The 46,593-nt window shown below is 63.1% G+C and carries 37 protein-coding genes; 15 read left to right on the plus strand and 22 right to left on the minus strand.

From position 1 onward, the window contains the following. Positions 1 to 294 precede the first annotated feature (294 nt). Both msrQ and msrP read right to left on the minus strand, forming a co-directional pair. Entirely contained in the window at positions 295 to 906 is a 612-nt protein-coding gene (gene msrQ / locus ACXYMN_RS18870; protein WP_459015537.1) for a protein-methionine-sulfoxide reductase heme-binding subunit MsrQ, read from the minus strand. Between the two features lie 46 nt (positions 907 to 952). After that, positions 953 to 1,858: a protein-methionine-sulfoxide reductase catalytic subunit MsrP gene (msrP, locus tag ACXYMN_RS18875; protein WP_459015538.1), complete on the minus strand. Its 906-nt coding sequence runs from the start codon at positions 1,856 to 1,858 to the stop codon at positions 953 to 955. 197 nt (positions 1,859 to 2,055) lie between these two features. Here msrP and ACXYMN_RS18880 point away from each other — a divergent pair, with 197 nt between their 5' ends. Continuing rightward, positions 2,056 to 2,493 carry a DUF302 domain-containing protein gene (locus ACXYMN_RS18880; RefSeq protein WP_459015540.1) on the plus strand — a complete coding sequence of 146 codons (438 nt, stop codon included), beginning with the start codon at positions 2,056 to 2,058 and terminating at the stop codon, positions 2,491 to 2,493. A 196-nt stretch (positions 2,494 to 2,689) separates the two neighbouring features. Further along, positions 2,690 to 3,193, plus strand: a complete 504-nt coding sequence (locus ACXYMN_RS18885) for a fasciclin domain-containing protein (RefSeq protein WP_459015542.1) — start codon at positions 2,690 to 2,692, stop codon at positions 3,191 to 3,193. A gap of 130 nt (positions 3,194 to 3,323) precedes the next feature. Here the strand turns inward: ACXYMN_RS18885 and ACXYMN_RS18890 are convergent, their stop codons facing one another. From ACXYMN_RS18890 to ACXYMN_RS18900, 3 genes are all read right to left on the minus strand, one after another. Further along, positions 3,324 to 3,497: a hypothetical protein gene (locus tag ACXYMN_RS18890; RefSeq protein ID WP_459015544.1), complete on the minus strand. Its 174-nt coding sequence runs from the start codon at positions 3,495 to 3,497 to the stop codon at positions 3,324 to 3,326. Between the two features lie 211 nt (positions 3,498 to 3,708). Then, positions 3,709 to 6,327, minus strand: coding sequence for an ATP-dependent chaperone ClpB (gene clpB, locus ACXYMN_RS18895; protein ID WP_459015545.1), 2,619 nt, complete (start codon positions 6,325 to 6,327; stop codon positions 3,709 to 3,711). Positions 6,328 to 6,494: 167 nt separating this feature from the next. Then, on the minus strand, positions 6,495 to 8,111 hold the full coding sequence (locus tag ACXYMN_RS18900; RefSeq protein ID WP_459015546.1) for a hypothetical protein: 1,617 nt from the start codon (positions 8,109 to 8,111) through the stop codon (positions 6,495 to 6,497). A 118-nt stretch (positions 8,112 to 8,229) separates the two neighbouring features. Here ACXYMN_RS18900 and pyrF point away from each other — a divergent pair, with 118 nt between their 5' ends. Together pyrF and ACXYMN_RS18910 are read left to right on the plus strand one after the other, a co-directional pair. Then, positions 8,230 to 8,919 (plus strand): orotidine-5'-phosphate decarboxylase, encoded by a 690-nt coding sequence (gene pyrF, locus ACXYMN_RS18905; RefSeq protein WP_459015548.1) that lies wholly within the window; start codon positions 8,230 to 8,232, stop codon positions 8,917 to 8,919. A gap of 81 nt (positions 8,920 to 9,000) precedes the next feature. After that, positions 9,001 to 9,321 carry a hypothetical protein gene (locus ACXYMN_RS18910; protein WP_459015550.1) on the plus strand — a complete coding sequence of 107 codons (321 nt, stop codon included), beginning with the start codon at positions 9,001 to 9,003 and terminating at the stop codon, positions 9,319 to 9,321. A 150-nt stretch (positions 9,322 to 9,471) separates the two neighbouring features. Here ACXYMN_RS18910 and ACXYMN_RS18915 read toward each other — a convergent pair whose 3' ends face one another. Next, entirely contained in the window at positions 9,472 to 9,954 is a 483-nt protein-coding gene (locus ACXYMN_RS18915) for an NUDIX domain-containing protein (protein WP_459015552.1), read from the minus strand. Here ACXYMN_RS18915 and ACXYMN_RS18920 point away from each other — a divergent pair. Then, positions 9,953 to 11,206, plus strand: a complete 1,254-nt coding sequence (locus ACXYMN_RS18920; protein ID WP_459015553.1) for a DNA polymerase IV — start codon at positions 9,953 to 9,955, stop codon at positions 11,204 to 11,206. The two genes, ACXYMN_RS18915 and ACXYMN_RS18920, sit on opposite strands and share 2 nt — an antisense overlap. A gap of 75 nt (positions 11,207 to 11,281) precedes the next feature. Here the strand turns inward: ACXYMN_RS18920 and ACXYMN_RS18925 are convergent, their stop codons facing one another. From ACXYMN_RS18925 to ACXYMN_RS18945, 5 genes are read right to left on the minus strand one after another with little or no spacing between them, the layout of a single operon-like run. Continuing rightward, entirely contained in the window at positions 11,282 to 12,013 is a 732-nt protein-coding gene (locus ACXYMN_RS18925; RefSeq protein WP_459015555.1) for an SDR family NAD(P)-dependent oxidoreductase, read from the minus strand. After that, positions 12,010 to 12,570: a DUF3833 family protein gene (locus tag ACXYMN_RS18930; RefSeq protein WP_459015557.1), complete on the minus strand. Its 561-nt coding sequence runs from the start codon at positions 12,568 to 12,570 to the stop codon at positions 12,010 to 12,012. Before ACXYMN_RS18930 ends, ACXYMN_RS18925 begins: the two co-directional genes overlap by 4 nt. A gap of 4 nt (positions 12,571 to 12,574) precedes the next feature. Next, positions 12,575 to 13,804: an MFS transporter gene (locus ACXYMN_RS18935; RefSeq protein ID WP_459015559.1), complete on the minus strand. Its 1,230-nt coding sequence runs from the start codon at positions 13,802 to 13,804 to the stop codon at positions 12,575 to 12,577. Further along, on the minus strand, positions 13,801 to 14,556 hold the full coding sequence (locus ACXYMN_RS18940; protein ID WP_459015599.1) for a DUF1365 domain-containing protein: 756 nt from the start codon (positions 14,554 to 14,556) through the stop codon (positions 13,801 to 13,803). Before ACXYMN_RS18940 ends, ACXYMN_RS18935 begins: the two co-directional genes overlap by 4 nt. Continuing rightward, positions 14,556 to 15,851, minus strand: coding sequence for an NAD(P)/FAD-dependent oxidoreductase (locus tag ACXYMN_RS18945; protein WP_459015561.1), 1,296 nt, complete (start codon positions 15,849 to 15,851; stop codon positions 14,556 to 14,558). The genes ACXYMN_RS18940 and ACXYMN_RS18945 overlap by 1 nt, the downstream gene beginning before the upstream one ends. Positions 15,852 to 16,097: 246 nt before the next feature. Between ACXYMN_RS18945 and ACXYMN_RS18950 the strand changes: the two genes are divergently transcribed. The 3 genes from ACXYMN_RS18950 to ACXYMN_RS18960 are packed head-to-tail and all read left to right on the plus strand — an operon-like array spanning position 16,098 to position 17,857. Next, positions 16,098 to 16,604, plus strand: a complete 507-nt coding sequence (locus tag ACXYMN_RS18950; protein WP_459015562.1) for a sigma-70 family RNA polymerase sigma factor — start codon at positions 16,098 to 16,100, stop codon at positions 16,602 to 16,604. Positions 16,605 to 16,616: 12 nt separating this feature from the next. After that, positions 16,617 to 17,258: a ChrR family anti-sigma-E factor gene (locus ACXYMN_RS18955; RefSeq protein WP_459015564.1), complete on the plus strand. Its 642-nt coding sequence runs from the start codon at positions 16,617 to 16,619 to the stop codon at positions 17,256 to 17,258. Between the two features lie 41 nt (positions 17,259 to 17,299). Then, positions 17,300 to 17,857 carry a GNAT family N-acetyltransferase gene (locus ACXYMN_RS18960; protein WP_459015566.1) on the plus strand — a complete coding sequence of 186 codons (558 nt, stop codon included), beginning with the start codon at positions 17,300 to 17,302 and terminating at the stop codon, positions 17,855 to 17,857. Positions 17,858 to 18,030: 173 nt separating this feature from the next. On the opposite strand, the gene lpdA is transcribed toward ACXYMN_RS18960, so the two are convergent. The 5 genes from lpdA to mutL form a co-directional block, all read right to left on the minus strand. Further along, entirely contained in the window at positions 18,031 to 19,779 is a 1,749-nt protein-coding gene (gene lpdA, locus ACXYMN_RS18965) for a dihydrolipoyl dehydrogenase (protein WP_459015567.1), read from the minus strand. A gap of 18 nt (positions 19,780 to 19,797) precedes the next feature. After that, the gene (aceF, locus tag ACXYMN_RS18970; protein WP_459015569.1) at positions 19,798 to 21,087 is read right to left on the minus strand and encodes a dihydrolipoyllysine-residue acetyltransferase; all 1,290 of its coding nucleotides are present in this window, start codon (positions 21,085 to 21,087) and stop codon (positions 19,798 to 19,800) included. Positions 21,088 to 21,113: 26 nt separating this feature from the next. Beyond that, on the minus strand, positions 21,114 to 23,768 hold the full coding sequence (gene aceE, locus ACXYMN_RS18975; protein WP_459015571.1) for a pyruvate dehydrogenase (acetyl-transferring), homodimeric type: 2,655 nt from the start codon (positions 23,766 to 23,768) through the stop codon (positions 21,114 to 21,116). A 449-nt stretch (positions 23,769 to 24,217) separates the two neighbouring features. Continuing rightward, positions 24,218 to 25,387 (minus strand): DNA recombination protein RmuC, encoded by a 1,170-nt coding sequence (locus tag ACXYMN_RS18980; protein ID WP_459015572.1) that lies wholly within the window; start codon positions 25,385 to 25,387, stop codon positions 24,218 to 24,220. Beyond that, entirely contained in the window at positions 25,384 to 27,225 is a 1,842-nt protein-coding gene (mutL, locus tag ACXYMN_RS18985; protein WP_459015574.1) for a DNA mismatch repair endonuclease MutL, read from the minus strand. The genes ACXYMN_RS18980 and mutL overlap by 4 nt, the downstream gene beginning before the upstream one ends. A 145-nt stretch (positions 27,226 to 27,370) precedes the next feature. Between mutL and ACXYMN_RS18990 the strand changes: the two genes are divergently transcribed. Then, positions 27,371 to 28,267 (plus strand): MBL fold metallo-hydrolase, encoded by an 897-nt coding sequence (locus tag ACXYMN_RS18990; RefSeq protein WP_459015576.1) that lies wholly within the window; start codon positions 27,371 to 27,373, stop codon positions 28,265 to 28,267. 12 nt (positions 28,268 to 28,279) lie between these two features. Next, complete coding sequence (locus tag ACXYMN_RS18995) at positions 28,280 to 28,657, plus strand: rhodanese-like domain-containing protein (protein WP_459015577.1); 378 nt, start codon at positions 28,280 to 28,282, stop codon at positions 28,655 to 28,657. A gap of 6 nt (positions 28,658 to 28,663) precedes the next feature. Here the strand turns inward: ACXYMN_RS18995 and ACXYMN_RS19000 are convergent, their stop codons facing one another. Next, positions 28,664 to 29,632 (minus strand): 2-hydroxyacid dehydrogenase, encoded by a 969-nt coding sequence (locus tag ACXYMN_RS19000; RefSeq protein ID WP_459015579.1) that lies wholly within the window; start codon positions 29,630 to 29,632, stop codon positions 28,664 to 28,666. Between the two features lie 194 nt (positions 29,633 to 29,826). Here ACXYMN_RS19000 and ACXYMN_RS19005 point away from each other — a divergent pair, with 194 nt between their 5' ends. From ACXYMN_RS19005 to folD, 3 genes are all read left to right on the plus strand, one after another. Next, on the plus strand, positions 29,827 to 31,503 hold the full coding sequence (locus ACXYMN_RS19005) for a formate--tetrahydrofolate ligase (protein WP_459015581.1): 1,677 nt from the start codon (positions 29,827 to 29,829) through the stop codon (positions 31,501 to 31,503). Between the two features lie 61 nt (positions 31,504 to 31,564). Beyond that, positions 31,565 to 31,876 carry a chorismate mutase gene (locus ACXYMN_RS19010; RefSeq protein WP_459015583.1) on the plus strand — a complete coding sequence of 104 codons (312 nt, stop codon included), beginning with the start codon at positions 31,565 to 31,567 and terminating at the stop codon, positions 31,874 to 31,876. Continuing rightward, the gene (gene folD, locus ACXYMN_RS19015; protein WP_459015585.1) at positions 31,873 to 32,772 is read left to right on the plus strand and encodes a bifunctional methylenetetrahydrofolate dehydrogenase/methenyltetrahydrofolate cyclohydrolase FolD; all 900 of its coding nucleotides are present in this window, start codon (positions 31,873 to 31,875) and stop codon (positions 32,770 to 32,772) included. Before ACXYMN_RS19010 ends, folD begins: the two co-directional genes overlap by 4 nt. A gap of 494 nt (positions 32,773 to 33,266) precedes the next feature. On the opposite strand, the gene ACXYMN_RS19020 is transcribed toward folD, so the two are convergent. Genes ACXYMN_RS19020 through ACXYMN_RS19035 form a run of 4 tightly spaced genes read right to left on the minus strand, consistent with a single transcriptional unit; the run spans position 33,267 to position 38,678 of the window. Continuing rightward, entirely contained in the window at positions 33,267 to 35,048 is a 1,782-nt protein-coding gene (locus tag ACXYMN_RS19020; RefSeq protein WP_459015587.1) for a TniQ family protein, read from the minus strand. After that, positions 35,045 to 36,031: a TniB family NTP-binding protein gene (locus ACXYMN_RS19025; protein ID WP_459015589.1), complete on the minus strand. Its 987-nt coding sequence runs from the start codon at positions 36,029 to 36,031 to the stop codon at positions 35,045 to 35,047. The genes ACXYMN_RS19020 and ACXYMN_RS19025 overlap by 4 nt, the downstream gene beginning before the upstream one ends. Beyond that, on the minus strand, positions 36,028 to 37,971 hold the full coding sequence (locus ACXYMN_RS19030; RefSeq protein WP_459015590.1) for a Mu transposase C-terminal domain-containing protein: 1,944 nt from the start codon (positions 37,969 to 37,971) through the stop codon (positions 36,028 to 36,030). Before ACXYMN_RS19030 ends, ACXYMN_RS19025 begins: the two co-directional genes overlap by 4 nt. Next, entirely contained in the window at positions 37,968 to 38,678 is a 711-nt protein-coding gene (locus ACXYMN_RS19035) for a hypothetical protein (RefSeq protein ID WP_459015592.1), read from the minus strand. The genes ACXYMN_RS19030 and ACXYMN_RS19035 overlap by 4 nt, the downstream gene beginning before the upstream one ends. A gap of 456 nt (positions 38,679 to 39,134) precedes the next feature. Between ACXYMN_RS19035 and ACXYMN_RS19040 the strand changes: the two genes are divergently transcribed. Continuing rightward, a complete protein-coding gene (locus ACXYMN_RS19040; RefSeq protein ID WP_459015594.1) occupies positions 39,135 to 39,530 on the plus strand; it encodes a helix-turn-helix domain-containing protein in 396 nt (131 codons plus the stop codon). A 672-nt stretch (positions 39,531 to 40,202) separates the two neighbouring features. Beyond that, a complete protein-coding gene (locus ACXYMN_RS19045) occupies positions 40,203 to 45,365 on the plus strand; it encodes a hypothetical protein (RefSeq protein ID WP_459015596.1) in 5,163 nt (1,720 codons plus the stop codon). Positions 45,366 to 45,778: 413 nt separating this feature from the next. On the opposite strand, the gene ACXYMN_RS19050 is transcribed toward ACXYMN_RS19045, so the two are convergent. After that, entirely contained in the window at positions 45,779 to 46,180 is a 402-nt protein-coding gene (locus ACXYMN_RS19050) for a VOC family protein (protein WP_459015597.1), read from the minus strand. Between the last annotated feature and the right edge of the window lie 413 nt (positions 46,181 to 46,593).

A 46,593-nucleotide genomic window follows, 5' to 3' on the forward strand; every position in this document is an offset into this window, starting at 1 on the left:
CGCCCCGCAGGCAACCCCCGGCGTCTCCACCGCAGCGCCGCCCCGTCTGGCGTCCCAACCGCGCCTCAGCGCCGCCGGTGAAGGGGCTTCTACGGTCCCACACCAAAACCCGCAAGCAGAAAAACCGTGAAATCGCCATTTTTCTCGAATAACCTGAAAATCTTCTGTTTTCATGGGTTTGGCGCCAGTTCCTTTCGCGGACCCTGCGTCAATACGCAATGAAGTTACCCGCTTTCCGGGACCCGCCCCCTCGCTTTGCCGCAGTGCGGCGCCAAGGGGCGGCACCAATGGCCCTCAGGCGCGCCTGAGCCCGGGAACCGCCCGCCAATCGAGTCGCATCGCGAGCAGAACGACGATGATCGCGAGGTAGATCAGCGGTTCAAGCTGGAAGCCCTTGCGCAGCATGACGAAGTGAATGCCGCCCAGCAGGATCGCCGGATAGACCAGCCTATGCAGCTGGCGCCAACGCGGCCCAAGTCGACGCACCGACCAGTTGTTCGAGCTTAGCGCCAGCGGCACCAGCAGCAGAAATCCCGCCATGCCGATGGTAATATATGGACGCTTCAGGATGTCGGCCCAGATCTGGCCTGCGATCTGCACGTCCAGCAGCAGCCAGACCATCAGATGCAATGTCAGATAGAAAAACGCGAGCAGTCCGATCGCCCGGCGAAACCGCAGCAGGTTCACACCGAGATGTCGGCGCAACGGCGTGACGCAGAGCCCGGCAATCAGCAGCTTCAGGGCAAACTCACCGTATTCATGCTCAAGCGCCTTGATCGGCTCGACGCCAAGACCGCCGGTCAGGCCGAGATAGAAGAAGTAGGGCGCGGGCGCGGCTACGGTCAGATAGACCGCCCAGATCGGCAGCCACCTGGCCAGCCGGTTTGTCCGGTCGACCAATGTCATGCGCGGCAGCCGCCCCCGGCCCCGAAGATCCGGCTGACCGCGCGCATCAGAAGTTCTCCGTCAGGTCCATGCCGTCATACAGCGACGCGACCTCGTCCTGATAGCCGTTGAACATCAGCGTCGGCGTGCGCTTGGAAAACAGCCCGCCGCCGATCGCCCGTTCGGTCGCCTGCGACCAGCGCGGGTGGTCCACCTGCGGGTTCACGTTCGAGTAGAAACCGTATTCGCGCGGATTGGCCTGGTTCCAGCTTGTGGGTGGCTCTTCTTCGGTCAGGGTGATGCGAACGATGCTCTTGATCGACTTGAAGCCATATTTCCACGGCACCACGAGGCGCAGGGGTGCGCCGTTCTGATTGGGGATCGGGCGCCCGTAGATCCCGGTCGCCATCAGGGTCAGGGGATGGCGGGCCTCGTCGAGGCGCAGACCTTCGACATAGGGCCAGTCGAGGACAGGGCGCGCGACGCCCGGCATCTCGGAGGGGCGCAGCAAAGTCTCGAAGGCCACGTAGCGGGCACCCGACTGAACCCCCGCCATATCCAGAAGATCGCTGAGCTCGAAGCCGTTCCAGGGCACCACCATCGACCAGGCCTCGACGCAGCGGAAGCGGTAGATGCGTTCCTCGACGGTCATTTGCGACATGATATCCGCAAAGGTATACGCGCCGGGGCGGTCAACCAGCCCGTCGATGGTCACGGACCACGGATCGGTTGTCAGCTGGTCGGCGTGGCGTGCGGGGTCTTCCTTGCCGGTGCCGAACTCATAGTAGTTGTTGTAGCTGGTGATCTCTTCCCAGGTGTTCGGCGCGGCCATGTCCTGCGCCCGGGCGCTCGCAGGAAGGGCACCCGCTATGGTGCCCGCCGCAAGTCCGGCCATGATCTGTCGGCGGTTCAGGAACACCGGCTCGGGCGTGACATCTGCCCGGGTCAGATTGTTGTTCCAGCGGTAAGCCATATCGGGATGCTCCTTTAAGGTCTTCCGCAACCTAGTCGCCGGAGGGGCCAGAACCAAATGAAGGCGCGTCAAATCTGCGTGGTCCCGTTGTAACGAAGCCGGAGGCCTTCGCGGTGTCGCCTGAGCATTTGCGACAATGCCGTTCGGGGTGCATAAGGAATGCGCGGGACTTATCCTGCATCTCGGGGAGAGATCGAATGTGGCGTCTGGCCATGGTTCTGGCTGTCCTGGGCGGCGTTGCCCAGGCGCAGCAGGTCATATCGTACGAAACCGAAAAGACCTTTGACGATGTCGTCTTCGGGCTGGAGAACGCGATCCTGGGCCAGGGTCTCATGGTCGACAGCGTGCATTCGGTCGGCACAATGCTGGAGCGGACGGGCGGGGATCTGGGCGCGGACGCACCGATCTACCGGAATGCGCAGGTGTTTTCGTTCTGCTCGGCGCTGGTGTCGCGCAAGATGATGAAGGCCGATCCGCTGAACCTGGCCTTCTGCCCCTACGATATCTTCGTGATGGTCACCACCGACACGCCCGACAGGACCACCATCGGCTTCCGGGCGTTTCCCGAAGGGCCGATGCAGGAGGTCGAGGATTTGCTCGACCATATCGCGCGCACCGCGATCGGGCTGAACTGATCACTTCGCGCTGACATATCTTCACGCACTGTTCAGTCGACACATCGGATGTCCGGGGCTTGGGCCGCGGGCGATTTTGGTCAACCCCCGAACACGCTGATTTCAGGACCGGTTTCGGTGATCCATCCCCGCATCGGGGTCGTATCGGTTTTCAGATGCGCCAAGGGCGTATCGTTCAGAACCCAAGGAGTGAACGATGTTTCGCAGAACCTACCTCGCACTGGCAGTGACCGCGACCACCGCTGCCGCCATGGGCGGCGCCGCTTTCGCCGCAGCCCATGCCGAGAAGAAGACCATTCTGGAGGTTGCCGCCGAGAATGGCAGCTTCACCACGCTGGCCGCCGCCGTCGAAGCCGCCGGTCTGACCGAAACCCTGATGGGCGATGGCCCCTTCACAGTGTTCGCGCCGACGGACGACGCATTCGCCGCCCTTCCCGAGGGCACCGTCGAGACGCTGCTGCTGGAAGAAAACCGCGACCAGCTGACCGCGATCCTGACCTATCACGTCGTGTCCGGCGCGGTGATGTCCGGCGATCTGTACGATGGCATGGAAGCCGAGACCGTGCAGAGTGGCACTGTCGAGATCTCGATCAACGGCGACACCGTCATGGTCGACGGCGCGACCGTGGTTGCCGCTGACGTGGAAGCCTCGAACGGGGTCATCCATGTGATCGATCAGGTGATCATGCCCGACATGTAAGACGACAGGGGGCAGCCTTCACGCTGCCCCTTTGTCCATGACCGGCAAGTGCATGCACAGACCGCACCGCCGGAGTGACCATCATGATAAGGAAGGTTGCGCCGAAGGGACCCGTGCGGAACGCGGCGCGTCAGACCACCGTTCGCGCGACGCCGAAGATGATCGCCACGCATCCCGCGACCAGAATCAACAGCACCGGCAGGCGGTTGAGCATTGGCGTCGGCGCGCCGCAAACGCTGCATTCGGATGTGTTGAAACGCAGTCTGTGCGTACAGTTCGGACAACGGAAATAGCGGCGAGCCATAATGCTCCTCCAGAAAAATGCGGGTGCCAGTCACGAAATCAGCGGTGGTCGGCACGCACGCACAATGTACAGCATCCACGCGGCGGTCACCGCTCTTAATCGTGTGATGCGCAGGATTTCGCGCCCAATATGCCTGCCCGCACAGCGGTCGCACGCAAACGCCCCGCCAGATTGTTTCCGGCGGGGCGTCAGTCAGCTTCTGGCGGTCGGATTAGTGAACGACCGCGTCATCCGGGCGGGGGCGATTCGATGCCGCGATCTTGTCGCCGATGATAAGCCCGTCCGCACCGGCCGAGACTGGCACGATCGAACCGTCCGGGATATCGCCGGCCAGCAGGCTTTCGGCCAGCGGATCCTGCAACGTGCGCTGGATCACCCGCTTCAGGGGCCGGGCACCGAAGACCGGGTCGTAACCCTCGTCGGCCAACCAGGCCCGCGCCGCATCGTCCAGCTCCAGTTCGATCTTGCGCCCGGCAAGGCGTTTGACGAGACGCGCCAACTGGATGTCGACGATACCTGCCATGTCTTCGCGCTTGAGACGGTCAAAGATAATCGTCTCGTCCAGACGGTTGAGGAATTCGGGCCGGAAATGGGCCCGCACCGCATCCATCACGTCCTTCTTGGCAGTGGCACTGTCGCTGCCTTCCGGCAACTGGCTGAGCGCCTGCGAGCCGAGGTTAGAGGTCAGCACGATCAGCGTCTGCTTGAAATCGACGGTGCGGCCCTGACCATCGGTCAGCACGCCATCGTCCAGCACCTGCAACAGCACGTTGAAGACATCCGGATGCGCCTTTTCAACCTCGTCGAACAGCACCACCTGATAGGGCCGCCGCCGCACGGCTTCGGTCAGCACGCCGCCTTCGTCGTAGCCGACATAGCCCGGAGGCGCACCGATCAGACGCGACACCGCGTGCTTCTCCATGAACTCGGACATGTCGATGCGCACCATCGCGTTGTCGTCGTCGAACAGGAACTCCGCCAACGCCTTGGTCAGCTCGGTCTTGCCGACGCCGGTGGGCCCGAGAAAGAGGAACGATCCCAGGGGACGGCCCTCGTCGTTGAGACCCGCGCGCGCCCGGCGTACGGCATTCGACACCGCATGAACCGCGAGGTTCTGACCGATGACCCGCTTGTGCAGGCCCTCTTCCATGCGCAGCAGCTTTTCGCGTTCGCCTTCAAGCATCCGCGAGGTCGGGATACCGGTCCAGCGTTCGACAACCTGGGCGATCTGTTCGGGGCGCACGGCCTCTTCGACCATCACGTCCTCGTCCTCGGCACCTTCGGCGTCGGTCAGGTCCTTTTCGAGACCCGGGATCACGCCGTAAGACAGCTCACCGGCCTTGGCCAGATCACCGTTCCGCTTGGCAATCTCGAGATCGGCGCGGGCGCGGTCGAGCTGTTCCTTGATGTCGCGTGCCCGGCCCAGCTTGTCACGCTCGGACTGCCACTTGGCGGTCATCTGGGACGACTGCTCTTGCAGGTCGGCCAGATCCTTTTCCAGCTTGGCAAGACGGTCCTTGGACGCGGCGTCGTCCTCTTTCCTCAGCGCCTCCTGCTCGATCTGAAGCTGGAGGATCTGACGGTCGAGCGCGTCGAGCTCTTCGGGTTTGGAATCGACGGCCATGCGCAGGCGCGATGCCGCCTCGTCCATCAGGTCGATGGCCTTGTCGGGCAGGAACCGGTCGGTGATGTAGCGATGCGACAGCTGTGCCGCGGCCACCAGCGCCGAATCCGAGATGCGCACGCCGTGGTGCAACTCGTACTTTTCCTTGATGCCGCGCAGGATCGAGATGGTGTCCTCGACCGTCGGTTCCTGGACCACGATGGCCTGGAAGCGCCGGGCCAGTGCCGCGTCCTTTTCCACGTGCTTGCGGTATTCATCCAGCGTAGTCGCGCCGATGCAGTGCAATTCACCGCGTGCAAGGGCGGGCTTGAGCAGGTTCGACGCATCCATCGCGCCGTCACCCTTGCCCGCACCGACGAGCGTGTGCATCTCGTCGATGAACAGGATGATTTCGCCCGCCGCGGCCTCAACCTCCTTGAGGATGGCCTTCAGCCGTTCCTCGAATTCGCCGCGGTATTTCGCACCGGCGATCAACGCACCCATGTCGAGCGCCATCAGACGCTTGTTGCGCAGGCTTTCCGGCACGTCGCCATTGACGATGCGCAGCGCAAGACCCTCGGCGATGGCGGTCTTTCCGACGCCCGGCTCACCGATCAGGACAGGGTTGTTCTTGGTGCGGCGCGACAGGATCTGGATGGCGCGGCGAATCTCCTCGTCGCGACCGATGATCGGGTCGATCTTGCCCTGCTCTGCCCGTTCGGTCAGGTCGAGCGCGTATTTCTTCAGCGCGTCATAACCTTCCTCGGCGTTGGCGCTGTCGGCGGTGCGACCCTTGCGGATGTCGTTGATCGCGGCATTGAGGTTCTGCGCCGTGACAGCGCCCGCATCGAGCGCGTCTTTCGCGGGGCTTTTCACCATCGCCAGGGCGATCAGGATCCGTTCGACCGGCACAAAGCTGTCGCCCGCCTTGGTCGCGACCTTCTCGGCCTCGTCCAGCACGCGGCCCGTGGCGGAATCGAGAAACACCTGGCCAGCATCGCCCGTCACCTTCGGCATCTTGCCGATGGCAAGTTCAAGCGATTGACGGACGCGGTCGGGTGCGCCGCCCGCGCTGGTGATCAGATTGGTGGCCAGGCCCTGATCGTCGTCCAGAAGGGCCTTCAACAGGTGTTCGGGGGTGATCCGCTGATGGCTTTCGCGCATCGCGATCGTCTGCGCCGCCTGAATGAATCCGCGCGCGCGTTCCGTGAACTTCTCCAAGTTCATAGGGTCTCTCCTTTTACAAGCGCCCCATCTGTGGTGATGCCCGCCGAGCGGCACATCCGGTGTGGAGCCTCTGGTCTAAAATGGGCACAAATTTCCGTGATGCAAGAATGGCACATTAAAAAAGGGCACCCCAGCGGGATGCCCTTCCGATGATTTAGCAGTGACGTTCAGTCGGAGCCGGAATTTCCAGTTGATCCAATGGCTTCACTGGCCTCGCGCAGCCGGTCAAAGGCCTCTGCGGCAGCATCGGCGGCCTTCTCGGCAGCGTCTGCGGCAGCGTCGGCGGCGGCCTGTATTTCGGATGCCGAGGTGCGCGCGTTGTCGGCGGCGTCCTGTGCGGCGCGGGCTGCCCGGGCGGCCTCTGTCGCGATGGCCGTCAGCTCTTCGATCTGCGCGTTGCTGAGTTCCGCCGCCGCATCGTCGCTTGCCTCATCGTCGGCGGCTGCCTCTTCGTCGCTGCTGTCCGACGCCATCTCTGCCTCTGCAGCGTCGGTGTTCTCGGCCTCGTCGCCAGTCTCGGCTTCAGGTGCCTGCGCGGTCTCTTCTGTCTCGCCATCCTCGGCAGGAGCCTCCGCGCTGTCCGCTTCTGCACCCTCGGTGCTGTCGGCTTCGTCGCCGGTGGCGGCCTCAGGAGCCTGCGCGGTCTCTTCTGTCCCGGCATCCTCGGCAGGGGCCTCCGCGCTATCCGCATCGGCACTCTCGGTGCTGTCGGCTTCGTCGCCGGATGCAGCCTCAGGTGCCTGCGCGGTCTCTTCTGTCTCGGCATCTTCGGCAGGGGCCTCCGCGCTTTCATCTGCACTCTCGGTGCTGTCGGCCTCGTCGCCGGTGTCGGCCTCAGGTGCCTGCGCAGTCTCTTCTGTCTCGCCATCCTCGGCAGGAGCCTCCGCGCTATCCGCCTCTGCACTCTCGGTGCTGTCGGCTTCGTCGCCGGTGGCGGCCTCAGGTGCCTGCGCGGTCTCTTCTGTCCCGGCATCCTCGGCAGGGGCCTCCGCGCTTTCCGCTTCTGCACTCTCTGTGCTGTCGGCTTCGTCGCCAGTCTCGGCCTCAGGTGCCTGTGCGGTCTCTTCTGTCCCGGCATCCTCGGCAGGGGCCTCCGCGCTTTCCGCTTCTGCACTCTCTGTGCTGTCGGCCTCGTCGCCGGATGCAGCCTCAGGTGCCTGCGCGGTCTCTTCTGTCCCGGCATCCTCGGCAGAGGCGTCCGCGCTATCCGCTTCTGCACTCTCGGTGCTGTCGGCCTCGTCGCCAGTCTCGCCCTCAGGTGCCTGCGCGGTCTCTTCTGTCCCGGTATCCTCGGCAGGGGCGTCCGCGCTTTCATCTACGCCGGAGGTCGAGTCCGCTACTTCGGTCGTTTCTGCTGCGGCGTCGTCTGTCGCTTCCTCGGTAACTTCGGTTTCGGGCGCATCGCCGTCCGCCTCGGCCACTTCGATATCACCCTCAGCCTCAGCCTCAGTTTCTGCTGTGTCTTCTGCGGTGTCGCTGGCCTCGCTGTCGTCTGTCGCGTCGGCGGTGTCGTCCATCGGCGCGTCGGCCTCGGGTTCCGACGGGATCTCTGCCGCTGCCATCTGGGTTTCGTTCGCCGCGACTTCGACAGTGTCGTCGTCACCGCCCATCTGCGCCCATATCAGGGCGACGGCGATAACCCCGACGGTTACGGCGCCAAGCGTCATCGGTGCCGCATTCGACGGCTTCTGGACAGATTTGCCCTTGGACGTCTGCTCGGCGGTGGTCGGCTTCTTTTCCGCCGCTCCGCTTTCGGTTTTTCCTGTCGAATTCTCGTCGGACATCCTGTCACTCCCTGGCTTGCGCAAATGTTGACCCACAGACGGAACGACCCATGGGTAGATTCTGTTCCCGATCCCGATTATCGGAGGCACAGACAACCAGGAAAAGGCCACAGTTTTCATGACCGATAACCGACTGATCGTGGCCCTCGATGTCGCCGACGCGCTGACCGGGCTCAAGCTGGCCGAAAGCATCGGCGACGCGGTAAGCTTTTACAAGATCGGGCTCGGGATGTTGACCGGGGGCGGGCTGGCGCTGGCCAATGAGCTCAAGCAGGAGCACGGCAAGCAGATCTTCCTTGACATGAAGCTTTTCGATATCGGTCAGACGGTCGAGAATGCGGTGCGCGGCCTGGCGCAGTTCGATATAGATTTCCTGACAGTGCATGGCGACCCGCATGTGGTGCGCGCCGCCATGGAGGGAGCTTCGGGCACCAGGACGCGGATCCTCGCGGTGACGATCCTGACCTCGCTGGATCGTACCGACCTGGACGATTGCATGATCCGCGATGGCGCCATGGCCGATCTGGTCGTGGAACGCGCAGAGCGGGCGTTCGAGGCCGGGGCCGACGGAATCATCGCCTCGCCGCAGGAAGCGGCGCGGATCCGGGCGCTTGGCACAGCGGCGGGCAAGTTGATCGTGACGCCGGGGGTGCGGCCCGCAGGGGCCGCCCTTGGGGATCAGAAGCGGGTGGCAAGCCCGGCGCAGGCGATTTCGGACGGGGCGGACCATATCGTCGTCGGTCGACCGATCTGGCAGGCCGCATCGCCGCGTGAGGCCGCCGAGGCGATCCTCGAGGAATTGCGCTGATCACTGCGACAGATTGCCACGGATGAAACTATCCACAGGGTTACGGCGTTGATACCTCAACAAGAAACCAATGAGGCTATCATGCAGACCGAAACCCCCAAGCTCGGGCAAGTCAGCTACAACGCCGCGCAAGAGGCGTTCGAGGCACTTGCAACCATTTCCACCGTCAACGGCGACATGCGCTATCCGGTGCAGTATCCCGCCCCCCTGAACATCTCCGACGACCTCGTACACCATGGGCTGATGGCCCGCGCGGCACTTGCCCATCAGCAAGGGAACGACCTGCGATCGATGATTTGCGCGACGTCAAAGGACGCCACGCACCGGCTCGACGTGGTTTCGACCACGCCATTTGAAAAAGCCCGGGATTTTTTTGGATTGGTCTGGAACAAGGCGGCCTGACCGGCGTTCTTACCATATCCCCATGGAGGTCAGTCCCTGTCCCTGTCCCTTGACCTCCTGCCTGCCGGAACCGAGCCTTCCCCTCGGTTCCGGCAACTTTTCCCACAGTACCCTTTCCCACATTGCCTTTGACGCCCGGGCGCATGTCGGTCACTCGGTCGCGGGTGCGCCGACGAAATGCTGCAAGACCGTGCGAAAATGCGGGATGGCGTCTGTGGCGTTCAGGTAAGCCTCTGGCAACATGAGGAAAAGTGCCTCTGCTTCGGTGCCCTTGCGCATCATTCCCGCCCAGTCTTCGGGGCAGATCGCACGAAAAAACCAGCCGATGCCACGGGCGTCCCGCCGCGCAAGCGACGCCATGATCGCATCCTCGGGGACTGTAAGACCGGTCTCTTCCAGAGTTTCCCGCAGGGCACATTGCAGCGGGCTTTCCGCCCCCTGACGCGCGCCGCCCGGAAAATCGAGACATCCGGACCACGGGATCGTCGGATCGGAATCGCGGCGCAGCACAACCAGGTGCGGCCCCAACGTCAGCATCAGCTTTGCACCGTGAAACCCGTCTTGCATGTTGATCCCTCCCGGCTGGGCACGCATCTTGTCATCATACACCCATTTGGCCGAAATTCCGAACATGCCCGCCCTTTGCCGCGATTGTCTGACCGAGTTCGACGCCGGACCGCGCTGTCCCGCCTGCCGGTCGCGGCGGGTGGTGCGCCATGACGAACTGCGCAGCCTGTCGATTGCGCATATGGATTGCGATGCCTTCTACGCCTCCGTCGAAAAGCGCGACAATCCCGCGCTGGCCGACAAGCCGGTGATCATCGGGGGTGGGCGCCGCGGGGTCGTGTCGACCGCATGTTACGTGGCGCGGATCAAGGGCGTCCGGTCCGCAATGCCGATGTTCCAGGCCTTGAAGCTGTGCCCCGACGCGGTGGTGATCAAACCCCGGATGGAGCTATACGCCGAGATCAGCCGGGCCATCCGCGACATGATGCTGGCGCTGACCCCCGCGGTCGAGCCCTTGTCGCTTGACGAGGCATTCCTCGATCTTTCGGGCACCGAACGACTGCATGGTCGCCCGCCCGCGGTGATGGTCGCGGGGCTGGTCAGGCGGATGCGCGCGGAGTTGGGCATCACCGGATCCATCGGGCTGTCGCATAACAAGTTTCTCGCCAAGATCGCGTCGGATCTGGACAAGCCATTCGGATTCGCGGTGATCGGAGCGGCAGAGACGCAGGCATTTCTGCGCCATAAGCCGGTGCGGATGATCTGGGGTGTCGGCAATGCGACGCAGGACTCGCTTGACCGAGCGGGCATCCGGACGTTCGACGACCTGCTGCGCTGGGACGCGCGCGATCTGACCGCGCGATTCGGGTCGATGGGCACGCGGCTGTATCATCTGGCGCGAGGCGAGGATGTCCGCCGCGTTTCGGCGCGCAACCCTGTGAAGTCGATCTCGAACGAGACAACGTTTCACGACGATACTGCCGACCCGGACATCCTTGACGGCCACCTTTGGCGCATGGCCGAGAAGGTGGCCGACCGCGCCAAGGCCAAGGGGCTGGCGGGGCGGGTGATCGTGCTGAAGCTGAAGACCGCGAAATTCGCGCTGATCACCCGGCGGCACGCCCTGCGCGACGCGACCCAGATTGCCGACCGGATCTACCGCGAGGCCCGCGCCCTGTTCGACCAGCTGGAAAGCCGCGGCGCGTACCGTCTGTTGGGCGTGGGGCTGTCGGAGCTTTGCGCCGAAGACGCTGCCGACCGCACCCCCGACCTGCTTGACCCGGATGCGGCCAGACGCAGCGACGCCGAACGGGCCACGGACCGCATCCGCGAACGATTCGGGCCGGATGCGATCATCAAGGGGCGGGCGCTGCGCTAGCCCTGCCCCCGGACCGGACCGGCCGTTGCACGGCTTGCCAAGGCAAGCGGCGGTCCGGCGGTCCGGCAGGCGGGGTCAGGAAAACAGGCGGTAATAGAGCCCTTGCGGCAGAATGCGCCCGATCTTGAAGACCCAGGCGAAGGGAAACGGGAAAGAACGCGCAAAGCGGTCCGAATTGATATGCTCGAACACGATGCGCGCCGCGTCTTCCGGCTCCATGAGTTGCGGCATGTCGAAATCGTTCTTGTCGGTCAGGCGCGTCTTCACGAAGCCGGGGCTGAGCAGTTGCACCTGCACGCCGGTCTTGCGCAGGTCCGCATGCAGGCATTCCGCAAGCGACATCACCGCCGCCTTGGACGAGGTATAGGCGAACGACCCGGGCAGCCCCCGGAAACCGGTCAGCGACCCGACCATGACGATATGTCCGTGATCCCGTTCGATCATGCGGGGCACCACGTGGCCCAGGAATCGCATCGCGCCGAGGTAGTTGACCTCGCCCGTGGTCATCGCCTTCTCGCTGTCCCAGTCCTGTGCCGCGAACGGCCAGTAGACGCCCGCGCAAAAGATGATGCCGTCCACATCGCCAACCGCGGCCGCCGCGTCTTTGCAGGACTGATCGTCGGTGACATCCAGCGTCACAACTTCCGCGTCCGAGGGCAGTTCCGCCGCGAGACTTTCAAGCGCGTCGCGGTCGCGTGCGGACAAAACCAGCTTGGTGCCGACCCGGCTTAGCTGATGCGCAATCGCAGAGCCCAGCCCGGCGCTTGCCCCGACGATCCAGTAACGTTTTCCAACCCAGTCTTTCACGAAATCTCCTTTCGGCGCATGGTCGCGACCAATTCGGCAACCTTTATACCGTATTTCCGAAACTGGCTGCGGTTAATGATGGTGCCGTTCGGCGTCAGATACATCCAATCCACCACGTCCAGCAAATGACCGCCAGCGTCTTCTTCCAATCTGATCCTGTATTTCAGCCGCATGGAGGCACCGGTCTGGTGGCCGAGGCAAGCCCCGATGACGTCATCGGCCTTCGCGGTCACCGTCCGGTCGTCGTTCAGCGTCAGATGCCACGACCGATCCTGCCGTTCGCCGCTGTCGAAGCGGAAAGCCTCGCGCATGACCCCGTCATTGCCGGTCCAGTGCGTGTCGAAATCCGCCACGAAGCGAGAGGTGACGCGACCGAGCGGCCCATAGATCACGCCCTCGCAGATCATCGGTCCGTTGATGTGCGTCTTCACGTCGAATATCGGCAGCTTGTCGTCGTAGAATTCGGGTTTCTGCCCGGCGAAGGCAAATTGCCGACGCACCAGCCAGACCCCCGCGAGGGTCACAATCACACCGATGATGAAGGACAGCAGCACCATGTCCTCACCCTTCCAGATCAATGGCCCACAGCAAGCCGAGGGCGACGAGTTTCAGGATACAAGGCACCAACGCATAAAGCAGGCTGAGGGTCCACATCGCCTGTGCCGTGTTGTCATTTCCAGTCTGGAACCCCGTCGCCTCCAACAGCGGAAGCAGCGCGATGGCCGCGAAAGCGAGGGTAAATTTCTGTGCGAAGGACCACAAGGAAAACCCTTCCGTCGCGTTGGGTGCGATCTTCTCCATCCGCTGGGCAAAGATCGCGGGCAGCAGCGTCAGGTCCGCCCCCAGCGTCGCACCCGAGGCAAGGCAGATGAGCGCGAAACCCAAGGTGTCGCCCTCGCGCAGCATCAGCGCGAAGGAAAACGCCACGATCGCCGCGACCATGGCGAACATCAGCGTGCGCTTGGCCCCGATCCGTTCGGCGGTGCGCGACCAGAGCGGGGCCGATCCCGCCGCCGCGAGGAAGAACAGCAGCAGCAACGGGCCCTCCCATCCGGGGGCCTGCAGGCGGCTTTCCACGAAGAACAGGAACAGCGTCGAGGTCACCGCGACCGGGGCCGCATTGGCCAGCGCCACCAGCAACAGCCTGCGGGCCACCCGGTCGCGCAGGATGACGCCGAACCCCTGCGACGGCACCGCGATGCCACCCCGCCATTCGGCATTCATCAGCAGCACCGCCAGCAGGCACAAACCCGCGAAAACCAGGCTGAACGCGGCAAATTCGGGCAGGCCCAGCGCCGCGAACGCCGTGGGCAGCACCGAGGCAAGGCAGATGCCCAGCAGCCCCCCGGTCTCGCGCCAGCGGGCCAGCCTGAGGTGGCCTTGCGTGCCCAGATCGCCCGCCTTGGCCACGCCGCGCGCATAGAAGGTGATGGTCATGAAGGAAAACGCCGAGAACACCATCGTCAACGTCAGCGCAAACCAGAGCGCCGGAGCAATGGGCGGGGTCACGGCAAAAAGCCCGATCATGCCCGAGGCCATGACGACAGCCGCCACCGCGATGGCAAGCCCGCGCACGTTGCGCACCTTTTCGGCAAGCCAGCCGAAGGACGGGTCCTGCACCAGATCCAGCAGGCGCAGCGCAAACAGGATCGCCCCCAGCGAGGACAGGCTGACGGCGTAGGTATCGGCGTAGAATTTCGGCGCATGGATGTAGATCGGCAGGCCCGCCGCCGACAGCGTACCCGCAAAAACCGCATACCCCCAAAGTCCGCTCGGCTTGTCAGCCGTCACCGCGTGACCTCTTCGGACGGCGGCTCTGGCCGGGACCGATAGCGCGCGCCTTTCCACCACAGCTTGATCGCCTGCCAGTGGATCAGCGCCAGAACCCGGCGCGACCCGAAGGGACGGCGTAGCAGGGCGCGCAGGGCAGACCACGTCGTCATCGGTCGGCGTGCCCCCGTGAGTGTCGCGATCACCCCGTCATCGCCCGCGGTAAAATCGATCCAGATGCCGATGCGGTCCGAGCGGATGTCGAACCGGAAGACGTAACCGCCGCCCACTGGCTGGAACGGCGAAACGTGAAAGATCTTGTCGGCCTCGATCCGGTCGTCGGGCGCGATGGGCGTGCCGTCGGATTTCGCCGCGAGGTAGCAATGCCGGTCGCCGAAGGTATTCGTCACCTCGGCGATCACCGCGATCAATGCGCCGTCGCCATCATGGGCCAGCCAGAAGCTGACCGGGTTGAAGACATGGCCCAGTATGCGCGGTTGCGCGAGGATCAGCAGCGGGCCATCGGCGCGGATCTGGTAGCTGTCAAGAACCGACCGCGCCCAGTGTGCACCCTGGCCCTGCCCCGGCAGGCCGCCATGGTCGCGGTCCTGCACCGACAGGAAGTTGCCCCGGTTGCGGGAAAACAGACGCGGCGCGCGCAGCTCTGCCTCGGCATCGAGACAGACATAATCGATGGAGTAGCGAAAGGCGTTCTTTATCGTGCCCTTGCGTCCGTGCCAGGTATGGCCCTCGATATGATCGACGGCGGGCATCATGCGGCCGCGGCCACCGCGGTGCGGCCAAGCAGCGCTTCTGCCACGTCAAGTGCCGAGGACAGGCCGTCTTCGTGAAAGCCGTTCTTCATCCATGCCCCACAGAACCATGTGTGATTGTCGCCGTTCATCGCCGCCACGCGCCCCTGCGCCTCAAGCGCCGCAAGATCGTAGACCGGGTGGCGCAGCGTTGTCTCGTCCCAGATCAGGTCTTCGCGTATGGTCCGGGTCGAGTTCAGCGTGACAAAGCACAGGTCGTCCATCGGGATCGGCTGAAGCGAGTTCATCCAGTAGGTCAGGTCGATGGTGTTGAAGGCGCGCGGCGCATCCTCGGTGTAGTTCCACGACGACCAGACCTTGCGCGACCGGGGCATGATCGATGTGTCACCATGCAGCACAACCCTGTTGGGCTGATATCCGATGGCGCCCAGCGCCGATGTCTCGACCGGCGTCGGATCCGACAAGAGCCGCAGCGTGTCGTCGGAATGGGTGGCAAAGACGACTTCGTCGAACCGCTCCCATTCGGCGCCCTGCAACTTCAGATCGACGCCATCCGCGTCCCGGCGCACCCCGTCCACCGGCGCGCCAAGGCGCATGGTGACGCCCTGGGCCCGCAACGCCGCCTCGAACCGGCGCACATATTCGATCGAACCACCTTGGACGGTATACCACTGGTGCTGGCCATGGGTGCTCAGAAGCGCGTGATTCTCGAAGAAGTTGACCAGAGCATGCGCCGGAAAGTCGAGGATCTTGTCGGTTGGCGTCGACCAGATCGCCCCGGAAAGCGGCAACAGGTAATAGTCGCGAAACCACGCTCCGACGCCCAGGTTGTCAAGAAAATCGCCCAGGCTCTGGGTGCGGTCATTTGCCGTCGCGACAGCCCGCGCATTGAACCGCATGATATCGCGCACCATGCGCAGAAAGCGCGGATTGGCGATGTTGCGTGGTTGCGCAAACAGCGCCGCGAGCGAACCCAGGCCGTACTCCAGACGCCCCCCCGACAGCGAGGCACCGAAACTCATGTTCGACGTCACCACCGGCACGTCGATCTTGTCGAAGATGCGTGCAAGATTGGGATAATTGGCATAGTTGAACACGATGAAACCGGTATCGACCGGCTGGTCGCCGCGCTTGCCGCCCATCTTCGTGCGGGCATGTCCACCGAGACGCGGTTCTGCCTCGATCAGGGTGACATGATGCGTGTCAGCCAGCGCGTGTGCCGCGCCCAGACCCGAGATACCGGCCCCGATGACAGCGATGCGCTTGGGCCCGGTCGGGCGAGATTCGAATGGCATGCGGGACGTCTCCGTTGGTAAAAGCTTTGTTGAGATACGTGAGACACGGGCAATCGGATGAAAAAGATCCAGACCACGAAAAATAATGATCCACCAGAAGCGGCGGACCGTAGCACTGACATGTTGCAGCATGTTGCCTCTGCGCCCGTGTCGGGCATCCCCGTGGCACCTCCCGAAACGGAGGACAGGCCCGCATTGTCGTCCCGTCGGCTCAAGGCGCCCGCGCGCGCAGACTGGGTGTGCGAGATGCAGCTGATCCGCCTGGATCGGTGCGAAGCGTCCTTTGCGTCGGTGTTCCGGCATTTTGCGCCACGGCTGAAGGCGTTCCTGATGCGCTCCGGGCTCAATCCCGCGCTCTCGGAAGAGGTGGTGCAGGACGTCATGCAGACCGTCTGGCGCAAGGCCGACCAGTTCGACCCGGCACGCGCAAGCGTGTCGACCTGGATCTACACCATCGCCCGGAACCGGCGCATCGACGTGCTGCGTCGACACAACCGGCCCGAACCCGAAGAGCTGCCCTGGGGTCCTGAAGAGGAACCCGACCAGGCCGACGTCATCGGCCTGAAACAGGAAAGCCAGACCCTGCGCGACGCTCTGGCGGCCCTGCCGGACAAGCAGCGCATCCTCGTTGAGAAAGCCTACTTCGGCGATCTCAGCCATTCCGAGATCGCCGCCGAGACGGGCCTCCCGCTCGGCACGATCAAATCCCGCATCCGGCTGGCGCTTGACCGTTTGCGCCATGCCATGTCCTGAACGAGTGATCCGATGATCCGCCACCACCTTCCCGATGCCATGCTCATGGCCTATGCCGCAGGCCAGCTTCCCGAAGCGTTTTCGCTTGCCGTCGCCACCCATCTGTCGCTGTGCGACGATTGCCGGGCCAGCGCCGAAAGCTACGACGCGCTGGGCGGTGCCATCCTTGATGCCGCGGCACTCGAGCCTGTCTCCGACGACCTCCTTGCCGCGACGATGGCCGCGCTGCGCGATGACGTGCCCGTCGATCCGGCACCCTGCCAGACCGACCCGGTGCTGCCCGCGCCGCTCGCGGGCTATGTGGGCGGTCGTCTTGCGGATGTGCACTGGCGTCCGGTGGGCTTCGGCGTCAAGCAGGCGATCCTGCCCGTCACGGACAAGACCGCCACCGCGCGACTGCTCTACATTCCCGCCGGGACCGCCATACCCGACCACTCGCACCATGGCACCGAAATCACCCTGGTGCTGCAAGGCGCCTTCACCGATGCCGATGGCACCTTCGCGCGCGGCGACGTCGAGGTAGCGACGGACGAGGTCGATCACACCCCCGTCGCCGATATCTCCGAAGATTGCATCTGCCTCGCGGTCACCGACGCACCGCTGCGCTTCAAGGGCTGGCTGCCGCGCCTGGCGCAACCGTTCTTGCGGATCTGAGCCGGGCACCCGCTGCGACCGCGCCACGATTGGGCGTCAACATGTTGACCACAGACCGCCTGACCTTGCGCCCGTTTGCCCCAAGCGACCGCGATGAATTCGTCGCGATCAACCGGGACAGACGGGTCATGCGTCATTTCCCTCGGCCCTGCACAGCCGCTGAAACCGACGCCCTACTGGCGCGGTTCGCCGAAAAGCTGGAATCCGACGGTCATGGCTTTTGCGCCATCGAACGCCACCGCGACCACCGGATGATCGGCATGTGCGGATTGTCCCGCCTCGACGCGGACCTGCCCTTCGCCCCGGCGATCGAAATCGGCTGGCGGCTTGCGCCGGACGCCTGGGGCCAGGGCTATGCATCCGAGGCCGCCCGGGCCTGGCTGCGGCACGGCTTCGAGACGTGTAATCTGGCCCAGATCGTGGCCTTTGCGCCTGCCATCAACACCGCCTCGCGGCGGGTCATGGACCGCATCGGAATGGCGCGGGACCCATCCGGCGACTTTCGCCACCCCGATATCCCCCGCGCTTCGCCACTTCTTCCGATGGTTCTCTACCGCATCACTCTTGCGGACTGGCAGCACGCAACCGCGGAGACCTGACGCAACCCGCACGTCTTTCCATTTCGGAAATACCGCCGGGGGTGAATGCGCGCCTTGGCGCGCATAGGGGGCTGGCCCCCTGACACGCCAAGGGCGCCTCCGCACCGCGGAGACGCCCTTGGTAAACCTGCCGCGGCACCCTTGGGTGCCGCGACCACGTGATCAGATGCGCGTCACTTTTTCTTCTTCTTCGGCGGGATAAGGTCGGTGATCGTACCCTCGAACATCTCGGCGGCAAAGTTCACCGTTTCCGACAACGTCGGGTGCGGGTGGATGGTGTGACCCAGATCGACCGCATCAGCGCCCATTTCGATGGCCAGCGCCACTTCCGAAATCAGATCGCCCGCATTGGTGCCGACGATGGCCCCGCCGATGACCCGGTCGTCCTCGGGGTCGAAGATCAGCTTGGTAAGCCCCTCGGACCGCCCATTGGCCAGCGCCCGGCCCGACGCCGCCCAGGGGAAGACCCCCTTTTCGACCTTCAGGCCCTGTGCCTTCGCCTGCGTCTCGGTCACGCCGCACCAGGCCACTTCCGGGTCGGTATAGGCCACCGACGGGATCACCCGCGCATCAAAGGCCCGCTTCTCGCCACACGCCACTTCCGCCGCGACCTTGCCCTCGTGCACCGCCTTGTGCGCCAGCATCGGCTGGCCAACCACGTCGCCGATGGCAAAGATATGCGACACATTGGTGCGCTGCTGCGCGTCGACCTCGATAAAGCCGCGATCGGTCACCTTCACCCCGGCCTTATCGGCGGCGATCTTGCCGCCGTTGGGGGTCCGGCCCACCGACACCAGCATCTTGTCGAAGGTATCGGTCGTGGTTCCGCCCTTCTCGTCCTCGAAGGTCACTTTCAGACCGTCCTTCTGCGCCTCCACCGCGGTGACCTTGGTCTTCAGCATGATGGCGGCAAGCCGACCCTCCATGCGCTTGTGCAGGGGCTTGATCATGTCCTTGTCGGCACCGGGCAGGATCTGGTCCATCATCTCGACGACGGTCACGTTCGCGCCCAGCGCATCGTAGACGGTCGCCATCTCGAAGCCGATGATGCCGCCGCCGAGGACCAGCATCTTCTTCGGGATCGGATCAAGCTCAAGCGCGCCGGTCGAATCCACCACCCGATCGTCGTCATGCGGCACGAAGGGCAGCTTCACCGATTCCGAGCCTGCCGCGATGATGCATTGATCGAAGGTGACGGTCTTGGTGCCCTCTTCGGTCTCGACCGCGATGGAATTCGCGCCGGTGAAGGTGCCGTAGCCGTTGACCACCGTCACCTTGCGCTGCTTGGCCATGCCCGCCAGACCGCCGGTAAGCTTGCCCACCACGCTGTTCTTCCAGGCGCGCAGATCGTCGGCCTTGACCTTGGGCTTGCCGAAGGTAATGCCGTGCTCGGCCATTTCCTCGGTCTCGGTGATCACCTTGGACGCGTGCAAGAGCGCCTTCGACGGGATGCAGCCGACATTCAGGCAGACCCCGCCGAGGGTGGCATATTTCTCGATCAGGATGACCTTCTTGCCCAGATCGGCGGCGCGGAACGCCGCCGTATAGCCGCCGGGACCAGAGCCCAGAACCACCACTTCGCCGTGATGGTCACCCGACCCCGCCGACGTGCCTGCCGCCGCCTTGGGTGCGGGGGCCGCGTCCGCCTTGGGGGCTTCGGGGGCTTTTTCCTTCGGAGCGTCCGAGGCCCCGTCGGCGGCTTCGATCACGATGATCACATCGCCTTCCGAGACCTTGTCGCCCTCGGAAACCTTGATCTCGGTCACCTTGCCTGCGGCGGACGATGGCACTTCCATCGTCGCCTTGTCGCTTTCCAGCTCGATCAGCGGATCTTCCTCGGCGACGGTATCGCCCACGCTGACCAGAATGCTGACAACGGGCACTTCCTTGAAGTCGCCGATGTCGGGGACTTTGATATCCATGTTCCTCGTCCCTTTCGGTTACAGCATGATCCGGCGCGGATCGGCCAGAAGATACTTGAGATGGGCGGCAAAGCGGGCGGCAAGCGCGCCGTCCACAGCCCGATGATCGTAGGAAAGGCTCATCGGAAGGATATTGCGCGGCTTGAACTTCTCGCCGTTCCAGACCGGCTTCATCGCCGACCGGGTCAGCCCGAGAATGGCCACTTCCGGGGCGTTGACGATGGGCGTGAACGAGGTGCCGCCGATGCCGCCCAGCGACGAGATGGTGAAGGTCGCGCCCTGCATCTGGTCGCCCTTGAGCTTGCCGTCGCGCGCGGCGGCGGACAGGTTCATCAGGTCCTTCGAAATCTCGACGATGCCCTTGCGATCGGCATCCTTGATCACCGGAACCATCAGGCCGTTCGGCGTGTCCGCCGCAAAGCCGATGTTGTAGAAGTCCTTCTTGATCAGCTTGTCGCCATCGGGGTGGATCGACGAGTTGAATTCCCAGTGCTTCTTGAGCGCGCCGACCGACGCCTTGACCAGGAACGACAGCAGCGTCACGCGGTAGCCTTCGGCCTTGGCCTCGGTGTCCAGTTCCTTGCGGTACTGGTCGAGGTCGGTGATGTCGGCGTCCTCGTTATGCGTGACATGCGGGATATTGAGCCAGGAGCGGTGCAGCGCGGGGCCGCTGAGCTTCTTGATACGGCTCATCTCGACGGTCTCGACGGGACCGAACTTCGAAAAGTCGACCGTCGGGATCGGCGGGATACCCATGCCGCCCGTGGCCTGACCACCCGCGGCGGGCGCGCTGCCGACGGCGGATTTCATCGCCTTCTCGACGTCCTCGCGCAGGATGCGACCCTTGCGGCCCGAACCGTTGATCTTGTTCAGGTCGATCTCGACCCGGCGCGCGAACGCCCGCACCGACGGCGAGGCATGGGCCTTGCCGAAGCCCGCATCGGTGACCGGTGTCGGCGACGGCGTGGATTGCGCGGCTTGCGCCGGTTCGGACTTCGGGGCCTCTTTCGGAGCTTCGGACTTTTCCTCCGACGCGCCGGAGCCAGACCCGGAATCCGATCCGCCCGAGGCTCCGGATTCCTCGATGATGAGGATCACGGAGCCTTCCGAGACGGTGTCGCCTTCGGAGACCTTGATCTCCTTGACGACGCCTGCCGACGAGGACGGCACCTCCATGGTCGCCTTGTCGCTCTCAAGCTCGACCAGCGGGTCTTCGACGGCAACGGTGTCGCCCACGCTGACCAGGATGCTGACCACCGGCACATCGGAGAAATCGCCGATATCGGGAACTTTCACTTCACTTGTCATATTTTCTGTCTCCTCAAATCCGCGTGTCAGCTCAGGCGCGGGTTCGGCTTGCCGCCGTCGATGTTGTACTTGTCCAGGGCCTTTTGCAGGTCCTTCTCGGTGATCGCGCCTTCACGGAAGAGATCGGACATGGCCGCTGCGGCGATGTGGTTCGCATCGACCTCGAAGAAGCGGCGCAGATTGGCGCGGCTGTCCGAGCGGCCGAAACCGTCGGTGCCGAGAACCGTGAAGCGGTTCGGGACAAAGGCCCGGATCTGCTCTGCGAAGTTCTTCATGTAGTCGGTCGCAGCGATGACCGGCCCTTTCGTGCCCTCAAGCAACTGGGTCACATAGGGCACTTTCTGCTCTGACAGCGGGTTCAGACGGTTGTGGCGCAGGCAGTCCTGACCGTCGCGGGCCAACTCGTTGAGGGACGTGGCCGACCAGATATCCGAGGTCACGCCAAAGTCCTTTTCAAGCATCTCGGCCGCCTCGATGACCTGCATCAGGATCGTGCCGCAGCCCATCAGGTTGACGTGCTTCTTGCCCGGCTTGCCGGTTTTCCGCATCCGGTAAAGACCCTTGAGGATGCCTTCCTCGGCACCGGTGGGCATTTCGGGATGGCGGTAGTTCTCGTTCATCAGGGTGATGTAGAAATAGACGTCCTCCTGATCGACGAACATCCGCTGCAGGCCGTTCTGCACGATCACCGCCACCTCATACGAGAAGGTCGGGTCGTAGCTGATGCAGTTCGGGATCGTGCTCGAGAGGATGTGGCTGTGCCCGTCCTCGTGCTGAAGCCCTTCGCCATTCAGCGTCGTGCGTCCCGCCGTGCCGCCCAGCATGAAGCCGCGCGCCCGGCTGTCGCCCGCCGCCCAGGCCAGATCGCCGATCCGCTGGAAGCCGAACATCGAGTAGTAGATGAAGAACGGGATCATCGGGACGCCGTGGGTGGAATAGGACGTCGCCGCCGCAATCCAGTCCGACATCGCGCCGGCTTCGTTGATGCCTTCCTGAAGCACCTGACCGTCGATGGATTCCTTGTAATACATCATTTGGTCGCGGTCTTCGGGCATGTAGTTCTGCCCCAGCGGGTTGTAGATCCCGACCGACCGGAACAGGCCTTCCATCCCGAAGGTGCGGCTTTCGTCCGGCACGATGGGCACGACGTATTTGCCGATCTCCTTGTCGCGCAGCAGCGTCGTCAGGATCCGCACGAAGGCCATCGTCGACGAGATTTCCCGGTCGCCGGTGGATTCCAGCTGCCCCTTGAACTTGTCGAGCGCGGGGATCTGCAGCTTGGGCACATCCGAATGGCGCTTGGGAAATTCGCCGCCCAGCTCGCGCCGACGCTCGGCCAGGTAGGCCTTCTGCGAGTTGTTCAGCGTGACCAGCGGCACCTTGTCGAGGTCCTTGTCCTCGACCGGGATCTGGAACCGGTCGCGCATCGCCTTGAGCTGGTCGACCTGCATCTTCTTGGACTGGTGCGCGATGTTCAGGCCTTCGCCCGCGGTGCCCATGCCGTAACCCTTGACCGTCTTCACCAGAAGGCAGGTGGGCTGGCCCTGGGTATTGGCCGCGCGGTGATAGGCGTTGTAGACCTTCTTGATGTCGTGGCCGCCGCGGCGCAGCGCCCAGATCTCGTCATCGGTCCAGTCTTCGACCAGCGCCGCCGTCTCGGGGTACTTGCCGAAGAAATTCTTGCGGATATAGGCGCCGTCCTTGGACTTGAAGGTCTGGTAGTCGCCATCGACGGTTTCATCCATCAACTGACGCAGCTTGCCGCTGGCGTCCTTTTCCAGCAACTCGTCCCAGCCCTTGCCCCACAAGAGCTTGATCACGTTCCAGCCCGCACCGCGAAAACCGCCCTCGAGCTCCTGCACGATCTTGCCGTTGCCACGAACCGGGCCGTCAAGACGCTGCAGGTTGCAGTTGACCACGAAGATCAGGTTGTCGAGCTTTTCGCGCGCCGCCAAGTCGATCGCGCCGCGGCTTTCCGGTTCGTCCATCTCGCCGTCGCCGAGGAACACCCAGACCTTGCGGTCGGCCATGTCGATAAGGCCGCGGTTGTGCATGTATTTCATGAACCGCGCCTGGTAGATCGCCATCAGCGGACCCAGACCCATGGAAACGGTGGGAAACTGCCAGTAATCCGGCATCAGCCACGGATGCGGATAGGAAGACAGGCCGCCGCCGTCGACTTCGGACCGGAAGGTCGCGAGCGTCTCGGCCGAGATGCGGCCCTCCATGAAGGAGCGCGCGTAGATCCCGGGAATGACGTGCCCCTGGAAGAACACCAGGTCGCCGCCATGCATCGTCGATTTCGCGCGCCAGAAGTGATTCAGGCCGACATCGTACAGCGCCGCCGAGGACGCAAACGATGCGATATGCCCGCCGATGCCGTCGGTCACCTTGTTGGCGCGCACAACGGTCGCCATCGCGTTCCAGCGGTTGATGGTGCGGATGCGCCATTCCATTTCGCTGTCGCCGGGCACGTCGATCTCGTCATCGGGCGAGATCGTGTTCTGGTAGGGCGTGGTCGCCGAGAACGGCAGTTGCGCGCCGGCGGCGCGGGCTTGCTGGACGGCCTTGTCGAGCAGGAAATGCGCCCGGTCGGGGCCGTCACGCATGATGACGTCCTCGATGGCCTCCTGCCATTCCTGCGATTCGACCGGGTCGATATCGTTGGGGTTATCTTTCATATGGCTTCTCCCTTGGCGATTGCGGCTTGGGTACCGCAGCTGTTCTTTCGGGGACCCACGGGTCCGACCGTAAATACGTCAACGTTAATGACGTAACGTCATATTGGCTCGGTAGCATGGCTGTTTGCGCGACGTTAGACCGGTGCTTGCATGAACGTTATGCACCTTGCGCATGGCTTCGGGGGCGTTTTGCATGGCTCGCATGTGCCCTGGCCGGTCACCGACAGAAGACAGTGACGGCGTGGTACCGCAGCGGTGTGGCATCGTCTTCATCCTCTCCCCCCTTTGCGCATCCGGATACGCGGCATCACGAAGGACCGGCCACCCTTGGGTTCAGGCCATCGAAGTCGGTCCCACGGTCGCCGGTCGGCGCGTGCCGAGCCAAGGCAACACGGAGACGTATGGGAGCGCAACCATTTTGCTCGTTTCACCAGAAAAGATATTTCCGATCAGCCCGAGGGTTCAAGCGTCGCGATGCCCGGCGGGTCGCCGGTTTCGAGGTCTTCGAAATCGAAGTTGTCGAGCCGTCTGGCGCGGCGTCCGGCCTTGTCGGCGCTGATCTTGATTTCCGAGATGTCCTTTGACGCCTGATGGAAGTGCCGGTCGAGGTTTTCGACCCGGTTGCCAAGGCGATCCACATCCGAATAGAGCAGCGCCAGTTCGCGACGGATGGCCCCGGCCTGTTCGCGCATACGGGCATCCTTGAGGATCGCGCGCATGGTGTTCAGGGTTGCCATGCAGGTGGTCGGCGACACGATCCAGACCCGAACGGCAAAGCCTTCGCGCACCACCTCGGGGAAATTGGCGTGCAGTTCCGCATAGACCGCCTCGGACGGCAAAAACAGGATCGCGCCATCCGCGGTCTCGCCTTCGATGATGTAGCGCTCGGCGATGTCGCGGATATGTTTGCGCAACCCGATGCGCAGGGCCTGGCCCGCGCGGGTCTGCTGTTCCGGCGTCTCGGCGCGGCGCAGGCCTTCATAGGCCTCGAGCGGGAATTTCGAGTCGATGGCGATCGAGCCCGGGGGGTTTGGCAGATGCACCATGCAATCGGCGCGCCTGCCATTGGAGAGCGTCGCCTGCAGCGTGTAGCTGTCCGATGGCAATGCCTTGGTGACGATGTCGTTGAGCTGTATCTCGCCAAAGGCCCCGCGGGTCTGCTTGTTCGACAGGATATCCTGCAGCGACAGCACGTCGCCGGAAAGCTTGGTGATGTTGTCCTGCGCCTTGTCGATGGCCGCGAGGCGTTCGTGCAGTTCCCCCAGCGACCGGGCGGTTCGGGTGGCGGACCCGGTCAGGTTCTCGCCCATCTTGGCCTGCACCTCGGCCAGACGTTTTTCCATCAGCGACAGCATCGCGGTCTGACTTTTGGCCTGCGCCTCGGAGACATGATGCAGCCCGCCCGCGAGCCGTTCCTGCCCGTCCGAGAGCGATTGCACACGCGCCGCGACCTGGCCCAGATCATGCGCCAGGGGCGCCACCGATCGTGCCGTGCGTCCCGCCGACCGGACCGCCGCGAGGAGAAGGGCGAGAATCGCCAGCACGACGAGCAGACCCCCGAGGGCGGCGATCACGCGCGGATCGTTCAATGCAAGGGTCGCATCGCCGATCCGGATCATGCCCGACCGAACAGCTTTTCGATGTCGGAAAGCTTGAGCTCGATATAGGTGGGACGGCCGTGGTTGCACTGGCCGGAATGCGGCGTTGCCTCCATCTCGCGCAAAAGCGCGTTCATCTCTTCGCCGCGCATGCGTCGACCCGAACGGATCGATCCATGACAGGCAACGCGGCTGAGGATGGCCTCGATCCTGTCCTGCACGAGGGACGAGCCGGCGCCTTCCGACAGCTCGTCGAGCACGTCGCGGATCAGCGCGTCGGTGTTCACCGCGCCCAGAATCGCCGGGGTTTCGCGCACGGCGATGGCGGAGCCGCCGAACGGTTCGATGGTCAGACCCATCCGCGCCAGGTCGGCGGCCGCCTCGAGCAGGAGCGCGCAATCGGAAGCGGACAGGTCGATCACGTCCGGGATCAGCAACGCCTGGGCGGGCACTCCCTTGGCGGCCATCTGCGTCTTCAGTTTCTCGTAGACCAGCCGTTCATGCGCAGCGTGCTGATCGACGATGACCATGCCGGTTTCGGTCTGGGCGATGATGTAGTTCTCGTGCACCTGCCCGCGCGCAGCCCCCAGCGGCAATGTTTCGACACGAGGCAGCCTCTCATCGGTCTCTTCCGAGCCCTCTTCGACACGTCCGGACCAGGCGGCGCCCATCTCGGCAAAGCCCGGGGCCTGGGCCACATGGGCGGCGCCCAGCGCCCGGGCGCCCGGGCGGTCCACCTGGTAAACGCGCGGCGTGACACCCGGCTGTTCGGCCCGCAACGCGCCAAGGGCCGCATCCGCGACGGTCGATGAGGCGCGGTGCCCGGCCTCGGCCAGCGCGTGCTTCAGCCCCGACACCACCAGCCCGCGCACCAGCCCCGGATCGCGGAACCGGACCTCGGATTTCGCCGGGTGGACGTTCACGTCGACCTTGTGCGGGTCGCAATCGATGAACAACGCCACCGCCGGATGCCGGTCCCGGCTGAGAAAGTCGGAATAGGCCCCGCGCAGCGCGCCGATCAGCAGCCGGTCCTTCACCGGGCGCCCATTGACAAAGAAATGCTGCGCCACCGCCGCCCCCCGCGAATAGGTCGGCAAAGCCGCGAGGCCGGTCATCGCGATGTCGTCGCGCATGGCCTCGATGCGAAGCGCGTTGTCGGTGAAGGCCGCGCCCATGATCTGGTTCAGGCGGCCCGAAAGCGCCTCGAACAGATCCCCGGTGACCGGATCGGCGCGAAAGGTGACCCGCCCCTCGCCGCCACCCGACACATCGCGCAGGGTGAACCCCACCGATGGCTCTGCCATTGCCAGGCGGCGCACCACTTCGCTGATCGCCTGCATTTCGGCGCGGTCGGTGCGCAGGAACTTGAGCCGCGCGGGCGTGGCGTAGAACAGATCGCGCAAAGTCACGATGGTGCCGCGGGTCAGCGCGGCGGGCCGCAGCGGGGCGGCCCGACCCCCGGCGATGCTCAGCTCGGCCCCCTCTGCGCCGTCTGCCCGGCTTTGCAACGTCAGACGACCGACCGCGCCCAGCGACGGCAGCGCCTCGCCGCGAAACCCGAAGGAGTGGATGTTGAGAAGATCGCTGCCATCGATCTTGGAGGTCGCATGGCGCGTCAGGGCAAGCGGCAGGTCGCCCGGCGTCATGCCGCAGCCGTCGTCGATCACCCGGATCAGCGTCTTGCCGCCATCCGCGATCTCAACCTCGATGCGCCGCGCCCCTGCGTCGATGGCGTTTTCCACCAGCTCCTTGACCGCCGAGGCCGGTCTTTCCACCACTTCCCCGGCAGCGATCCGGTTGATCGCGGCTTCGTCCAGTTGTCGGATTTCGGGGCGGATGTTGGGGCTGTGGGTATTCATGACGCCATATCTAGCATGACCGCGCCCGATTCTGGAACGAACTTTCTGCCCCGGTGTTCAGCTTTTTGGCCGCGCCTGCACGTTCGGCCTTGTTATGCTGACACATTCGATTACCTGAATTTGACGCAATCCGGAAAGGAACACCATGTTCACACGTACATCCGCATCCACCGGCCCGGGCAGCCCGCGTGTCGATGGGTTCTACGACGAGGTCACAGGGTCGATCATGTATGTGGCGCAGGACCCCGAAACGGGCAAGGCCGCGCTGATCGACGTGATCCTGGACTTCAATCCGGCCTCGGCCCGCACCTCGACCGAAAGCGCCGACGAGATCCTCGATTTTGTGGCACGCGAGGGGTTGGAGGTCGAATGGATCCTCGATACGCACCCGCATGCCGATCACGTCATGGCGCAGGCCTATCTGAAGGAAAAGCTCGGTGCGCCGACGGCCATCGGCGAAAAGGTCACCGATATCGCGGCGCTCTGGCGTGATATTTACCACATGCCCGATGCCTTCGACCCCGAGCGCGACTTCGACCGGCTGTTCAAGGACGGCGAGACCTTCAAGCTGGGCAACCTCGATGTGCAGGTCATGCTGTCGTCCGGCCACACGCTGGGATCGATCACCTATGTGATGGGCGATGCCGCCTTCGTGCATGACACCTTCATGCATGTGGATTCCGGCACCGCGCGGGCGGATTTCCCGGGCGGGTCGTCGGCCGAGCTTTACGCATCCCTGATGGAAATCCTCGATCTGCCCGACCAGACGCGGCTGTTCGTCGGCCATGATTACCCGCCGGTGGACGACCGGGAAGACCCCGCGTGGGAGGCCACCGTCGCCGACCATCGCGCCAACAACAAGCATCTGGGCGGCGGCATCAGCGAAGCCGAGTTCCGCAAGTTGCGCGATGAGCGCGACGCCACCCTGGACCTGCCCAGCCAGATGCTGCACGCGCTGCAGATCAACTTGCGCGGTGGTCGGCTTCCGGAACCGGAAGCGGATGGAAACGCTTATCTCAAGATACCCGCCAACAAGTTTTGAAGGACCGACATCATGGATAGCGAAAAAATCGGCAATACCACGTTCGAACGCTGGAGCCCGGAAGAGGTGAAGACCGCACGCGATGCGGGCGAGATCGTCATCATCGATGTGCGGACCCCGCAGGAATTCGCGTTCGATCACATCGAGGGCGCGATGAACTTCCCGATGGCGTTCTTCGATCCTCAGGCTTTGCCGGGCCAGTCCGAGAAGCGCATCGTGCTGCATTGCGGCTCGGGCGTCCGGTCCGAGAAGATGGCCAACATGGTCGCCGAGGCCGGGATCGACACCATTGCCCATCTCGAAGGCGGCTTCGGCGCATGGAAGACCGCCAAGCTGCCCTATATCGCCATCGAGATGTCGTCGGGCGCGCCGAAGCGCACGGAGGGCTGACGCGCGTCAGCCCACCGGGTTCGGCACATCGCGACCGGCAAAGAATGCATCGAGATTGTCGAGAACCATGTGCCCCATGGCCGCGCGTGTCTCGGCGGTCGCCGATCCCAGATGCGGCAGGAGCACCACGTTCTCGAGGCTGCGCAACGGCTCGGGCACGTGCGGCTCCTGCGCAAAGACATCAAGACCCGCACCCCTGATCTGCCCCGACCGGAGGGCAGCAATCAGGGCGGGCTCATCCACCACATCGCCGCGCGCGGTGTTGACGAGGAACCCGTCAGGACCGATCAGCGCGATCCGCTCGGCGCATATCGTGCCGGTATTGTCGCCGCCGCCAGGCAGGTGCAGGGACACGAAGTCCCCGGCCTCGCAGACCGCGTCGATCGAAGGCAGGCGCTGGGCGTCGAGCCCGGCAAGCCGCCCGGGCGACACATCGGAGCGGTTGAAGTAGACCACCTTCATGCCGAAGCCTGCCTGCGCCCGGCGCGCCGTCGCGATGCCGATCCGGCCCATTCCGATGATACCGAGGGTCTTGCCCGCGAGCTTGGTGCCGACAAGCTGCGTGGGTTTCCAGCCATGCCACTCGCCGGCCCGCACCAGACGCTCGCCCTCGCCCGCGCGGCGCGCCACCATCAGCATCAGCGTCAGCGCGATATCGGCGGTGCAATCGGTCAGGACGCCGGGCGTATTGGTCACCGCGATGCCCTGCCCCCGCGCGGCGGCCACGTCGATATGGTTATGCCCGACGCCGAAATTCCCGATGATCCTCGTGCGCGCCCCGGCCCCGAAAAGCATGGCGGGCAGTGCATCGGTTACGGTCGGGCAGATTGCGTCATAGGTCCGCAGCGCCGCTGCCAGCGCGTCCCCGGTCAGCGGCGTGTCATCGAGGTTCAGCGTCGCATCATAGTCCCGCGCCGCCCGCGCCTCGCAGTCATCCGGCCATTTCCGGGTGATCAGAATCTTCGGTTTCGTCATGGTGTCCTCCGCATCTTACCTCAGACCTAGAGTGCGAATACGGCCTCGTACCACCCCTTTCGGCCCGCCCTGACGCGAAAAGCCACGCCACCGTCGCTTACAGACGTATCGACCACCAAAAAATCGCATTGTTCATTCAGGACGGACGCGGCAAAGCAGCCGAAAAAGACCACACCGACGGGAGAGCGCGGATCATGGCACCGAAAACCGACATCGAGATTGCCCGCGCGGCGCAGAAAAAACCGATCCAGGAGATCGGCAACAAGCTGGGCATACCGACCGAGGCGCTGCTGCCCTACGGCCATGACAAGGCCAAGGTCGGTCAGGACTTTATCAACGGGCTGTCGGGGCGCGAAGACGGCAAGCTGATCCTCGTGACCGCCATCAACCCGACGCCCGCGGGCGAAGGCAAGACGACGACAACCGTGGGCCTGGGCGACGGGCTGAACGCGATCGGCAAGTCCGCGGCGGTCTGTATCCGCGAGGCCTCTCTCGGGCCGAATTTCGGCATGAAGGGCGGGGCCGCCGGCGGCGGTTACGCACAGGTCGTGCCGATGGAAGACATGAACCTGCACTTCACCGGTGATTTCCATGCCATCACGTCGGCGCATAACCTGCTGTCGGCGATGATCGACAATCACGTCTACTGGGGCAATGCGCTCGAGATCGACATCCGCCGGGTGGTCTGGCGGCGCGTGCTGGACATGAACGACCGCGCGCTGCGCCAGATCACCGCGTCGCTGGGCGGTGTGGCCAACGGCTTCCCGCGCGAGACCGGGTTCGACATCACCGTCGCCTCCGAGGTCATGGCCATCCTGTGCCTGGCCAACGATCTCAGGGATCTCGAGACGCGCCTGGGCGACATGATCGTGGCCTATCGCCGCGACAGGACGCCGGTCTATTGCCGCGATATCGGCGCGGACGGTGCGATGACCGTGTTGCTCAAGGACGCGATGCAACCGAACCTCGTGCAGACGCTGGAAAACAACCCCGCCTTCGTGCATGGCGGCCCCTTCGCCAATATCGCCCATGGCTGCAACTCGGTGATCGCCACGAAAACCGCGCTGAAACTGGCCGATTACGTGGTGACAGAGGCGGGCTTCGGCGCCGATCTCGGGGCCGAGAAGTTTTTCGACATCAAGTGCCGCAAGGCAGGCCTGAAACCCTCGGCGGTGGTGCTGGTGGCCACGGTGCGGGCGATGAAGATGAACGGCGGCGTCGCCAAATCCGATCTCGGCGCGGAAAACGTGGATGCGGTACGGTCTGGCTGCGCCAACCTCGGCCGTCACATCGAGAACGTCAAAAGCTTCGGCGTGCCGGTGGTGGTCGCGATCAACCATTTCGCGGGCGACAGCGACGCCGAAGTGCAGGCGGTCAAGGATTTCGTGTCCGGGCAGGGCTCCGAGGCGATCCTATCCAGGCATTGGGCCGACGGGTCCGCCGGGGTGACCGACCTTGCCACCCGCGTGGCCGAGCTGGCCGACAGCGGCGTCGCGAATTTCGCGCCGCTTTATCCCGATGCGATGGCGCTGGCCGACAAGATCGAAACCGTCGCCACGAAGATATATCGCGCCGATGGGGTCGAGATGGATCAGAAAATCCGCGCGCAGCTTTCGGATTGGGAAGACCAGGGGTACGGCGCGCTGCCGGTCTGCATGGCCAAGACGCAGTACTCCTTTTCGACCGATCCTTCCCTGCGCGGTGCACCCACAGGTTTCACCATCCCGGTGCGCGAAGTGCGCCTGTCGGCGGGCGCGGGCTTCGTCGTGGCGATCTGCGGCGAGATCATGACCATGCCCGGCCTGCCCTCGGCCCCCGCGGCGCAGTCCATCCGGCTCAACGCCGACGGCGAGATCGAGGGACTGTTCTAGGGTCTTGCGCTTGGGCGCGCGCAGCGGCAAATGCTTGGGCACCAAAGACAGGATGGCTCCGATGCGCGCACCTAAAGACATCGCGACGATGGCGGACCTTCGGGTCGAAATCGACACTCTCGACCGCGAGTTGATGACCCTGCTTGGTCACCGGGCGCGGCTGATCGACCGGGCGGCGGAACTGAAGCCCGGCGAAGGCCTGCCCGCCCGCACCGGGGATCGCGTCGCACAGGTGATCGCCAACGCGCGGCGGAACGCCCAGGCCCATGGCGTCGATCCGGACCTCGCCGCCACGCTGTGGTCCGCGCTGATCGAAGCGGCCATCGCGCGCGAAGAGGCGGTGATGGGCCCCGACAAGGATATGAGCACATGAGCGCCACCCTCATCGACGGCAAGGCTTTCGCGGCGACCATTCGCGCAAGGGTCGCAGACCACGTGAAACGGCTGAAGGCCGATCACGGGATCACCCCGGGCCTTGCCGTTGTGCTGGTGGGCGAGGATCCGGCCAGCGAGGTCTACGTCGCCAGCAAGCACAAGCACACCGTCGAGGCGGGCATGGCGAGTTTCGAGCACCGGCTGCCTGCGGATATCCCCGAGGCCGATCTTTTTGCCCTGATCGACCGGCTCAATGCCGACCCGGATGTGCACGGCATCCTGTGCCAGTTCCCGGTGCCCGGCCATCTGGACGAACGCGCCATCGTGGCCCGGATCGACCCGGCCAAGGATGTGGACGGGCTGAGCGTGGTCAATGCCGGGCTTCTGGCCAGCGGAGAGCGCGGTCTAGTCTCCTGCACGCCGCTTGGCTGCCTGATGCTGCTCCGCGATCAGTTGCCGGAAATGTCCGGCCTCGATGCAGTGGTCATTGGCCGCTCGAACCTGTTCGGAAAACCGATGGCGCAGCTTCTCCTGCGGGAAAACTGCACGGTCACCATTGCCCATTCGCGCACCCGGGATCTGGCGGGAACCGTGCGCCGCGCGGATATCGTCGTGGCCGCCGTGGGCCGCGCCGAGATGGTCAAGGCGGATTGGGTCAAGCCCGGTGCCACCGTGATCGATGTCGGGATCACCCGCATTCCGCATCCCGACAAACCCGGCAAGACCAAGCTCTTGGGAGATGTGGCCTTCGATGAGGTGCACGCGGTGGCCGGTGCCATCACCCCGGTGCCGGGCGGCGTCGGCCCGATGACCATCGCCTGCCTGCTGGCCAACACCGTGACCGCCTGTTGCCGTGCCAATGGCCTCGCCGAACCGGACGGGCTGACCGCCTGACCCTCGCCCGACAGGCATCGCCCGACAGGCGCACTGCCCCCTGTCACGATCGGACCAAAAATACTCCGGGGAGCGCGAGGGGCTGGCCCCTCGCTGGCCCGGGGTGGCGGATGACGCCGCCTGAACCCCGAGGGCACTGCGGATGCACCGCGCCCAAGTGCTTCAGAAACGGGAACAAATTCCAGTCGGCGATGTCCCCTTTCGCCGCCTGCCCGAGTTGCGAACCGACCTGTAGGACACCGCGTAACCGTGCGCACTCTGCCTTAGATCATTGAAGAAAATCGTCGGTTCAAGCCCATTAGTTTGCGCACAATCCGCCCAAAGCCTTGCGCGTTTTGCCCACAATATTGCGCTTCACTCAGGCCGTTCAACGTCAGCGACCGACTGACATTTTGATACGACGAATCCGGACGGCAGTCCAGCATCCAGAAACGCCGAAAGCCGCCAAGGCATTCCTTGACGGCATACACATAGTGCGCGAGGAGGCGTGTCGGTTAGGAGGGGTGAAACGCGATCATTCGGGTAATGTCACGGGTTCGGATCAGATGTCCACGAGATGATGTCCCTGCCCGCTGCGACCCAACCGAGGAGATCCCGCGATCTGCGAGGGATGTGAGCAGCTTTCGCGAGGTAGTCTTGCCTTCCTTCGCAAGGTCCGAGACCACATGGAATTCACGACGGAACCGCGAAAGCGCTTCCTCAGTAATCTGCCAGACGTGGAACGAGCCTCGCTTCCCTTTGGTCGCCTGAAGCAAGCCCTGCTCGCACCATCCGGTGACACATTCCGGTTTCCACCCCGAGAACTCGGCAACGTCTCCAGCGGTCCACGATCGGGCGCCGCCATGATCTTGAAGAAGGCGGTCCATCTCCGCCGCGTCGAAGAGCACATCTCCGAGGCTATCGCCCTCAGCGAACTTGACCGCTCGAAGCTTTTTGTCCGCTATGAGGCGATACATCTTCAGAATCGCGGTCCGATCCGTCGTCCTGCGCAGGTTGATCTTGCGAAAGGCCAGCATCCCATCGGCTTCGGCACTTTTAACCCGAGCCACTTGCCGGATTCCATCTACCGCAGTGCAGATGTTCTTGAGGTCGAAATTCCCATCTACGCAGGGGTGAGACGACACCCTGCACTCAGCACCGAAGAACCTTGCCTCTTCCATGAGCTCGAACTGTTTCTTTGAAACACCAAGGGTGTCCCGGACCTTTTGCTTGGTCGCGGATCGTGCCCGTAGCTTGCGGACCGCTTCAACGTCTTGGGTTCTGACGATCGTATGGAGGTGGCCCGTCCCCGATCGGCCCTGTGAGCCCATTATCGCACCAGTTCGGACTGCCTCGACGATCCTCTCACTGCGTATGCCCAGAATTTCTCCAGCGTGGGCCGCGCTTACCCATTCTGCGCCATCCTGGCGTCGGCGAGTTTTGTATGCGTCACCACACACGGTGCCGGCGACAGTGAGGCACCTGGACAGCAGCGCCTCAGCCAGTGCGCCTTTTTGACTGAGCAGACCGCGATACCAAACGCCCAGGCGTGAAGCTGCGGTCAGTCCTTCTGCATCTGGAGCATACCAACGTTGCACGACATGATTGTCGAACGCAGTCGGCCAATCAAGTAGGAGCGGTTCGATGCGCGCAAGTCGAGCGCGGGCCTCTTCGACGGTCTTAGGATAAGTCGCCTTGCCTTCTTTTCCGGTCCGCGCTCGAACCATGTTCGCACAGAGAAACCACACGGTGCGAGCCGTGTGCAGGCCTTCCTCGGAACCGAGGTCGATGCCGCCCATGTGTGCCGAGTGTCCCGCGATTAACTTTGCGAACTCAGCCTCGAAAACGCTGGCAGGCACGGCATTCGCATCGCCGTAGGAACTGCCGCAAAGGCAGCCCGCATACCCGTCACCGAGCAGGGTGAGATCGTCACCGCAACCGGGACACTGATCGATTAGCTGACATTCATGCTCGGCACATGCCGTGACCAAGGCGTGTCGCCATTCTTTCCGTCGGGGCTGGCGCGCGGCAATGCATGCAGGGCAAACCGGGTCGCGGTGCATCCGATGGAACGACCAGTCGAGGGCGGCGTCCGTTGGCTGCTTGCCAGGTAGGATCTGCTCTATCGTGGCCAAGTCGAGATCGAGCTCCAAAGCCAGCCGCTCTGGCTCCTCGACTGTAGCGCGCCCGTAGGTCTGCCCGAGCGTCGTCAGGAAGCCCCTGGCCTCGGGAAAACCTTCCGCATCAGAGCGCCGCTTGATGTAACCGAGGAGGCTTTCATTCGTGCCGGGGATCATGCTGCCAATGCCTTATCGTTCGGAGTCCGGAAAGCCTCGAGTTCAAGCGAAGAATTCGGATCGGGGAGCTGTAATCCTGCGTCCCTCATGACCTTCGCGTAGGACCGCAGAAGAACGTCATCCTGTGGTGGTTCGGGGTCGAAGATCGGAGCAATGTGAGAAAGCCCTTGAAGCCTTATTTGAGCGGCCTTCCCCATATCCGACAAGGCCAGGGCTTTGGTATGCGCAGACTTTCGGACAGCGACCTCGAGAAGCTCGATCACCATGCCGATGCGACCGCCAGAAGCAGCGAAGAGGCGCCGGGTCATGTCTATCCAATCGAATTCAAGCGAGAAACCGCGCTCCTCCAAGTATTCGAGGATACTGTAGATTACTGTTGTGAATTCGTTCCGGTCGTCCGGGTTCGTCCAGCGATAAGGTTGGAGCTCGATCGTGGCCATGGATCGCGCCGCGAATTGCTCGTTCTCGTCAATCAAGCGTTGGAACTTCGGCAACCCCATAAGGATGAGTATGACACCCGATCGATCGACGAAGGTCTTGAAATGGTCCGCAGCTGCACGGCGAGTGAGGTTCGCGCCGGGTTCGGCGCAATGGCTGCACTCATCGAGGGCCACAATCCGAACATCGCGTTGTTCCAGCAGATCAAACATCCGATCTTTCAGCAGTGCGAGCTTGGGATTTGCCCCAACCCGCCCCATCGTTCGTATGATTGATGCGTAAATCTCTGAATCGTTCGGCTTGGGAGAGATTTCCCCGGATAGAAAGTCCGGCGATGGGATCATGTATCCTGGACCGGACCGAATCTTGGCTACCTTGCTTTCGACCGCTAACATGAGGTCGGATTTACCGACGCGGGACGGGCCAAGAAAGGGAATGCATACCCCATCCGAGCCAGCCAACTCGATTGCCTCAAGCATCTGGTTCAGCGCAATGTCGTAACGGGAATGCGAAATCCGCAAGCCCTTCAGGGAAAGTTCGTTCACGTTGATTTTCCTCGTGCGGAGATCCGGTTACGCCGTTTCGGGGCGAGGACCGGCATCGTGGGGTAGGAGGGATTGCCAGTAGGCGTTGGACCATTGGATGCATTGCTGCGGTTCATGATTTCGTCATCGCGCCGTTTGCGCCGGGCAGCATGTTGTTCCTTGCGCCCCTTGGTCGTTGCCTTGGAGGGCTTGTGGTGCTTGCCTGCCACTAAGGCCGCGAGAACCTCAGTAGCAGAGAGGTAGTCGTCGGGATCACGCCGATTGAGGGCAATGATGCGATCCCGTTCCGCGACAGAAATCGCCGGCATGTCGGGATCTTTGCAGGACGCGTAGAATGCTTTACCAGATTTCGGGTGAGAAACGATTATCTCCCGGATGTCGGCCGGGTTAATGCGGACCTCAACCACCAGTTTGCTTTTCGCGTCTTTTTCCAGCATCCGAAGCTCTTTAGAAGAATACTGAACGTATCCCACCTCGATTCCATATTTGTGGACGGTTCTTTTCTCCGCATGATGAAAGAACATCTGGGTGAGCTGTTGTTTGCGGGGCGGCTCCGGCACGTAGTATTCCGTGGTTAGGCGACGCCAGCTCTCAATAGGGCTCTCGCGGCGCTTCAGCGGCGACTGCACACGCCGACGCGGAATGACGCCATACACGTCGTAGCGCCACACCTGCACCTTTTGAACGAACTCATCAAAAGTCCAGCATGCCTCTGCTTTTGCCCGCTCATAACGTTCTTTGGGGGACAACTCGCGGGTCTGCGTCGCGCCGTCGAGCCTCGTTACGAAGTTTTTGAAGGTCGACATGGCGCGCTCGACAAACGGTTTCTTCTCTGGATGCCCGGGGATGTTCTTTTGCAGCTCGATGGCGGTCATTGATAGCAGGCGGTTAAGTATGCTGCCGGAGTTCTCAGAGCCTTGATCTGCAACTACTGTCAGTGGATGGCCGGCCACACTCACCCGGTTTACAATGCCGAAGCGATCGAAGAATTCTTCGTCGTTGCCTGTCATGGCCTCGTAGAGCGCGGTTGCGGTGGTCAGCCCGGTGGGGTTCTCCAAAGAAACCACAAGCCCTACGATGAAGCCGGTTGCAGCATCTATCACGATCGTGACCCAAGGCCTGATCAGTTTGCCATCATAGATAACGTAGATGTCCGCCTGCGTGGAATCGGTTTCAAGCCGATCGTAAGCATGTTCGATCATCTGAAAGCTGCCAGCTTGGAGCAGCGCTTTTCGCGCGGCCTTCTTTCCCAGCCGCCGCTTGATGACGTCAGAATGAGGGATGTAGCTATCGATTATCGACTTCACAGCTTTTTCGCCGTGATTTCCCGGTTTTCCTTTCGATCGCTGTTCGGAAAAGCGCTTCAGATATTGGCGCCTCGACTCGCGAACCAGCTCTGTCATGTTCATGCGGTCTGAGGTGAGGTAAGAGTTTTCAAGAAGATCGAGGACAACCTCGCGGAAAATTTCATCGTAGCGAACAGTGTAATTTCCAGACTGGTCTCGCTTATCAACCAAGCCAAGCTGACCCATTGCGCAGTAGTCTTTCCGATAATTTTGGATTGTGCGGACAGCGGGGAGCTTGGACGCGCGTGAAGCAAAACGCGGATCATTTTGCAATTTGATACGGATCGCGTCCATTACCTCGTCCCACTTGAGCCCCAACTCCTGGTAGCGGTCAGCGAGCTCAAGAATGCGCTTCCGGAAAGCTGCTTCCGACAACTCGTCGTCGCTCATGATACGGTCGCAGAATACCGGTGCTTGGCCCTCGGAGACATTTCCAAGCGCAATTTGCCGATGAAATTCCTCGAGGGTGATCTCTGTCTTCATCCCATTGAGATCGAGAACTACGGATGGCTTTCCTTGAACTCGTCCGATCACACGGTAAAGGGTCTCTCCGTTTCGAAGATGGCGACCATCATATGCCTGTAGCTGGTTCATAGCGGCAGAACCTCGAGGTGCGATACACTACCGTGGACGCGCACAAGCTTCGTCCGGTCGCTGAAAGGGGCAACTGAGAGGTCGGTAGCGAGGAGCCCGTCGAAAAGGGCTGCATAGACCTCCGCCCGCGTAAGGCCGAACGACCATTGAGCCTGGCCAAATGATACGCTGGGCGAGAACTGCGTCTCGATCAATTCACGTTTCGTAGGCTCCAGACAGCGGTCCGGGATGGCTCGCAGAATACGGAGATTCCGATGGTGCGCACGAGTGAACATTGTTTCCGTGACCAGAGTAAGCCGATGACCGAGTTGCTCCATGGCCGCGGCCACGCGGCTGAACTCTGGGTTGCCGCGGAGCCAGCGGCTATGCTTTCCCTCGACAAAGACGGTCTGCCCATTCACAAGCTCGAACAGAAAATCGGGCGTGTAGACCCAGGGCTTGTATCGCGTCCCGTGCACCGCCTCGGTCAGAGCGGTCTTCGTCGGGTAGGCTTCGCCAGTGTGCAAGTCAAAGGTCATAGGCTGGGGAAAGATCCGGCGAACCCTCGGGTCGACCTCCGCTGCCACGACTATGATGGACTCACCGAGGCTCTCTGTGACGACGATGCCGGTCGCCTTGCAAGAGGCCTGACGGTTCTCCTTCTTCTGCAAGCCTCGCTTGTAGATCGTGCGAGCGGGGTCATTATCAATGATGTCTTCAAACTGCATCGTTTGGACCTTTTCTGGGGCCATTATTTCCTGCGAGAATAGTGGGGCGACCTCGTGGCATCGAAAAATCCGCCAGCCGGATGCCGTCTCAAAAAATCGCAAGTCGTTGTTCTGAATTGAATCTTTTCTCTGCACGGCGACGAAAATTCAGCGATCTCAGGAAGCTTCCGTTCGGAGGCCGCCCAAATTTGAACACAAAAATTAGCCCTATAGGTCTATTCGGGAAAAAGCGCGCCGATGGAAGAAACAGATATGATTCGGTTGTAGAGGTAAAATCATCGACTGATTCTTCCGGAGATTTTGCACACCGAGGCAGCCTAACAAGAGAATGCTTTCGAAGGGGGCGCCTCAGGATGATGCAGTGCTGGCGAAATCTATTGCGCGGGTCAGTGCGACGCCTCTGTGAGGATTATAGCAAGTGTGCTATGGTGCGCTTCGATTGTGGAGGTGCTGATCTTGGCCAACAATTACACGTCGCTTCAAACCGAACTCCGCCGCGTGCACCCGGATCTCGCGGAGCGCCAGAGCAAGAACGCCCGCAAACGCGGGATCGCAGTCAGGCTACGCGCTCTTCGAGATGCAAGGGGACTGACACAGGATGAAGTAGCTGCGGCGGCAGGAATGACGCAATCAATGATTGCGAGATTGGAAGCCATGTCTGGGCCGGTGCCAAGCCTCCAGTCAATCGAGCGCTACGTTGATGCATGCGGGGGTCATTTCGCACTGCTTATCTCCGATAGGGAGATCGATAGCGAAGACGCTTTCAGAGACGCTTTTGCAAGGGCGAGGGGACGCATTCCAGGGGATATCGATCTCGGTATCGAAGACCCTTATTCCCCTCAAGATTCCTGAACGAAGGCAAAAGAGATCGAGGTCAGCGTCCAATTAGCACGGTCAAACTCCAGCAGGAGCGGCCTCAGAAGATTCTCAGCTGAGGTGCGTTTGCAGCTTCGCACTATAGCTGTCGCGGCGAGAAAGAGATCGACGGCATACTTCGAACACCGCCTTGACCGCGCTCGAAGATCGCGCTGGCTCTACGGGGCCTATCGCGGAGATATCGCAATATCCCTCGTCAGGTCTTCAGGTCAGCGTCGGGATCGACAATGCCACGGGAATCTCCGAAAGCCGTCGGGGAGTCCCCATCCTCATCATCATACTAATCTGCGAAAATGACCTCGATGTGTCAGCTGGCACTGAAGACCCAACGCCGCAAACAGCCCGAAGATTGTTGATGCAGTAGAGTTTGTCGCCCAGTCTCGATCATCGAATTATGGTGCGCCCCTGGGTATTGTCTCGGCAATACCAGTATTCCCATAGCCGCAATTCGTTCGAACGCACCGAACCGACTGCTATTGGAAGTGCCACTTCCGGTGTAAAACATCAAAGTTGACGACGTCTGGTCGCGCCGACATGAATTGAGATAGAAGGTAGGCCAGTTAACAATCGGTCCGCGTCAGTTCAACCAACTCCCCGCGAACGCCCATTTCCCTTGACCACGCGGGCGATCGTTTGCACATCAGTGGGATGGCAAAAGCAGAAAATAGCTCCGACACTGAACATGGCTCAAGCCCGGCATCGCGCGGCGCGGCAGGCGCCTATATTGAGGGCGAGCTCGGGGCATTATATCTGCTCGCACTTCTGACCGGCAACCGGGCGCCGGGGCTGCCGTCCGCGCGCGTCACGAGCGTGCGCTTCCAAGGCGTTGAGCAAGGGTTCAAGCTCGACGACCTCATCATCATGGGCGTCGGCGCCAGCGGTGATACGCTACTCGAAATCCAATCGAAGCGCGATATCCAGTTCTCGCCGAAGGACCCGGTCTACAAGGATGTCGCACTACAGATTGCCAGCAGCACAATCGGGGACGTCCCGGCGGAGCGCCATCTGTTCGGGATTGCCACGCAGCGGACCAGCCGCAAGATATCGGGTGCATATCAAGACGTGCTGGGCTGGGCGCGCAGCGCGGCAACAGCAGACGAGTTTTTCACCCGTCTGAAGGCCACGGGCGTGGCGAACGATGACATGCGCAAGTTCGTCGAGACGACGCGCGAGCATCTTGCCGCAGGCGGCGTCGCCGACGAAAATGAGACAATCTGGCGACTGCTGCGCCGGATACTGATCCTCGAATTCGATTTCGAGGCGAGCGCGCCGATCGCTCGCACCTACGGCTTGGCGCTCGCGCGGATGGCGCTGGCGGACGAGCAAGTCGCGCGCGCCGAGGCATTGTGGAGCCGCCTCGTCGATCTTTCGATCCAGACCGGCACGCGGGGCGGCGAGATCAATACCGCTGCACTCAAAACCAACCTCGCCGAGGCCGATTTCAAGCTGGCTGGCGACCGCGAATACGGCCCGGCCCGTGAGCGGCTCGCCGAGCTCTCGCAAAACACGCTCTCGCATATCGGGACGAGCGTCGCGGGCGTGATGCTGCCGCGGCTGGCAGCGGTCGCGGCGCTCGACGATGCTGCCGAGACGCAGCGCTTCATCGTCGTGCACGGCGATACCGGCGTCGGCAAATCCTGGGTGCTGCGCCACTATGCCGAGCGGGTCGCCGCGCGCGCTCCGATCATCTTCCTCGACCGTGAGGCGACGCCGCCAGGCGGCTGGCTGTCTTTGGCAAGCGCACTCGGCATTCCCGGAACCGCCAACGCTTTCTTGACCGATCTGGCAGCGAGCGGCGGCGCTTACCTCTTCATTGACGGCATCGACATGGTCGACGATGCGGGGCGCCAACGCACGATCAGCGAGCTGCTGCGGGCCGCCGACGCCATACCCGGCTTCACTGTGATCGCGACGGCGCGGCAGACCGGCGCCAGCGACGCCATCCCATGGCTCGACGACCGGATCTCGACTGCACTGGGGGGTATGCACGCGGTCACGGTTGGAGCTCTGTCGGACCAAGAAGTCGCGATCCTGACCGATCAGGCGCCCGAACTGCGGATGCTGCTCGATGCCGGCCATCCCGCAGCGCAACTCGCGCGCAACCTCTACCGTTTGTCGCGACTGCTCCGCGAACCGAGCGCCGCGTCGGTCCGAACTGAGGTCGGGCTCGCGCAGCTTTGGTGGATCGGCGCCGATGGCGCGCCGACAGCCGAAGTGCGGGCAGCGCAGCGAATCCTCAGAGCCCTGGCGACCGCCGCTCTCGAAGGCGACGCCGGAATCGATCTCGACGAGGATTCGTCCGCGCGAAACCATCTGCTCAGTGCTCAGTCGCTCCGCGAGGTCCGGCCCGACCGGCTCGATTTCAATCACGACGTGCTGCGCGACTGGGCGATCGGGAATTACCTCGCCGAAGACCCGTCCCGTCTGGGAGAGTTCGACTTGGGCGGACTCGTGTCGCCGCGCGTCGCCCGCGGTATTGAGATCGCCGCGCGGCTCGCGCTCGAGACGGGCAAGGATGCGAGCGCTTGGCTCGACCTGCTCGCGCATCTGTCGCCTACGAGCGCGCACGGTTCGTGGCGCCGACAGGCGATCCTCGTGCTGGTCAGGTCAGAAGTCGCGATCGATCTGCTCGAAAAGTCGAGCGCCTCGCTCCTCGCCGAGGGCGGCGCACTCTTGACCGAACTGTCGACGACGCTCGTCGCGGTCGAGACGCAGGCGGCTGCTGACATCATCACCTTGCCTGATGGATCGAAGGTCGACCTGCCGCGCTCGTATCGGACCGACGTGACGGGATCGTCGATCCTGGTGCTGCGCTGGATACTTGATCACGCCGCCGAGGTGCCAATGTCGGCGATCGACGCCGTGGTCGAGCTGGTCGAGACACAGACCTTCTTCCTCAGAATGCTCCCCCCGCTTGCCGAGCGAACGGCCCGGCTCCTGTTCGACTGGCTGTGCCAGCTCGATCTGCGCGACATGCCCGTCACGATCCCGGGGATGGAGGGACGCGCGCGCTGGGGGGGCGACGCGCGGCGGCGGACGGTAGCCAAGCTCCGGCTGATGGCGATGCTGCTCGGGTCGTTCGCGCCCGATGCGCTCAAGGCCTATGTCACTGCGATTACGAACGACGGCGACGAGCACAAGATGAATGACCTGCGCCAATACTCGAGCGCGATCGCTCCCGTCGCGCCAGCCGAACTGGCGGCGATGGTCCAAGCGAGCCTGATCAAGAAGAAACACGGGCGGCGTCGGCGGGACCGCGTGATGGAGGACGCCTTCAGTTTTGGCGATAAAGACTATCTGCCACCATCGCCCGCGCAGCCGCCGTTTCTCGACCTGCTGAACGCGGCGCCGGCCGAAGGACTGGCGCTGATCAGGGGGCTGGTCGAGGAGGCGATCGCTTTTCACACCGACGGGCGCGAGCCAGGCGAAGACGGCATCACGGTCGACTTTGGCGAGGGGCCGCGCTTCTTCCCCTGGGGCTGGACCTATGGCTGGTCGCGGGGCAACGGTGACGAATATGCCGCCGCTTCCGGGCTGCTCGCGCTCGAGGCGTGGAGCCAGAAGCGGCTCGATGATGGTGATCCGGTCGAGGCCGTGCTCGCCGACATATTGGGCCCAGAGGGCAGCGCGGCTGCCTATCTCCTCATCGCGATCGACGTGTTGTTGTCGCACGGCAGTGTCGCGCGTGTAGCGCTCGCGCCGTTTCTCGCGAGCCCGCAGCTCCTTGCCGAAGATCGCACCCGGCAGATTCATGACCAGATGGGGTCGGGGCGGGATACGCTGGGACTGAAGGACGAGCCGAAGGGTCCGGTGCGTATGGCCGATCTGAAGGCAAGACCCTCGCGCGGCTATTCGCTGATCGACACCTTGCAGAATTTTCTGGCCGACGAGCCAGTCGGCAATGCGTTGCGGGCAGCGCTCGCGGCGGCGGTCGAGACGCTCGAACCTTATGCCGCGCACGCGACGTTGAGCGAACCTGAGTTCGCCGGCCGCTATGCGCTTAACGTCCTCACCCTGGCGAACTGGTTCGAACGGGAGGACGGCAATCTCGAATATCGGTCGCCGCCGGACGAGGCCGCGCATTTCGTGGCGCTCGAAGGCAAGCGGGATGTGTCGGTTCAGGCGAGCGGAATGGAAGCGCGCATTTTGATGGCGGTCGACGGTGGGACGTATGCGACGGCCGAAACCGCACGCGACGCAGTCGCCTATGCCGAGGGCGGCGTGCCCGATGGCAGCGATACTGACGCGCTCAAGTCGCGCGCAACGCGGCTGATCACGACGGCGCTGCTCGTCGCGCGTGACGGCGACGATGCGCTGCTGGCAGCACATGAAGCCTGGGTGCGGGAAGTTATCGGGATCACGCTTGAGGAGAAATCCGATCAAGGCAGCGGGTCGCGCAATACTCTGCGCTACAACCGCCCGGCGATCGCGATACTCGCACTGATCCATCTCTGGGTCCGGCTGAGGAAAACCGCGGATCGTGATGCGCTGGTCGCGCTCGCGACACGCCAGGATCGGGCGGCAGCCACCGCGGTAGCGGCGGCTGTCCCACGCATCCTGGAGATCGAGCCGCGTCTCTTCAAAGCGATGATGCGGGCGGCCTTTTCCAGCATGACATATCGTCGGAAGAGCTACGAACCGGAAGACGAGGCGCCGCAGGCTGCGTTCGAAGCGGAGCGTGCCACCCGGTCCGTCGCCGCGGTTACGAGCGAGCTTGCTTGGCTTGATGGCGGCGTGGAACCGGATTGGCCCACATGGCCCAAGGAGCGACCGAGCCTGCGCAGGGCCAGACGAATTCGGTTGCCGGGACCAGTCACGCCCGAAGAGTTCGAGGCCGATGGTGGGCTGGAGACGGCGATCGACCCTTCGGCGGAATTCCTTTACACCGATTACCAGGCGGGGGCCCGTTGGCTGGCAATCATCCAGTCGGCGCCTGCCAACGCGATCAGCTGGCGGCAGGAGATCGTCTCGGCTTATGCTGAATGGACAGGCCGCATGAATGGGCTGGGCCATGCGGCGGATGCCGAGATCAGCCGCGAGGCTACCGACTGGAATTGGCAATATTACGCGTTGTATGCCGAGCGGCTGCTCGATGGAGACGATGCGGCGTTCGCCACCGATCTGCCGTTCGTGACCAACCTGCCCGACGCGACGTTTGCCGAGGTCGCGCAGACGGTCCAGCACGCCGCTGACGTGCTCTACTTCAACCACACCAGCCGCGCGCCGGAACGGCCGGTGGCGCTGCGCGAAAAGCTTGTCACGCGGCTGATGACGCTCAGCCGGTGGCGGAGCATCCGCGACCCAGGCAAAGCTCGGATCGACCTGGATAGCGGTGGCGTCATCGCGCAAATGCTGTTCAACACCTATTCGCCGATCACCGGGACGCACAGCCATCTGCTGCCGACCGAGTTCGACCGGATTGATCCGTTTCTGCCTATACTCCGCCCGATGTTGCCCGGGGGGCCAACGGTGTTCGTCGCGCGCTGCACGATGAATCTGATGCTGGTCGCGCCGCGCTCGCGCCATCTTGGCGTTCTTTTGGACGCCGTCGAAGCTTGGTTCGGTCGCACGACGTCACCGGAGCTGTGGATCGCGGCGGGCGTCGGCGAGCGCGTCATGCAATGGTTTGAGGTGTGTGTTGTCGAAGATCCGGGATTGCTCGAACCTGGCCACCCGGCGCGCACGCGGATCGATCGTGTGTTGGGCCGGTTGGTGGCAGTTGGTGTCGCCGAGGCGCATGATCTGGAGCGACGCGTCGCAGCGGCGGCCGAAGCCCAGGCGGTCGCGCCCGTCCCTCGCAAGCCGAGCTGAGGCTTGGGGCGGGGCAGACCTCGCATCAGGGGTAGGACAAGATCGTCGGGCTCGTCTCAGGTAACCTGTCCATCTCTTCCAGGATCGGGTTGGGAGCAAAGCAGCATGCTGACATTAAGTGAAAGTTGGGTGATGGAGTCTGCTTTGGTCGATTGGGCGGCGGTGGCTGCCCGTATCCTCTCGGCCCAGAGCTATACTCGGGATATTTTCAACGAATGGCAGCTCTGCGCCTAAACTGCCAAAGCTTAGCGAACGGCCCTTACCTGCCATTCGTAGGGCGACCCGTCGCTGTGCTACAGCTTACCCAAACCGGCCATCCATGGCGTCGTGCAGCATGATCTGACGCCCGAACGTCCGCGCAGCGGACGGGAACTGCCGTTCGCTGCGGCTACACGGGTGTCTGCTTCGCGAAATCAGTTCTGCGGCTCGCCCTTCATCTCGACGATCTGGATCAGGTTTCCACAGGTATCATCGAGCACGGCCATGCGGACTGATCCGGCATCCACCGGTTCTTGGGCAAATTTTACGCCGAGGTCGTGCAGCCTTTTGCACTCCGCGTTGAGATCTTCGACTTTGAATGAATGAGCAGGGATTCCATCAGCGACGAGCGCCCTCTTGTAGGGCGGAATTGCCGCGTGGGAACTGGGTTCCAGCAAGAGTTCAGGCCCATCAGGTTGCTCGGTCGATACGACCGTCAGCCAACGATGCTCCCCGAGCGGAGTATCGCTCTGCACCTTGAAGCCAAGAACATTCACGTAGAATTTCTCTGCCTTGTCCTGATCATCCGCGAAGACGCTTGTTACGTAGATTTTCATTGCCTGCTCCCGATATTATTTGTTTGGCATGACGGTAGCAGACATTCATGCGCGGCGCAGCATCACCCCCATTTAGGCTCAAACCTGTCATTCGTTGCAGGCCTCACCAAGGTCGGCTTCGGGCCGTCTCCGCTGGGCGAGCCGCCCCACGAGGGCTCGCGACACGCCGCGCTGCCCCAAGTCCGGTTCGAGCCCATGAGGCTCCGAAGGGCGAAGTCGGTTCGCAACTTTGTAGCGGCGGCTTCCTGCACAGAGCCGCCGTTACCCTGGTCGCAGCGAACGACCGGAATCCTGAAGGTTTTTCGATGCGGGCCGCGGCGCGACGTGGGCGGCCGGGAGGTGGCGGCTCGCGTTGACAAACCTCGGAAGGAGGAAGCCGCGGGGGGCTTGGATCAGGCTATGGGGAAAGTGCG

This window comes from Roseivivax sp. CAU 1753 (genome assembly GCF_054482575.1).

Excerpts from the sequence above, each read along its gene's own strand:
- ACXYMN_RS18950 (WP_459015562.1), top strand. The coding sequence starts at position 16,098 with ATGCAGCTGATCCGCCTGGATCGGTGCGAAGCGTCCTTTGCGTCGGTG.
- ACXYMN_RS18920 (WP_459015553.1), top strand. The coding sequence starts at position 9,953 with ATGCCCGCCCTTTGCCGCGATTGTCTGACCGAGTTCGACGCCGGACCG.
- ACXYMN_RS18880 (WP_459015540.1), top strand. The coding sequence starts at position 2,056 with ATGTGGCGTCTGGCCATGGTTCTGGCTGTCCTGGGCGGCGTTGCCCAG.
- pyrF (WP_459015548.1), top strand. The coding sequence starts at position 8,230 with ATGACCGATAACCGACTGATCGTGGCCCTCGATGTCGCCGACGCGCTG.
- ACXYMN_RS19005 (WP_459015581.1), top strand. The coding sequence starts at position 29,827 with ATGGCACCGAAAACCGACATCGAGATTGCCCGCGCGGCGCAGAAAAAA.
- ACXYMN_RS19010 (WP_459015583.1), top strand. The coding sequence starts at position 31,565 with ATGCGCGCACCTAAAGACATCGCGACGATGGCGGACCTTCGGGTCGAA.
- mutL (WP_459015574.1), bottom strand. The coding sequence starts at position 27,225 with ATGAATACCCACAGCCCCAACATCCGCCCCGAAATCCGACAACTGGAC.
- aceE (WP_459015571.1), bottom strand. The coding sequence starts at position 23,768 with ATGAAAGATAACCCCAACGATATCGACCCGGTCGAATCGCAGGAATGG.
- ACXYMN_RS18960 (WP_459015566.1), top strand. The coding sequence starts at position 17,300 with ATGTTGACCACAGACCGCCTGACCTTGCGCCCGTTTGCCCCAAGCGAC.
- ACXYMN_RS19050 (WP_459015597.1), bottom strand. The coding sequence starts at position 46,180 with ATGAAAATCTACGTAACAAGCGTCTTCGCGGATGATCAGGACAAGGCA.
- ACXYMN_RS18940 (WP_459015599.1), bottom strand. The coding sequence starts at position 14,556 with ATGCCCGCCGTCGATCATATCGAGGGCCATACCTGGCACGGACGCAAG.
- ACXYMN_RS19020 (WP_459015587.1), bottom strand. The coding sequence starts at position 35,048 with ATGATCCCCGGCACGAATGAAAGCCTCCTCGGTTACATCAAGCGGCGC.
- ACXYMN_RS18930 (WP_459015557.1), bottom strand. The coding sequence starts at position 12,570 with ATGGTGCTGCTGTCCTTCATCATCGGTGTGATTGTGACCCTCGCGGGG.
- ACXYMN_RS18910 (WP_459015550.1), top strand. The coding sequence starts at position 9,001 with ATGCAGACCGAAACCCCCAAGCTCGGGCAAGTCAGCTACAACGCCGCG.
- ACXYMN_RS19035 (WP_459015592.1), bottom strand. The coding sequence starts at position 38,678 with ATGCAGTTTGAAGACATCATTGATAATGACCCCGCTCGCACGATCTAC.
- folD (WP_459015585.1), top strand. The coding sequence starts at position 31,873 with ATGAGCGCCACCCTCATCGACGGCAAGGCTTTCGCGGCGACCATTCGC.
- msrQ (WP_459015537.1), bottom strand. The coding sequence starts at position 906 with ATGACATTGGTCGACCGGACAAACCGGCTGGCCAGGTGGCTGCCGATC.
- ACXYMN_RS18990 (WP_459015576.1), top strand. The coding sequence starts at position 27,371 with ATGTTCACACGTACATCCGCATCCACCGGCCCGGGCAGCCCGCGTGTC.
- aceF (WP_459015569.1), bottom strand. The coding sequence starts at position 21,087 with ATGACAAGTGAAGTGAAAGTTCCCGATATCGGCGATTTCTCCGATGTG.
- ACXYMN_RS19030 (WP_459015590.1), bottom strand. The coding sequence starts at position 37,971 with ATGAACCAGCTACAGGCATATGATGGTCGCCATCTTCGAAACGGAGAG.
- ACXYMN_RS18980 (WP_459015572.1), bottom strand. The coding sequence starts at position 25,387 with ATGATCCGGATCGGCGATGCGACCCTTGCATTGAACGATCCGCGCGTG.
- clpB (WP_459015545.1), bottom strand. The coding sequence starts at position 6,327 with ATGAACTTGGAGAAGTTCACGGAACGCGCGCGCGGATTCATTCAGGCG.
- lpdA (WP_459015567.1), bottom strand. The coding sequence starts at position 19,779 with ATGGATATCAAAGTCCCCGACATCGGCGACTTCAAGGAAGTGCCCGTT.
- msrP (WP_459015538.1), bottom strand. The coding sequence starts at position 1,858 with ATGGCTTACCGCTGGAACAACAATCTGACCCGGGCAGATGTCACGCCC.
- ACXYMN_RS18955 (WP_459015564.1), top strand. The coding sequence starts at position 16,617 with ATGATCCGCCACCACCTTCCCGATGCCATGCTCATGGCCTATGCCGCA.
- ACXYMN_RS18900 (WP_459015546.1), bottom strand. The coding sequence starts at position 8,111 with ATGTCCGACGAGAATTCGACAGGAAAAACCGAAAGCGGAGCGGCGGAA.
- ACXYMN_RS18890 (WP_459015544.1), bottom strand. The coding sequence starts at position 3,497 with ATGGCTCGCCGCTATTTCCGTTGTCCGAACTGTACGCACAGACTGCGT.
- ACXYMN_RS18945 (WP_459015561.1), bottom strand. The coding sequence starts at position 15,851 with ATGCCATTCGAATCTCGCCCGACCGGGCCCAAGCGCATCGCTGTCATC.
- ACXYMN_RS19000 (WP_459015579.1), bottom strand. The coding sequence starts at position 29,632 with ATGACGAAACCGAAGATTCTGATCACCCGGAAATGGCCGGATGACTGC.
- ACXYMN_RS18915 (WP_459015552.1), bottom strand. The coding sequence starts at position 9,954 with ATGTTCGGAATTTCGGCCAAATGGGTGTATGATGACAAGATGCGTGCC.
- ACXYMN_RS18995 (WP_459015577.1), top strand. The coding sequence starts at position 28,280 with ATGGATAGCGAAAAAATCGGCAATACCACGTTCGAACGCTGGAGCCCG.
- ACXYMN_RS19045 (WP_459015596.1), top strand. The coding sequence starts at position 40,203 with ATGGCAAAAGCAGAAAATAGCTCCGACACTGAACATGGCTCAAGCCCG.
- ACXYMN_RS18885 (WP_459015542.1), top strand. The coding sequence starts at position 2,690 with ATGTTTCGCAGAACCTACCTCGCACTGGCAGTGACCGCGACCACCGCT.